The organism is Pseudomonas sp. 50_B (assembly GCF_017491625.1).
Taxonomy (GTDB): domain Bacteria; phylum Pseudomonadota; class Gammaproteobacteria; order Pseudomonadales; family Pseudomonadaceae; genus Aquipseudomonas; species Aquipseudomonas danubii.
Genome location: NZ_JAFGYX010000013.1, coordinates 1 through 54,137 on the forward strand (window position 1 = coordinate 1; position 54,137 = coordinate 54,137).

The following is a 54,137-nucleotide window of genomic DNA, read 5'->3' on the forward strand; positions in this document are numbered from 1 at the left end:
GCGTTGAAATGGTAATGCCAGGTGACAACATCCAGATGACTGTCACTCTGATCAAAACCATCGCGATGGAAGATGGTCTGCGTTTCGCTATCCGTGAAGGCGGTCGTACCGTCGGCGCCGGCGTCGTAGCCAAAGTTATCGAGTAATCGACGACTCATGAAGAAGCCCCCGCTTGCGGGGGCTTTTTTATTGGGTTGACACTCTGTGGGGCCGTCTATAGAATTGCGCCTCCTTTTAACGGGCGTATTGCGCCCGGTGGGAATAGCAGCCTGGAGTCTGAAATCCAATGCAAAATCAGCAAATCCGTATCAGGTTGAAGGCTTTCGACCATCGCCTGATCGACCAATCCACCCAGGAAATCGTGGAAACCGCGAAACGTACTGGTGCTCAAGTGCGTGGTCCAATTCCACTGCCTACCCGTAAAGAGCGGTTCACCGTTCTGGTCTCCCCGCACGTCAACAAAGACGCGCGTGACCAGTACGAGATCCGTACTCATAAGCGCGTACTGGACATCGTCCAGCCAACGGATAAAACCGTTGATGCTCTTATGAAGCTTGATCTTGCGGCAGGTGTGGAAGTGCAGATCAGCCTCGGCTAAGACTCGGTCTTAGTCGTGTAACGCTCTGAAATGGGCGGCCATAGCGGGTGAAAGCCCCGTACACTCATGAGGTTTACAACATGACTATTGGTGTAGTCGGTCGTAAATGCGGTATGACCCGTATTTTCACCGAAGAAGGTGTCTCCATTCCGGTCACGGTCATTGAGATCGAGCCGAATCGCGTCACCCAGTTCAAAACTGAAGAAACCGATGGCTATCGTGCAGTGCAAGTCACTGTAGGTGAGCGTCGTGCTTCGCGCGTGACTGCTGCTCAAGCAGGTCACTTCGCTAAAGCGAACGTTGCTGCCGGTCGTGGCGTTTGGGAATTCCGTCTTGAAGAAGGCGAGTACCAAGCTGGCGATCTGATCAATGCAGAAATCTTCGCAGCTGGCCAACTGGTAGATGTTACCGGTCAGTCGAAAGGTAAAGGCTTCGCCGGTACCATCAAGCGTTGGAATTTCCGCGGTCAAGATAACACCCACGGTAACTCCGTTTCCCACCGCGTCCCGGGCTCTATTGGCCAGTGCCAGACTCCTGGTCGTGTATTCAAGGGCAAAAAAATGTCCGGTCATATGGGCGCTGAGCGCGTGACCGTGCAGTCCCTGGAAGTAGTGCGCGTCGACGCTGAACGCAATCTGTTGTTGGTCAAGGGTGCTGTTCCTGGCGCTACTGGCGGCAACCTGGTTGTACGTCCGGCGGCCAAGGCTCGCGGTTAAGGGGAAGCTGACATGCAATTAAATGTAAATGACGCTCAAGCGATCGAAGTTTCCGAACTGACATTTGGCGGCGAATTCAACGAGACGCTGGTTCACCAAGCAGTCGTGGCCTACATGGCTGGCGGCCGTCAAGGTAGCAAGCAGCAAAAGACCCGTTCCGACGTTTCCGGTGGCGGCAAGCGCCCATGGCGTCAGAAAGGTACTGGCCGTGCTCGTGCCGGTACTATCCGTAGCCCAATCTGGCGTGGCGGCGGTACCACTTTCGCAGCTCGTCCTCAGGATCACTCCCAGAAGCTGAACAAGAAGATGTATCGCGCAGCAATGCGTTCCATCCTTGCTGAGCTGGTGCGTACTGATCGTCTGGTCGTGGTTCAGGATTTCGCTGTTGAAACTCCGAAAACCAAAGATCTGCTGGGCAAACTGAACAACATGAGCCTGACCGACGTTCTGATCGTGTCGGACGCTGTTGATCAGAACCTGTACCTGGCTGCTCGTAACCTGCCACACGTTGATGTTCGTGACGTGCAAGGTTCCGATCCAGTTAGTCTGATCGCATACGACAAAGTGTTGATCACTGTGTCGGCCGTGAAGAAATTCGAGGAGCTGCTGGGATGAACCAGGAACGCGTATTTAAAGTTCTGCTTGGCCCGCACGTTTCCGAGAAGGCTACGGTTCTGGCAGACAAGAAAGGCCAGTTCGTTTTCAAGGTTGCTACTGACGCAACCAAGCTGGAAATCAAGAAGGCCGTCGAAAGCCTGTTCAGCGTGAAAGTGGAGCGCGTTACTACCCTGAACGTTCTGGGTAAGAGCAAGCGTACCGCTCGCGGTCTGGGCAAGCGTAATGACTGGAAGAAGGCAGTTATCTCCCTTCAGCCAGGCCAAGATCTCGATTTCAGCAGCAGTGCTGAGTAAGGAAGGGGTGCATCATGGCAATCGTTAAATGCAAACCGACTTCCCCTGGCCGCCGTTTTGTGGTCAAGGTGGTCAACCAGGAGCTGCATAAAGGCGCTCCTCACGCACCGCTGCTCGAGAAGAAATCGAAGTCTGGTGGTCGTAACAACAATGGCCGCATTACCACTCGTCACGTTGGTGGTGGTCATAAGCAGCATTACCGTCTGGTCGACTTCCGTCGCAACGACAAAGATGGCATCGCTGCCACTGTCGAGCGTATCGAATACGATCCAAACCGTACTGCTCACATCGCTCTGCTGCTGTACGCAGATGGCGAGCGTCGCTACATCATCGCGCCTAAGGGCGTGAGCGCTGGCGACCAGCTGATCGCAGGTGCTCTGGCACCGATCAAGCCGGGCAACGCTCTGCAACTGCGCAACATTCCAGTTGGTAGCACCGTACACGGCATCGAACTGAAGCCAGGTAAAGGCGCGCAAATCGCTCGTTCGGCTGGTGCTTCGGCTCAGCTGGTCGCTCGTGAAGGCGTCTACGTGACCCTGCGTCTGCGTTCTGGTGAGATGCGTAAAGTGCTGGCTGAATGCCGTGCGACCCTGGGCGAAGTCTCGAACTCCGAGCACAGCCTGCGTTCGCTGGGTAAAGCTGGTGCCAAACGCTGGCGTGGCGTTCGCCCAACCGTTCGTGGTGTTGCCATGAACCCGGTTGACCACCCACATGGTGGTGGTGAAGGTCGTACCTCTGGTGGTCGTCATCCGGTATCGCCATGGGGCTTCCCGACTAAGGGCGCGAAGACTCGTGGTAATAAGCGTACCGACAAAATGATCGTCCGTCGTCGCAAGTAAATAGAGGGATACGACAGTGCCACGTTCTCTGAAAAAAGGTCCTTTTATTGATCTTCACCTACTGAAGAAGATCGAAGTGGCGGCGGAAAAGAACGATCGCAAACCAGTTAAGACCTGGTCGCGCCGTTCCATGATCCTGCCACAAATGGTCGGTCTGACCATCGCTGTGCATAACGGTCGTCAACATGTTCCAGTTCTCGTGAACGAAGACATGGTCGGCCACAAACTGGGCGAGTTCGCCGGTACCCGTACATATCGCGGGCACGTGGCTGACAAGAAAGCCAAGCGTTAAGGGGTAAGGAATGATGGAAGTAGCCGCTAAGTTGTCGGGCGCTCGAATCTCCGCCCAGAAAGCCCGCTTGGTCGCCGACCAGATCCGCGGGAAGAAGGTGGGCGAAGCGCTCAACCTGTTGGCTTTCAGCAGTAAGAAAGCCGCCGAGATCATGAAGAAAGTGCTGGAGTCGGCCGTAGCCAACGCCGAGCATAACGAAGGCGCAGACGTTGATGACCTGAAGGTCTCCACCGTTTTCGTCAACGAAGGGCGTTCGCTGAAGCGCATCATGCCACGTGCCAAAGGCCGTGCTGATCGCATCGTCAAGCGGTCTTGCCATATCACTGTCAAGGTTGCTGACAAGTAACGGAGTCGAAGAGATGGGTCAGAAAGTACATCCCATTGGCATTCGCCTGGGAATCGTCAAGGAGCACACCTCCGTCTGGTACGCAGACGGTCGGACTTATGCGGACTATTTGCTCGCAGATCTGAATGTGCGTGAGTATCTCCAAGACAAACTAAAAAGCGCGTCCGTAAGCCGTATCGATATCCATCGTCCGGCTCAAACTGCACGCATCACCATCCACACCGCTCGTCCCGGCATCGTGATCGGCAAGAAAGGTGAAGATGTTGAGAAGCTGCGTCAGGACCTGACCAAGCAAATGGGTGTGCCTGTGCACATCAATATCGAAGAGATCCGCAAGCCGGAGCTCGACGGTATGCTGGTTGCGCAGAGCGTAGCTCAGCAGCTGGAGCGTCGCGTAATGTTCCGTCGTGCTATGAAGCGCGCTGTACAGAACGCCATGCGCATTGGTGCCAAAGGCATCAAAATCCAAGTGAGCGGTCGTCTCGGCGGTGCTGAAATCGCACGTACTGAATGGTATCGCGAAGGTCGTGTGCCACTGCACACCCTGCGTGCCGATATCGACTATGCCACCTACGAAGCTCACACCACTTATGGTGTGATCGGTGTGAAGGTTTGGATCTTCAAAGGCGAAGTAATTGGTGGTCGCCAAGAAGAGCTGAAGCCGCAAGCACCTGCGCCTCGTAAAAAAGCTGCTAAGTAAGGGGTACGCCAAATGTTGCAACCAAAGCGTACGAAGTTCCGCAAGCAAATGACCGGCCACAACCGTGGTCTGGCATTGCGCGGTAGCAAAGTCAGCTTCGGCGAGTTCGCGCTGAAGTCTGTTGCTCGTGGTCGTCTCACCGCTCGTCAGATCGAGTCAGCGCGTCGTGCTCTGACCCGTCACGTAAAACGTGGTGGCAAGATCTGGATCCGTGTATTCCCGGACAAGCCTATTTCCAAGAAGCCACTCGAAGTTCGGATGGGTAAAGGTAAGGGTAACGTCGAATACTGGGTTGCCCAGATTCAGCCAGGCAAAGTCCTGTATGAAATCGAGGGTGTTTCTGAAGAGCTGGCGCGTGAGGCTTTCGCCCTGGCTGCTGCAAAGCTGCCGCTCGCCACCTCCTTTGTTAAGCGGACGGTGATGTGATGAAAGCGAATGAACTTCGTGAAAAATCCGCACAGCAGCTGAACGAGCAACTGCTCGGCCTGCTGCGCGACCAGTTCAATCTGCGTATGCAGAAAGCAACTGGCCAGTTGGGGCAGTCTCATCTGCTCTCGCAAGTTAAGCGTGACATCGCTCGCGTGAAGACTGTGCTCAACCAGCAGGCAGGTAAGTAATCATGGCTGAAGCCGAAAAAACTGTCCGTACGCTGACTGGCCGTGTTGTCAGCGACAAGATGGACAAGACCATCACCGTTCTGATCGAGCGTCGCGTTAAGCACCCTATCTACGGTAAATACGTTAAGCGTTCGACTAAGCTGCACGCGCACGACGAAACCAATCAGTGCCACATCGGCGACAAAGTCACTATTCGTGAAACTCGTCCGATGGCCAAGACCAAGTCTTGGGCTCTGGTTGATGTTCTCGAACGCGCTGTGGAAGTCTAAGGGCTAGGGGTCGGAGAAATTATATGATTCAGACTCAATCCATGCTCGATGTGGCCGATAACAGCGGCGCTCGCCGCGTTATGTGCATCAAGGTGCTGGGTGGCTCCCATCGTCGTTACGCTGGTATCGGTGACATCATCAAAGTTACCGTCAAGGAAGCAATTCCTCGCGGTAAGGTGAAAAAAGGCCAAGTGATGACTGCAGTTGTAGTCCGCACTCGCCATGGTGTTCGTCGTGCTGACGGCTCCATCATCCGCTTTGATGGCAACGCTGCTGTTCTGTTGAACAACAAGCAAGAGCCGATCGGCACCCGTATCTTTGGGCCAGTGACCCGTGAACTTCGTACTGAGAAGTTCATGAAGATCGTCTCGCTCGCCCCAGAAGTGCTGTAAGGAGATCCGACATGCAAAAGATTCGTCGTGACGACGAGATCATCGTGATCGCCGGCAAAGACAAAGGTAAGCGCGGTAAGGTGCTTAAAGTTCTGGCTGATGACCGTCTGGTTGTCGGTGGCCTGAACTTGGTCAAGCGTCATACCAAGCCTAACCCGATGTCGGGCGTACAGGGCGGTATCGTCGAGAAAGAAGCGCCACTGCACGCTTCCAACGTCGCCATTTTCAACGGCGAAACCAACAAGGCTGACCGCGTTGGTTTCAAAGTAGAAGACGGCAAAAAAATTCGTGTCTTCAAGTCGACCCAAAAAGCGGTTGATGCTTGAACACTGCTAGGTAGAAGACCATGGCACGACTAAAAGAGATTTACCGGAAGGAAATCGCTCCGAAACTTAAGGAAGAACTTAAGCTTTCGAACGTGATGGAAGTTCCGCGCGTTACCAAAATCACCCTGAACATGGGTCTGGGCGAAGCAATCGGCGACAAAAAAGTCATCGAGCATGCTGTTGCTGACCTGGAAAAGATCACCGGCCAGAAAGTCGTTGTGACCTACGCTCGTAAATCCATCGCTGGCTTCAAAGTCCGCGAAGGATGGCCGATCGGCGTCAAAGTGACCCTGCGCCGTGAGCGTATGTACGAGTTCCTGGATCGTCTGCTGTCGATCTCCCTGCCTCGGGTTCGCGACTTCCGCGGCCTGAATGCCAAGTCCTTCGATGGTCGTGGTAACTACAGCATGGGCGTGAAAGAGCAGATCATTTTCCCGGAAATCGATTACGACAAGATCGATGCTCTCCGCGGTCTGGACATTACCCTGACCACCACTGCTAAGAACGATGATGAAGGCCGCGCTCTGCTGCGTGCTTTCAAATTCCCGTTCCGCAACTGATTGGAGTAGGAAAATGGCCAAGAAGAGCATGAAAAACCGTGAGCTGAAGCGTCAGCTTACTGTTGCCAAGTACGCCACCAAGCGTGCAGCGCTGAAAGCTATCATCGTGGATCTGAACGCAAGTCCAGAAGCCCGTTGGGAAGCTACCGTAGCGCTGCAGAAGCAGCCACGTGACGCAAGCGCCTCGCGCATGCGTAACCGCTGCCGCCTGACTGGTCGTCCGCACGGCGTTTACCGCAAGTTCGGCCTTGGCCGTAACAAGCTGCGTGAAGCTGCAATGCGTGGTGACGTACCAGGTCTGGTTAAAGCCAGCTGGTAATAGCTATCAAAGTCGCGGTGGTCGGGCTCGTAAGATCCCGATCACCGGTGGCCTTGAATCTGAATCAAGCCCCTTTTGGGGCTTGATTCATTTCTGGGGTGTGTCTAGAATGACCGGCTCGCCTGAGCCCGTGTTTTTTGCCCGGAATTTCTCGGCGACAGTTGTAGCCGCAAGGCTAATTCTTTTTGTATCAGGAGCATCTAGCCCATGAGTATGCAGGACCCGTTAGCGGACATGCTAACTCGAATCCGTAATGCCCAGATGGCTGAAAAGTCCGTCGTAAGCATGCCGTCTTCCACGCTGAAGGTGGCTGTAGCAAAAGTCCTGAAGGACGAAGGTTACATCGCGGGTTATCAGATCAGCAGCGAAATCAAACCTCTGCTGTCCATCGAGCTGAAATACTTCGAAGGCCGTCCGGTCATCGAGGAAGTGAAGCGCGTTAGCCGTCCAGGCCTGCGTCAGTACAAGTCCGTTGAAGAACTGCCGAAAGTACGTGGCGGCCTTGGCGTGTCTATCGTCTCCACCAACAAAGGTGTGATGACTGATCGTGCTGCGCGCGCTGCCGGTGTCGGCGGCGAAGTTCTTTGCACTGTGTTCTAAGGGGGGATAAGCATGTCTCGCGTCGCTAAGAACCCCGTTAAGCTGCCAGCTGGTGTCGAAGTTAAATTCGCCGGCCAACAGCTTTCGGTGAAGGGTGCCAAGGGCACTCTCGAACTGAACGTTCACTCGTCCGTTGAAATTGTTGAGGAAGCTGGTGAGCTGCGTTTCGCTGCTCGCAATGGCGACCAACAAACTCGTGCAATGGCCGGTACCACTCGTGCTCTGGTAAACAACATGGTCCAAGGCGTTAGCCAAGGCTTCGAGCGTAAGCTCCAGCTGGTCGGTGTTGGTTACAAGGCACAAGCAAAAGGCACAGTGCTGAACCTGGCCCTCGGCTTCTCGCATCCAGTGGATTACGAACTGCCGGAAGGCATCACCGCTGAGACTCCTAGCCAGACCGATATCCTGATCAAGGGCATCGATAAGCAGCTGGTAGGTCAAGTGGCCGCTGAGATCCGCGACTTCCGTCCACCAGAGCCTTACAAAGGTAAAGGTGTGCGCTACGCGGACGAAGTCGTCCGTCGTAAAGAAGCCAAGAAGAAGTAGGGCATAGCAAATGACCGACAAAAAAGTTACTCGACTGCGTCGCGCTCGCAAAGCACGCCTGAAAATGCACGAACTCGAAGTCGTGCGTCTCTGCGTGTTCCGCTCTTCGCAGCACATCTACGCCCAGGTCATTTCGGCCGACGGCAACAAAGTCTTGGCGAGTGCCTCGACTTTGGATAAAGAACTGCGTGATGGCGCCACTGGCAACATCGACGCGGCCACTAAGGTTGGCCAGCTGGTCGCTACGCGTGCAAAAGCCGCTGGCGTCTCGCAGGTGGCTTTCGACCGCTCTGGCTTCAAGTACCACGGCCGCGTCAAGGCGCTGGCTGATGCTGCTCGTGAAGCTGGGCTGGAGTTCTAAGTTATGTCAAATAACGACCAAAAGCGCGACGAAGGCTACATCGAGAAGCTGGTTCAAGTTAATCGCGTAGCCAAAACCGTTAAAGGCGGCCGTATCTTCACTTTCACCGCGTTGACCGTGGTTGGTGATGGTAAGGGCCGTGTTGGCTTCGGCCGTGGCAAGTCGCGTGAAGTGCCTGCTGCGATCCAGAAGGCAATGGAAGCTGCTCGCCGCAACATGATCCAAGTTGATCTGAACGGCACCACTCTGCAGTACGCTATGAAGTCCGCTCATGGCGCTTCCAAGGTGTACATGCAGCCTGCTTCTGAAGGTACCGGTATCATCGCTGGCGGCGCTATGCGTGCTGTCCTTGAAGTTGCTGGTGTTCAGAACGTTCTGGCCAAGTGCTACGGCTCGACTAACCCAGTAAACGTGGTTCATGCCACTTTCAAAGGTTTGAAGGCTATGCAGTCCCCTGAATCCATTGCCGCCAAGCGTGGCAAAAGCGTCCAGGAGATCATCTGATCATGGCTACCGTTAAAGTAACGCTGATCAAAAGCATGACCGGCCGTATCCCTAACCACAAACTGTGCGTTAAGGGTCTGGGCCTGCGTCGCATCGGTCACACTGTAGAAGTCCAAGATACTCCCGAGAACCGCGGGATGATCAACAAGGCTTACTACATGCTGCGTGTCGAGGGTTAATCGATGAAACTCAATGATCTGAGTCCAGCGCCGGGTTCCCGTCGCGAAAAGCATCGTCCGGGCCGTGGTATCGGTAGTGGTTTGGGTAAGACTGGTGGCCGTGGTCACAAAGGTCAGACTTCCCGCTCCGGTGGCACCATCGCTCCAGGCTTTGAAGGCGGTCAACAGCCGCTGCATCGTCGCCTGCCGAAGTTCGGTTTCGTTTCCCTGAAAGCCATGGACCGCGCAGAAGTGCGTCTGTCCGAGTTGGCCAAAGTGGAAGGCGACATCGTTACCGTGCAGTCCCTGAAAGATGCCAACGTGATTAACCAGAACGTTCAGCGTGTGAAAATCATGCTGTCCGGCGAAGTTACTCGCGCTGTGACCATCAAGGGTATCGCAGCCACCAAAGGTGCGCGTGCGGCTATCGAAGCAGCTGGCGGCAAGTTCGAGGAATAAATGGCTAAGCAAGGTGCTCTCTCTGCGCTCGGCAAAGGCGGTATGTCTGAACTCTGGGCTCGTCTGCGTTTTCTGTTCCTGGCGATTATCGTCTACCGAATAGGCGCACACATCCCGGTTCCAGGTATCAACCCGGACCGACTCGCAGACCTGTTTCGACAGAATGAGGGGACCATTCTTAGCTTGTTCAACATGTTTTCCGGCGGCGCGCTGGAGCGGATGAGCATTTTTGCACTGGGGATCATGCCGTACATCTCGGCTTCGATCATCATGCAACTTATGACAGCCGTCAGTCCGCAGTTGGAGCAGTTGAAGAAGGAAGGTGAAGCTGGCCGTCGCAAGATCAGCCAGTACACCCGCTACGGCACTGTCGTCCTAGCTCTGGTTCAGGCCATCGGCATGTCCGTTGGTCTGGCAGGGCAGGGCGTTGCGTTCACTGGTGACTTTGGCTTCCATTTCGTCGCGGTATCCACGTTTGTGGCTGGTGCGATGTTCATGATGTGGCTGGGTGAGCAGATTACTGAGCGTGGTGTTGGCAACGGTATCTCGATGTTGATTTTCGCAGGTATCGTCGCCGGTCTTCCGAGAGCGATCGGGCAGTCTTTCGAGTCTGCGCGTCAGGGTGATATCAACATTTTTGCCTTGGTTGCGATCGGTTTGCTGGCAGTAGCGATTATCGGTTTTGTGGTGTTCATTGAGCGTGGCCAGCGTCGTATTGCTGTTCACTACGCCAAGCGTCAGCAGGGCCGCAAGGTTTTTGCTGCGCAGACCAGCCACTTGCCGCTGAAAGTGAATATGGCCGGTGTAATTCCTGCTATCTTCGCGAGCAGCATTTTGCTGTTTCCGGCTTCGTTGGGTGCCTGGTTCGGTCAGTCTGAAGGTATGGGCTGGTTGCAGGACATCTCGCAGTCGATCGCTCCTGGTCAGCCGTTGAATATTCTGCTGTTTAGTGCAGGGATTATTTTCTTCTGCTTCTTCTATACGGCGTTGATGTTCAATCCGAAAGACGTAGCGGAAAACCTGAAGAAGTCCGGTGCCTTTATTCCGGGCATCCGTCCAGGTGAGCAGTCGGCGCGCTACATTGATGGCGTTCTGACCCGCTTGACCATGTTCGGTGCTCTATATATGACGGCCGTGTGTCTGTTGCCCCAGTTCCTGGTGGTTGCTGCAAACGTTCCGTTCTACCTTGGCGGGACCTCGTTGCTGATCGTGGTCGTGGTTGTTATGGACTTTATGTCGCAAGTACAATCGCACCTCGTTTCCCACCAGTACGAATCCCTGATGAAGAAAGCCAACCTGAAGGGTTACGGCAGCGGCATGCTGCGCTAATCCATAAGGTTCGAGGAGTTGGTGATGAAAGTTCGTGCATCGGTGAAAAAGCTGTGCCGTAACTGCAAGATTATTCGCCGCGAAGGTGTTGTTCGAGTAATTTGCAGCGCGGAACCGCGTCACAAACAGCGCCAAGGCTGAGTGTGATTGTGCTTCAAGCCCGGCAGCTAGTGCGCTGCCGGGTTGATTATTTGTTATTACAGCGATATTATCTCGCGCCCTATTTCTTGGCTTCCGGGGCGTAGGTAGCTGTCAATTGGAGTCCCACTGAATGGCCCGTATTGCAGGCGTTAACATTCCAGATAACAAGCATACTGTTATCTCGCTGACCTACATCTATGGTGTTGGTCGCACTACTGCGCAGAAAATCTGTGCAGTGACTGGGGTCAACCCAGCTGCGAAGATCAAGGATCTGAGCGACGAGCAAATTGAACAGCTGCGTGGCGAAGTGGCGAAGTTCACCACTGAAGGTGACCTGCGTCGCGAAATCAACATGAAAATCAAACGCTTGATGGATCTGGGCTGCTACCGCGGTCTGCGCCATCGTCGTGGTCTTCCAGTGCGCGGTCAGCGTACCAAGACCAACGCGCGTACTCGCAAAGGTCCGCGTAAGCCGATCCGCAAGTAATCGCACCAGCGAATCGACAGGAATTTAGTCATGGCAAAACCTGCTGCTCGTCCTCGTAAAAAGATTAAAAAGACAGTGGTTGATGGCATCGCCCACATCCACGCGTCTTTCAACAACACCATCGTGACCATTACCGACCGTCAAGGTAACGCTCTTTCCTGGGCAACCTCCGGTGGTTCGGGTTTCCGCGGTTCTCGCAAGTCCACCCCGTTCGCTGCTCAAGTAGCTGCCGAGCGTGCTGGTCAAGCTGCGCTGGAATATGGCCTGAAGAACCTCGACGTTAACGTCAAGGGCCCAGGTCCAGGTCGTGAATCCGCAGTCCGCGCTTTGAACGGCTGTGGCTACAAGATCGCCAGCATCACCGACGTGACGCCAATCCCGCACAACGGGTGCCGTCCGCCGAAGAAGCGCCGCGTGTAATCCAGGAGATTGTAAAGAATGGCTCGTTACATTGGTCCAAAATGCAAACTGGCTCGTCGCGAAGGCACCGATCTCTTCCTGAAGAGCGGCGTGCGCGCTATCGAATCCAAGTGCAACATCGAAGCAGCTCCTGGCATCCACGGCCAGCGTCGTGGTCGTCAATCCGACTACGGTACTCAGCTGCGTGAAAAGCAAAAAGTTCGTCGTATCTACGGCGTGCTCGAGCGTCAATTCAGCGGCTACTACAAACAAGCAGCTGGCAAGAAGGGCGCAACCGGCGAGAACCTGTTGCAACTGCTCGAATGCCGTCTGGACAACGTTGTATACCGCATGGGCTTCGGTTCTACTCGTGCCGAGTCCCGTCAGCTGGTATCGCACAAGTCGATCAGCGTAAACGGTCAGACCGTTAACGTTCCGTCCTACCAGGTTCGTGCTGGTGACGTGGTTGCTGTTCGCGAGAAAGCAAAAAATCAACTTCGCATTGTCCAAGCTCTCGATCTGTGTGCTCAACGTGGCCGCGTAGAATGGGTAGAAGTAGACACTGAGAAGAAGTCGGGCGTTTTCAAGAACGTTCCAGCTCGCAGTGATCTGTCCGCCGACATCAACGAAAGCCTGATTGTCGAGCTCTACTCCAAGTAAGGGCTAGAAAATAGGTGCATCCATGCAGATTTCGGTAAATGAGTTCCTGACACCCCGCCACATTGATGTGCAGGTTGTCAGTCCAACCCGCGCCAAGATCACCCTCGAGCCTCTCGAGCGTGGTTTTGGCCACACCCTGGGCAACGCGCTGCGCCGCATCCTGTTGTCCTCAATGCCCGGCTGTGCAGTAGTCGAGGCCGAGATTGACGGTGTGCTCCACGAGTACAGCGCCATCGAAGGTGTACAGGAAGACGTAATTGAAATCCTGTTGAACCTTAAAGGTCTGGCTATCAAGCTGCACGGCCGTGACGAAGTTACGCTGACCTTGTCGAAGAAGGGTTCGGGGGTGGTTACCGCTGCCGATATTCAGCTGGATCATGATGTCGAGATCGTTAACCCCGATCACGTAATCGCTAACCTGGCGTCTAACGGCGCCCTGAACATGAAGCTCGTAGTAGCTCGTGGTCGTGGTTATGAACCGGCCGACTCGCGTCAGAGCGATGAAGACGAAAGCCGCAGCATTGGTCGCTTGCAGCTTGACTCTTCGTTCAGCCCGGTTCGCCGTATCGCATACGTGGTGGAAAACGCCCGTGTCGAGCAGCGTACTAACCTGGACAAGCTGGTTATTGATCTGGAAACCAACGGTACTCTGGATCCTGAAGAGGCTATCCGTCGTGCTGCAACCATTCTGCAACAGCAGTTGGCTGCGTTCGTCGACCTCAAAGGTGACAGTGAGCCAGTGGTAGTCGAGCAGGAAGACGAGATCGATCCGATCCTGCTTCGCCCGGTTGACGATCTGGAACTGACTGTACGTTCGGCTAACTGCCTTAAGGCGGAAAACATTTACTACATCGGCGACCTGATTCAGCGTACCGAAGTAGAACTGTTGAAGACTCCGAACCTGGGCAAGAAATCCTTGACCGAAATCAAGGACGTTCTGGCCTCCCGCGGTCTGTCCCTCGGCATGCGCCTCGACAACTGGCCGCCTGCAAGTCTTAAGAAGGACGACAAGGCGACTGCCTGATCGTCGTAATCACCGAACGTTGTGTTTGGTAAGGAATGAACCATGCGTCATCGTAAAAGTGGGCGTCACCTGAGCCGCACCAGCTCGCACCGCAAGGCCATGTTCCAGAACATGGCGGTGTCGCTGTTCGAGCACGAGCTGATCAAAACTACACTGCCGAAAGCTAAAGAACTGCGCCGCGTTGCCGAGCCGCTGATCACTTTGGCCAAGACAGACAGCCTGGCTAACCGCCGTCTGGCTTTCGACCGTACTCGTTCGAAAGCTATCGTTGGTAAGCTCTTCAACGACCTGGGCAAGCGTTATGCTACCCGTGAGGGTGGCTACCTGCGCATCCTCAAGTGCGGTTTCCGCGCTGGCGACAACGCTCCTATGGCGTACGTTGAACTGGTTGATCGTGCTGTCGGCGGTGAAGCTGTATCCGCTGAGTAAGACGTCAGTCTGAAACAAGGAACCGGGCCTAGTGCCCGGTTTTTTGTATCTGTATGTATTAGATATTTCTATCGTTAGCTAATGTGTAATGCATTGGATCTTGTAACACTGCTGGTCAATACTCTTCGTCAGCCGATTAGCCGGCAGTTTCACAGACTGACAGAGGAAGATTGTGCATGAGCCAGACCAAAACTCTTACTACCGCTAGTGGCGCTCCTGTCGCTGATAACCAGAATTCCCGTTCCGCCGGCCCTCGTGGCCCGCTGCTTCTCGACGATTTTCACCTGATCGAAAAGCTCGCCCATTTCAATCGCGAGAATATCCCTGAGCGTCGCGTGCACGCCAAGGGCTCGGGTGCCTACGGCACTTTCACGGTCTCTCGCGACATCACCCAATACACCAGTGCCAAGTTGTTTGAAGCGGTTGGCAAGAAAACTCCGACCTTCCTGCGTTTCTCTACAGTAGGCGGCGAGCGTGGTTCGGCTGACACCGAGCGCGATCCCCGCGGCTTTGCCCTTAAGTTCTACACCGAAGAAGGCAACTGGGACATTGTGGGTAACAACACTCCGGTCTTCTTTATTCGTGACCCGCTGAAGTTTCCCGATTTCATCCACACCCAGAAGCGCCTTCCTCAGAGCAACCTGAAAAGTGCTCAGATGATGTGGGACTTCTGGTCGCATTCGCCTGAGGCGCTGCACCAGGTAACCATTCTGTTTTCCGATCGGGGCATTCCAGACGGTTACCGTCATATGCACGGCTTTGGCAGTCACACCTACAGCCTGATCAACGCCAAGGGCGAGCGGCACTGGGTCAAGTGGCACTACAAGACCAAGCAGGGCATCAAGAATCTGGCGCCGGCAGAGGCTGCACGTCTGGCGGGTACCGATCCGGATTACGCTCAGCGCGACCTGTTCAACGCGATCGAGCGTGGCGACTTTCCGAAGTGGAGCGTGTGCATCCAGATCATGACTGAGGCGCAAGCCGCGGCGCACTATGAGAACCCGTTCGATGTGACCAAGACCTGGTCGCAGAAGGAGTTCCCGTTGATCGAGGTTGGCGAGTTGGAGTTGAACCGCAATCCGCTGAACTACTTCGCTGAGGTCGAACAGGCCGCTTTCGGACCAAGCAACATGGTGCCAGGGGTCGGGCTTTCTCCAGATCGCATGCTGCAGGGCCGGGTGTTTGCTTACGCCGATGCTCACCGTTATCGCGTTGGTACCAATCACCAGCAACTGCCAGTGAATGCGCCGCTGAGCCCGGTGAACAGCTATCAGCGCGACGGCTCCATGGCTTTCGGAAGCAATGGCGGTGCTGCGCCGAACTACGAGCCCAACAGCTACAGCGATGCGCCTAAGCAGGCTCCACGCTACGCAGAACCGCCCCTTGCCCTTAGCGGTGGCGCAGACCGCTACGATCATCGCGAAGACACCGACTATTACAGTCATGCAGGAGCTCTGTTCCGCTTGATGAATGATGAGCAGAAGGCTCTGTTGATCAACAACATTGCCGGTGCCATGACTGGAGTGACTGCTGATGTGGTTGATCGTCAGCTGCAACATTTCTATAAGGCTGACCCGGCTTACGGCGAGGGTATTGCCAAGGCTTTGGGTGTATCGCTCAAGTAAGTCTAAATAAGAAGCAGAACCGCCCTCATTTGGGCGGTTTTTGCGTTATTTATACTGCTTTTCTCAGATAATCTTCACTTTTTCGGTTATTTCTAAGTGACCTGCAAGTCAGCTTGGTTCACACTATCGACTTTCAAGCAGGGAGATGTAGGGCGATGCAAGGTCACCCGGACGTAATCGATTACCTCAACACGTTGCTGACGGGCGAACTGGCAGCACGCGACCAATATTTCATCCACTCGCGGATGTACGAAGACTGGGGCTTTACCAAGCTCTACGAGCGTATCAACCACGAAATGGAAGAAGAGGCGCAACACGCCGATGCCCTGATGCGCCGCATTCTGATGCTCGAAGGCACGCCGCGCATGCGTCCTGACGATCTCGACACCGGGACCACGGTGCCGGACATGCTGGCCAGCGACTTGCGCCTTGAATACAAGGTTCGCGCTGCGCTGTGCAAAGGCATCGAGCTGTGTGAACTGCACAAGGACTACGTCAGCCGCGACATTCTGCGTATCCAGTTGGCAGATACCGAGGAAGATCACACCTACTGGCTGGAGAAGCAGTTGGGCCTGATCAAATCCATCGGGCTGGAGAACTACCTGCAGTCGCAGTTCTGACTGCATAAGGCGTGGATACCGGTTCGTGAGCAAGCTCGCTCCTACGGTAGATGCGTCAAGCCTGAGATGTAAAAAAGCCCCTGTCACCGTGAGATGACAGGGGCTTTTTCATGGGGCTCAGGCTCGATCGCGGCTTAGCAGCGGCTTGAGGTAGTGCCCGGTGTGGGACTGCGGCATTTCCGCTACCTGTTCCGGGGTGCCGACGGCGATGATCTGGCCGCCTTTGGAGCCGCCTTCCGGCCCCAGGTCCACCAGCCAGTCGGCCGTTTTGATCACATCCAGGTTGTGCTCGATCACTACCACTGTGTTGCCGTGATCACGCAGGCGGTGCAGGACGTCGAGCAATTGCTGGATATCCGCGAAGTGCAACCCAGTGGTCGGTTCATCGAGGATATACAGGGTCTTGCCAGTGTCACGCTTGGACAGCTCGCGTGACAGCTTGACCCGTTGAGCCTCGCCGCCAGACAGCGTGGTAGCCGACTGACCGAGCTTGATGTAGGACAGGCCCACATCCATCAGGGTCTGCAGCTTACGCGCCAGGGCCGGGACGGGAGCGAAGAATTCGCGGGCCTCCTCGATGGTCATTTCCAGCACCTCGTGGATGCTCTTGCCCTTGTACTTGATCTCCAGCGTCTCGCGGTTGTAGCGCTTGCTCTTGCACACATCGCAGGGCACGTAGATGTCCGGCAGGAAGTGCATCTCGACCTTGATCAAGCCATCGCCCTGGCAGGCTTCGCAGCGTCCACCCTTGACGTTGAAGGAGAAGCGTCCAGGCCCGTAGCCTCGGGAACGGGACTCAGGAACCCCAGCGAACAACTCACGGATCGGCGTAAACAGCCCGGTGTAAGTGGCTGGGTTGGAGCGCGGAGTACGACCGATCGGGCTCTGATCGATATCCACGACCTTATCCAGGTGCTGCAGACCATTGATGCTGTCGTGAGGCGCTGCTTCCAGGGTCGTGGCACCGTTCAATGCTGTGGCGCTCAATGGAAACAGGGTGTTGTTGATCAGCGTCGACTTGCCCGAGCCGGAAACCCCGGTCACGCAGGTCAGCAGGCCGATGGGAATTTTCAGGTCGACATTGCGCAGGTTGTTGCCGCGAGCGCCCTTGAGTGTCAGGGACAGCTTCTTGTTGCGCGGCGTACGTTTGGCCGGCACCACGATCTTCACCCGGCCCGACAAGTACTTGCCGGTCAACGAGTCCGGGTGCGCCATGACTTCAGCAGCCGTGCCTTCGGCGACGATACGGCCACCGTGCACACCGGCGCCCGGGCCGATATCCACCACATAGTCGGCCAGGCGGATAGCGTCTTCGTCGTGTTCAACCACGATTACGGTGTTGCCAATATCCCGCAGGTGTTTCAGGGTCCCCAGCAGCCGATCATTGTCCCGCTGGTGCAGGCCAATGGATGGTTCGTCGAGGATGTACATGACCCCCACCAGGCCGGCACCGATCTGGCTGGCCAGGCGAATACGCTGAGCTTCGCCGCCGGACAGGGTATCGGCGCTGCGATCCAGGGTGAGGTAGTCGAGCCCGACGTTCACCAAGAACTGCAGGCGCTCGCGGATCTCCTTGAGGATCTTGTCGGCAATCTCACCACGGCGTCCGGTGAGTTTCAGCGTACCGAAGTAGTTCGTGGCATCGCCGATGGGCAGGCTGGTGACCGCCGGCAGGGTCTTCTCGCCGACCCAGACATGGCGAGCCTCGCGACGCAGGCGCGTGCCACGGCAATCCGGACAGGGCTGGGTGCTGAGAAACTTGGCCAGCTCTTCACGGACGGTGGCCGATTCGGTCTCCCGGTAGCGCCGCTCCAGGTTTGGCACTATGCCTTCGAAGGGGTGGGAGCGCTTGACGATGTCGCCCCGGTCGTTGAGGTACTTGAAGTCGACGTTCTGGGTGCCGCTGCCGTGCAGGATGACCTTCTGCTGATCCGCCGGCAGTTGGTTGAACGGCACTTCCAGGCTGAAGCCGTAATGAGAGGCCAGTGAACCGAGCATCTGAAAGTAATAGACGTTGCGTCGGTCCCAGCCGCGAATCGCCCCTTCGGCCAAGGTCAGTTCGCCATTGACCAGGCGCTTGATGTCGAAGAACTGCTTGACCCCCAGACCGTCGCAGGTAGGACAAGCGCCGGCGGGGTTGTTGAAGGAGAACAGCTTGGGTTCCAGTTCGCTGATGGCATGACCGCAAATCGGGCAGGCGAAACGCGCGGAGAAGATCATCTCTTCCCCCGGCTCGTCGTCCATCGGCGCTACCAGGGCAATCCCGTCCGCCAGTTTCAGCGCGGTTTCAAAGGACTCTGCTAGACGCTGCTGCAGATCGCCACGCACCTTGAAGCGGTCGACCACCACATCGATGGAATGCTTCTTCTGTTTATCCAGCTTCGGCAACTCGTCCAGTTCAAACAGCTTGCCGTTGACCCGGGCCCGCACGAAGCCCTGGGCCCGCAGCTCTTCAAAGACCGAGAGGTGTTCGCCCTTGCGCTCACGAATGACCGGGGCCAGCAGCATCAGCTTGCTGCCTTCGGGCTGCGCCAGCACCAGGTCGACCATCTGGCTGACGGTCTGGGCTTCCAGCGGAATGTCGTGGTCCGGACAGCGCGGGGTGCCCACGCGAGCATAGAGCAGGCGCAGGTAATCGTAGATTTCGGTAATGGTGCCGACGGTGGAGCGCGGGTTGTGAGAGGTGGATTTCTGTTCGATGGATATCGCCGGCGACAGCCCTTCGATGGTGTCGACATCGGGCTTTTCCATCATCGACAGGAACTGTCGGGCGTAAGCCGACAGCGATTCGACATAGCGGCGCTGGCCTTCGGCATAAAGCGTGTCGAAAGCCAGGGACGACTTGCCGGACCCAGACAGCCCGGTGATGACGATCAACTTGTCCCGCGGCAGGGTCAGGTCGATGTTCTTCAGGTTGTGGGTGCGGGCCCCACGAATCAGAATCTTGTCCAAAAGTGGCCTCGATCGGCGGGCGTAAAGGCAGGAGTATAAAACCAAACACTGGATGGATGCACACTATCATGCGGTGCTTTTTTGCTCGCTGTTGGGGCTGCGCGGCAAAGCGTCGCCATATACCCCCTCAATCGATCGGACTGGTAGAATCGCCGCCGGTTCACATGAGGTTTATCCATGCACGATCCCCACAGCGAACGCATGAGTGGCAGCGAGACCCGCGCAGCGAGCGGTCTGGCCCTGGTGTTCGCCTTCCGTATGCTTGGCATGTTTATGGTACTGCCGGTCCTGGCGACCTATGGAATGGATCTCGCAGGAGCGACCCCGGCTCTGATCGGCTTGGCGATTGGCGCCTATGGTCTGACCCAGGCGGTTTTCCAGATTCCCTTCGGCATCATTTCCGACCGTATCGGTCGTCGCCCAGTGATTTACCTGGGGTTGATCGTGTTCGCCCTGGGCAGCGTGCTGGCGGCCAATGCCGATTCGATCTGGGGCGTGATCGCCGGACGAATCCTGCAAGGTGCCGGGGCGATTTCCGCCGCAGTGATGGCGCTGCTTTCGGACCTGACCCGCGAGCAGCACCGGACCAAGGCCATGGCCATGATCGGCATGACCATCGGCCTGTCCTTTGCCGTGGCCATGGTAGTCGGTCCGCTACTGACCCGCAGTTTTGGTCTGTCGGGGCTGTTCCTGGCCACGGGGGCCATGGCCCTGGTGGGCATCCTGATCGTTGCTTTCATGGTCCCGCGCTCCACCGGCCCGTTGCAGCACCGCGAGTCCGGCGTGGCGCGCCAAGCGCTGATCCCGACCCTCAAGCATCCCGATCTGCTGCGCCTGGATCTTGGTATCTTCGTGTTGCACGCCATGCTGATGTCGAGCTTCGTCGCCTTGCCCCTGGCACTGGTGGAAAAGGCCGGTTTGCCCAAGGAACAGCACTGGTGGGTCTACCTCACCGCGTTGCTGATTTCCTTCTTCGCCATGATCCCGTTCATCATCTATGGCGAGAAAAAACGCAAGATGAAACGAGTTCTGCTCGGCGCGGTCAGTACGCTGCTGCTCACCGAGCTATTCTTCTGGGAGTTCGGCGACAGTTTGCGGGCGCTGGTGATCGGCACCGTGGTGTTCTTCACCGCATTCAACCTGCTGGAGGCGTCGTTGCCGTCGCTGATCAGCAAGGTCTCGCCGGCAGGCGGCAAGGGCACGGCGATGGGGGTGTATTCCACTAGCCAGTTCCTCGGTTCGGCACTGGGCGGCATCCTCGGCGGCTGGTTGTTCCAGCATGGCGGTTTGTCGGTTGTGTTCCTTGGATGCGCAGGTCTGGCTGCACTCTGGTTGGGCTTTGCTGTTACCATGCGCGAGCCTCCATATGTGACGAGCCTGCGCTTGCCGTTATCGCCTGAAGCGATCCGCGAAGCTGGTCTGGTTGAGCGCCTGAAAGCCGTCGCTGGAGTAACAGATGCCGTGGTGGTGGCCGAAGAGGCTGCCATTTACATCAAATTGGACACCGAATTATTGGATCGCGCGACGCTCGAGCAGTTGGTCAACTCAGCGCCGTCGCCGCGCGAAGCCTAGGAGAACGTTATGGCCCGTGGGGTTAACAAAGTCATATTGGTCGGTACTTGCGGCCAGGATCCCGAAGTTCGCTATCTGCCTAACGGTAACGCCGTGACCAACCTGAGTCTGGCCACCAGCGAACAGTGGACCGACAAGCAGACCGGTCAGAAGGTCGAGCGCACCGAGTGGCACCGTGTTTCGATGTTCGGCAAGGTCGCTGAGATTGCCGGTGAGTACCTGCGCAAGGGTTCCCAGGTCTACATCGAGGGCAAACTGCAGACTCGCGAGTGGGAAAAAGACGGCATCAAGCGCTACACCACCGAGATCATTGTCGACATGCAAGGCACCATGCAGCTGCTGGGTGGCCGTCCACAGGGCGACCAGCAAGGCCAGGGCGGCATGTCCAACTCGGCACCGCGTCCTCAGCAGTCCCGTCCTGCTCCGCAGCCACAGCGTGAGTCGCGTCCGGCGCCACAGCAGGCCGCTCCGCAGCCGGCACCGGATTTCGACAGCTTCGATGACGATATTCCGTTCTGATTGCTCCCTCGAGCATTCAGTATCGATGAGAAAGGGGCCCCGTACAGGGCCCCTTTTTTATGCTGGACTGTTTCCTTTCAGGCGCTGGGATTGGGCTCAAAGTTGCACTCGGCGCAATCGACCGCTCAGGGCAACCACCTGATGATCCGGTGTGGGAATCGGCCGTCCACTGAGGCCCATGCCTTCGCTCACCAGCACCGCCCCCTCGACGCAGCACAGATTGGACGGTGTATCCAGTTCGTTGGCGAGCACTTGCACACTGCGTTGCTGCAGGTCGCAGCGCAGCAGCCGTCCACTGAAGCGGGCAAAGCCGCCGTGCAAGGTCTCGCCGGACCAGTCGGGCTGCAGGGGCTGCAACAGCCGGTCGCACAGTTCCAGCACCAGAATCCGCTCCTGCGGGTCCAGCGCCAGCCCGGTGGGCAATTGCAGCCCGCGAATCAGTACCTCGATCCTGCCACTCTCGGGCCAGACCCGGATTACCTGGCCCGCCTTGTCGGCGAAGTCGATGCCCTTTCGCGCCGGGTCACTGTGCAGCTCGCCAGAGAACAGGCTGATCAGCACCGCGTCGGTCTGTGGCTCATGCACCAGGGTCACGGGTACGGCTTCCTGGCCCTGATCCAGGTCGGGCAGTTGGGCCAGGATCTGCTCCTCACCCTGAGTGAACTCCACCAACTGGTTGGTATCGGGCTTGACCGCCAGCCAGCTCTGGCGCGCGGGGTGATAGCACAATGAGTTGAGGTTGCCGTGGCTGTGGAACAGCGGCTCGGGCGGGCTGTATTGCAGGTCCAGAAGCTTGGAACCGGCGACGTAATCGGTCTGGCTGGCCAGGTAGCGCCCGGCACCGAAGGCAATGTCCGACAGCCCCATGATTTCATCGCGCAGCATCCGCGACTGCATGTTCATCGAGCGAAAGCCCTTGGCCAGAACCTCGGGTGGCAGGTAGGTGCCGGGGGCGTGAGGATCTGGTCGCAGGCGACTGATGCGACCGCTGAACGCTTGATCCGGCAGGCCTGAGCCAGCTTCCACCAGCAGCAGGCTGCCATCGTTTTCCACGCAGATACCGCGAGGGTTGAGCAGCCCCTGGGCGATGATGCTGCTTGAGCGCAGCAACTGTTCCGGCTGGGCGGGAATGTGTAAAGCAACGGGCATGGTCTTCTCCTTGTTCAAGGTTGCCAGGGCGTGCCGTTGAGATAGGCGGTCAGCAGGGAGCGCTGGCTCGGCGACATCGAACGCACCACGGACATGTACAAGGTGGTGTTCTGGTACTCGGGGGATATCCGGGCCAGGATCGCCTGTTTGTAACCCATCACCGCGTCGGGTTGATTGAGCTGGATATAGCGCGACATGGCGGGGAAGGCCAGGTAATGAAAGCGCAGCACGTTTTGAAACGCCTGCTCCCAGGTGACGATGCTGCCGGTTGGAATGCCGAAGTCGCTCCAGGCGTACTTGCGGAAGTTGCTGAAGCTCTGGGTCAGAGGGTTGTTGTCGATGGTGTAGGTCAGTGTGGTGAAACCGGCCTGGGTATTGGAACCGGCGACGGGGACGACGTTGAAGCTCACCGAAGGTTGACCAGCCGGTACCGTTACCGAGTTCGGAAGCTCCAGGAAGTTCCAGTAGCGATTGGCTTGATAGGCGGCGGTCGCCGAGGCGTCGATGCTGATTGGCGTATCTTCCTGTACCGGTGCTCCCAGGTAACGGACTTGCAAGGTGATCTGCACGCCGCTGCTGTCGGGGTCCAGGTAGGTGTTGCGCTGATCGCTGTAGACCCGATACGGGCATTCGGGAGCCGACAGCGCCGGGTTGCGGGTGGTCCCGGGGGCACTGATGCACAAGGGCGTGCTCTGCACCAACTGTGTCTGGGTCGAGTTGAGCGGCACGTCGATGATGCCGCCGTACCGGTAGTAGTCCTGCAGCAGCGGGTCGCTGGGCTCAAAGCTCGCCAGGGGCGTTGTTCCGGCCGCAATGGTGACGGTCCCGTAGTCGGCGTTGGGACCGATGGGGCTGGTGATGTCGTCGCGTACAGCCCTGAACGTCTGCTTGGGGATCAGGTTGACCATGTCGATGCTCAGTTGCCCGTTGGCAACTTCGGCATAGGCAACGCTGTTGATGTTCAGGTCTTTGTCGGCATTGATGATTTGCCGGCCTGGCGGACAGATTTGCGGCTCATCGGTAAACGCCGTGGCCAGGGTGCCGATGACTCGGCCGATGCTCGGGTTCGGGCTGAACTGGTTGGCGGCGTAGTCGGCATTCAATTGCTCGGTAGTCAGGGTCGGACACATTTCGAACATCACGAAACGCAGCACGATCCCAGTCGCGTTAGGCGCTTCGATCAGGGCCCTGAGTCCGGCACTTTCCTTGTTGTAGCTGACGATGCTGCTCAGCGGAAAGGTCAGTTGAAAGGTGCCGCTGGCATGGAAGGAACCTGGTGAGTCCATGGTTGCCGGCTCCAGCACCCGGGTGTTGAGGTCGAAGCTGCTGCACACGGTATCCCAGCGAATCAGTAGCTCAGGCGTGTTGCCGTTGCCGATCTGCAGGCCTCCGACAAAGATCTGGGTCGTGGTGCTGGCTGTGGGGTCCAGGTCGACCATCATCGGGCCGGAGTAGGGCCCTTGTCCGGTGCCGGGTGTAACGGAGCCGAGTAGGTAGACCGGTTGGCCGACCATATCCCCTTCCAGCGCAATGTTGCCCGGGGTGCCTTGGGAACTGATCAACGCTTTGTGCAGTGTCACCACGTGTTCGCCATAGTGGTTCCAGCCGCCGGCCGTGTACCGGCTGTTGGGGCCGATTCTCGGGTCCGGGGCGTTGATCAGTTGGTACAGGTGCTCATCGCTGTAGGTCTTGGCCTGGTCCGCCACGGTCGAGGTGGTCAGGTCGAACAGCTCAAGGGACGTGGTGATGCCGTTGGGCAAGGTCGGCGAGTTGTTCGGCACGCTGACGTCGGTGGAGATACCGCCCCAGAAGTTCAGTCGGGGTCCATTCAATATGCTCATGTTCTATTCCTTATCCTTGGTGACGCTGCTGACCGGGGCTTGGGCGAATCTGAACAGGAAGGAGAAGTCGCTCTTGTACTGGCTGTTGAGCGGTGCCGCCATGGAGTGGCAGTTCATGCAGCTGCTGTTGGTCTGGATGTAGCTTTCCATGGTGACGTTGGCCGAAAGCGACGGCGTTGGCTGCCCCAACGGATTGCCGGGGTTGTCCGGCGACTGTGGGCGTTGGGTGGTGATCAACTGGTAGTACTTGAACACGCTCTGCTGTACCTGCGGATCGCTCTGGTACTGGGTATTGATCTGCTGGGTGACGTCCGTGATCGGGGTGACCCGGTTCAGCGGGTCAGGGGTGCTGAAGCTGCTACCGGGTTTGGGCGTACAGACCATCTTTCCCGCCTGTTGCTGCCACAGGCACGGGGACTGGTTGAGGCTTTCGGCGGGTGCCTTGGCGTTGAAGTAGGAGTAGAAAATCCCCGAGGCCGGTTGGTCCACCCAACGGCCCCCCAGCTGGGTCTTGGGCGGCACGTTGTCGACCTGCTCGAAGGTCGACCAGATCCACTGCGGGAACCCCTCCACCTTGCTGATGATGTGCAGCCCCACCAATCCCAAGTTGGCCTCGGTGGTGCCATTGGGCTGTCCCTGACTGTCGAACTGGGTGACCAGTGCCTTCATCGTCAGATAGCGGCTGCTGTCGTCGGCGCTGGTGAGGATGCGCCAGCTGCTCTTGATCTCGCCGGCGTTGTTGGGAAAGCCGATGTTCTTCGCGGCATCGACGACCACCGCGTTGTAGAAGTCGTTAGCGACGATGTAGTTGTAGGAGACCTCGTTGGCGGCGATGTCGTAGTAGGTCGGGTTGCCGCGCTGATCAATCAGCCAGCCGCCCACCGCCTGGTTGTCCGCTTGCACCACCTGAGTGTTCTTGACCGCGGCAATGTTGATCAGGCTGAGGTTTCTGCGGGGCAGTTGCGAGTTCCAGGGGCCCGGATTCTTGGCCCCGGGGAGGAAGGTCTCGCTGACGCTCTTGTAGGTCTGCCACACGGTATCGCCTGGGCTGCCCAGGGGCTTGCTGCAATCGGCCACTCCGCGCTGCCCCGCCTGGGCCGGCCAGTTCAGGTTGATGAACATCTGCCAGCTGTATTGATCGAAAGCCTGCTGCGAGGCGCCGGCGGCAGGCACCGTTGCTGTGGGTGGGCAGCTGGTTTGCGCCCCCGCTGCACTGGGTTGCAGGGCGCTGGCTTGCTGACTGCCCAGGCCAAGCAACAACAGGGCGGTGAAACGGCTCCAATGGTTCATGAGGCGGCTCCTGTCACTGCGGGGTGGGTGAAAGTTGGTTCCACTGTGGCCGTGCACCGTTCTTCAGCGATGGCGGTGGCGTGAAGAGCTGGCAGTCAGGCGGGTTGACCGGGCACATCTTCGCCACCTGGTCCCAGGTCTTGGCCGGGTCCGGCTTTGAATTGCTCCAGTTGCGGTAGTTCTGGCTGACGATGGGCGCGTTGGCGACGCTGGCATCACCGGAGAAATAGAACGACTGCGGATGTTGATAGGCCGGTTGGCCCGGCCCGTCGCTGGTGGCCTGCTTGTAGAAGGCATAGCCGAAGAGGATGGGTGGGCTGCCTTTGCCGGGTTTGAGCTCCAAGGCGTAGGCCTGCACGCTGCCGTCCAGGTGCTGGCTGCGGGCGGCGCTGTAGGGCAGGTGCTTGATGAAGTCCCGGCGCGGCGGATGGTTCATGGGCGAGAACAGGCAGCAGGCCGGCATGTCCTTGGGCCGGTCCTCGGGGTAGGTGAGGAAGTAGGCCTTGTTACCCAGGGAGACGAAGGAGCAGGTGTAGTTGTTGTCCTTGATCGGGAAGATCGGCAGGCAGTATTTCTCGTAGTGCTCCATCATCGCCCCGGAGCCGTCGCCGTCGGCCGGGACATAGTCGTTGTCGTAGTAGCTGCTGCCCTGGGACACGGTGTAGTCGGCAGGTTGCAGGGTGCTGGGCGGGCTGCTGTAGGGCGGCGGGTTCTTCTCGTAGTTGGCGGTGACCCGGTACATGGTCCAGTCACTGACCCAGGTTGCCGGATAGAGCGGATCGGTCGGCTCGCCGGCCTTGCGCTTGATCACGCAGTTGTTGTTCAGGGCGTCGCAGCCCTTGGTGTTGTGCACGCCCATGTTGAAGTAGACGTTGTCGGGGTATTTCTGGGCCCACAGTGTCTGGCTGGCGCACAGCAGGGTGGCGGCCAACAGCAGGCGCTTGAAGAAACTGGCGTTCATCTGACTCTCCTTTGCAAAGCCGGGCGACCGAGGTCGCCCGGTGTTCCAGTGCATGGCCGTTGCGGCTCAGCCTTGCTGATAGTCGTCGAGGTTCAGCTGGGTCGGCGGGTAGCCGGTGCTCACCAGGTCCTTGGCCCAGATTTCCAGCACCTGGCGACGGCTCTGCGGCAAGTCCCGGGTGATAGGCATGGCCAGGGTGCTGGCCTCCTGATACTCCTTGCTGATCAGTTTGATGAACTGCTCGATCGCGCCCTCGATGCGTTGCAGGGAGTTGAGCGGCATGTACTTGTTCATGATCGGGTAGAGGTAATAGAAGGGCTGGAGGATTTGCGGAAAGATGAAGCCGTTCCAGATCCGCACGTTGGCGTCGTCGAACTTGCACACGCCGTTCCAGTAGTCGATGAAGTCCTTGAGCATCTGCGGTTCTTGCGGCAGCACCCGCAGCGGCGAAAGGAAGTCGGTGAAGGCACCGGTGTAGGAGAAGCTGAACGGAATGCCCGTCGGATCGTCCTGGATGAAAAACCGCACAGTGGGGAAGCCCGGCGCCACGGCATGCACCGTCAACTGGGCAATGCCGTCGGCATTGGTCTGGATGCGGGTCAGGCTGTAGTTCACGGTGGCGCCCATGCCGGCGTCATTATCCAGTTGCCCGCTCATCGCTTGCGGGTTCTCGAACCTCAGGCAGGGCCTCAGATCGACCGCGGCCGGGGTTTTCAGGAACTTCTGATAGGTGATGGCGTTGCTGACCGGCTCATCGCACGCGGAACCCCTGACGATCATGGCACTCAGGCTCCTGCCACTGCCCTCCCTTAACAGGCTCGGATGCTGCGAACCGCCGATGAACTGGGGCATTCCCGGCTTGTTCTTGGCACGCGCTTTGGGATAGTCAGTGATCAGCACGAAATCTGCCGGGTTGCTGAACGCCAGGTAGTAGTTGCTGGTGGTCAGCATGTAGGCGTTGTTGTACTCGGCGACCCACAAGGTGGTGCCGGCCGTTGCGGGCTTGCCGTTGTTTTGCACCATGATGTTCAGCGTCCGGCTGTCACCGACGTCGATGAAGCTGCCGCTCTCGATGACTTCCGCGGTCCACATCTGCTGTTCGGCGGCGATGGTATCCGTGCCCTTCAGGCGCAGTGCCAGGTTGCCGTTTTTCAACAGGGCCTGGGCGCTGGTATCGAGGGGCAGGTCCAGCAGGCCGGAACGCTTGTCAAAGGCGCTCTGCTGATATTGCTCGTAGCTGACGCTGGTCAGGGGCTCGAAGTTGCCGCCCTGCTGGACCCCCAACTCAAAGTCGCCGACGTGGAACTTGGCGGCGACCGGAACAGCGTTGTTGCGGCCATCCAGATCGGGGGCGGCCGGGCCATCATGGACGTCCGGGTAGATCGGAAAGGTATTGCCCAGATCCAGAGATAGCGTGTCGCCGTGGAGCTCGGCGCTGATCACGCCCAGATTGACCAACTGTTCATCCGCATGGATCTGCGTATCGTCCGGGACCTTTTTGTAGAACGGCACCGAAGTCTTAGGCACCAGGCGCTGGCCGGCCGGTGCGGTGGGGAACTCATTGGCGAACCACAGGCCCAGGGTGCCAGCGGTGCGGCTGTAGGCCGGGTTGAAGAAGGTTTCGGTCGGGTTGTCCAGGCCCATTTGATAGAGCATCTGCAGCCTGGACATGTCCCAGGGCGCCTGGGAATGGCTGTTGACGATCTTGAAGTCGTTGAACAGGCCGTTCTTGTCATAGACGGTCAGGTAGGTGGTGAACCTGATCATCAGGCCCTGGGCGTTCTGACTGAGCATTTCATCCTGCAGGTTTTTCAACAGTTTTGAGTCGCCGATGACCCATTCCAGTTGGTCCTTGGGAAAGCAGGTCTGCCAGGTGGCCGTGACGTAGACCAGGCCGCCAAAGGCGCCCCAGTTGAAGTCGAGAAAGCGGTTGAGCATGCGGTACGTGTGTTTCAGGGTCAGGCCACAGGTGGCGTCACCGAGCACCAACTTGTCGAAGTACAGGGCGGTGAAGGTGTTCTGCCAGGGGCTGACGTCGACGAAGCGTGCGGCGGTCGGGGTCGGGTTGCCGAAGGAGTTGCCCAGCAGTTGGTAGGACTTGTTGATCAGCGGATCGCTGTCGATGTAGCTGTCGACCTTGGATTCCCCGCCGATGATCACCGAGCGCAACTGCTGGTAGTCCACGGTGCCGCAGGCGTTGTCGCCGAACAGATCCCACTCGGCGGGAATCATCGGGTAGTTGTTGGGATCGCCGTTGGTGGGCACCTGCAGCACGTAGTCCGGGACGTTCTTGTAGGCCAGCGGCGTGATGCCCCAGGGCATCAGCGTTTGCGGGGCATTCTTGTCGTTGATCCCGTACCGGTTCAGGAAAGGCCAGTTCATCTGCATCTTCACCGCGTCGTATAGCGGCAGCACATCGTTGTTGTTGAAGGTTGGCGGGTTCCAGAACATGAAACCGTTGAGGTAGATCCGTGGAAAGTTCAAGACGCTCATGGGCTGCTCTCCTTAGCGTTTCCACTGGGCGCGTTTGAGCGACCAGACGTAATCCAGTTTTTGATAACCGATGAAGTCTTTGTCCGGCAGTACGCTGGTGGGGTAGAGGATTCCGCCTGTGTGGTCGATGTTGAACGAGAAGAAGGTGTTCTTCTTCGTCGAATAGGCCGCCGTGCTGTGGCAGGCCAGGCATGAAGAACTGCCCTGGAACGCCGACTCCAGCTGGGAGTTGGCCAGCAGCTTGGGTTCGGCAAGGTTCTGGTCGTACTGCACGCCGATCAGTTCGTACTGGGCCAGGTTCGAATACTGCTGCTGGAAGCTGGTGTTCACCGGTTTGGCCGCCTCGGTGGGGCCGGTGATGTTGGTCATCGGCTTGGGTGGGGTGTCATTGGTGACGGTGTACTTGGGATTGTTGCGGTTTTCGAAGGTGGTCCAGACCCAGTCCGGGGTCAGCTTGTTGATCACATGCATGCCGCTCAGGGCGGCGTAGCCCACCTGATACTGGCCCGTGCTGTCGACGTAATAGGCCTGGGAGATGTAGTACCCGTCCTGGGTCAACAGGGCCTTGAAGTCCTGGTCGGCGCCGATCCAGAACCAGGAGGTTTTCAGCTCCCAGGCCGTGTCCGGGAAGTCCAGGTTGCTGGTGAGCTTGGCCAGGCCATCGCGGTTGTAGATCTTGTTGGCGACGATGTAGTTGAAGGTGTCCTCGCCCATCAACAGGTGAAAGCGCACCAACTGTTCGTTTTTCGACGGTGGCACCGGTGGGCCGCTGCGCATTTTCAGAGCCAGGCCATCCACCTGCTGGATGCCGTTCTGCGGGCTGCCTGGCATGTCGTTGCCGAGAAACTGAAACAGCCCTTTGGGGTCCATGCCCTGTTTTTGTGCCAGTTCCGGGACTTCGCTCGGCAGGTTTTCATGGTCGGAGTAGGGCAGGGGCTCGGCCCCCTTCAACAGGTAAACCTGATCGGAAGGCTTGAACGTTTCCCAGACCCGATTGTTGTTATGGCTGGCATCCGGCTGGTTGAGGCAGACAAACCAGTTCCAGGCCATGGTTTCCGGGCTCTGCTTGAACGTCGCCAGAGTGGTCGTGGGGTCGTCTGCGAAGGTCAGGAACTTGTTGCAATCGAAGGTGTTCGGGCTCTGTGCCTGAGCGAGACCGCTCAACACACTGAGTACCGCTATAGGGATGGTTCGCCGCATGGAATCTCCTTGGCTTGAGCCGTGTCGTCATAGGGGCGCCCTAGGAAATGCTCTAGGAGCAGGTGCTTTACCGCAGTGGCCGGCAGATGCTCCGGCAGTGGTAAATCGCAATCGGTGATCAATAGCGGTCCCACCTCATCGTTGCTCGGCAAGCGTCCGTGGCTGCCGCGAATCAGTCGGGTGTCCAGGGGAATCAGGTCCATGTAGTAGCGAAAGCCGAGCTTCTTCTGCAGCAGGCGGCGGGCGACCCGCAGCTTGGGAAAGCGGATCGCCGGATCGATGAACAGCTCCAGCGGGTCATAGCCCGGCTTGCGGTGGATATCCACGGTGCGGGCGAAGTCCGGGGCCAGGCGGTCGTCGAACCAGTAGTAGTAATCGAACCAGAAGCCCGGGGCGGCCACCGCCACCAGCTCGCCGCTGCGCGGGTGATCGAGCTGCCAGGCCCGCTGTTCGGTTTTATCCAGCACCTGCTCGATGCCCGGCTGGCGCTGCAGCAGGGCCTTGACCCGAGCAATGTCCCTGGGCTGGCGCACGTAGACGTGGGCGATCTGATGGTCGGCCACGGCAAAGGCGGCACTGGCGCCGGGGTCGAGCAGCTCCCAACTCAGGGAACGGCGTACTTGCAGCAGGCCCTGTTCCCGCAGCACGCGGTTGATGGAGATTGATTGCTGCACCGCTTCGATGCCGTATTCGGAAACCAGCATCACCGCCGCGCCTTGTTGCTGGGCAAAGTCCAGCAGGCGCCCGACTTCATGGTCGATGGCCCGCACTTCGTCGCTGATGGACGGATGCTCGGGCCCCAGGCGTTGCAGGCTGTAGTCCAGGTGCGGCAGGTAGATCAGTTGCAGGTCGGGGCGACTGATCTGGAACTCGGCGATGGCGCAGTCGACGATCCAGCGACTGGAGGCAATGCCCGCCGCCGGGCCCCAGAAGCCCGGAAAGGGAAACTCGCCAATCTGCCGTTCGATGCGTTCGTGCAGCCCGGGCGGTGACGAGTAGAGGCCGAACATCTTGCGCCCGTCGGCCGGGTAGTGGGGGCGTGGCGTAATGGCGGCATCCACCTCGGCGTACATGTTGAACCACCAGAACAGCTGGCTGCAGCGCAGGCCGGGGATCTCACGTTGCAAGGTCTGCCAGACCTTTTCACCCTGGATCAGCGCATTGGGCTGCAGCCAGAAGCGCACTTCGGCCTGATCGCGCAAATACCAGCCGTTGCCGACAATGCCGTGTTGCGAAGGTGGCAAGCCGGTGAGGATCGAAGCCTGTACCGTCGAGGTCACGGCCGGGAACACCGGGCGCAGCCGGGCCATTTTGGCCCGTTGCAGCAGGGCGTTGATCCGCGGCGTGGCCGGGCCCAGCAAGCTGGGGGTCAGGCCGACCACGTTGATCAGCAGCAGGGGCTGGCGCAGTGCTTCAGAGGGCATGGGCTGGCGCCTCCATGGGGGACGATTGCCCATGCAGCAAGTGCCGCTGGCGCAACTGTTGTTCAACCCACTGCAGCTCTGCGGCAATGCCTTTGAGCAGGGCTTGTTCGGTGTCCGGACGCAGGGTGCCGGGCAGTACGTTCCAGCTGTAGGTCTCGACTTCCAGCACCGGCTGGCACTGCGGATGGGCGGCGAGAAAGTCGAAGGTGTGCATCAGGGCCTGCTGGCTGCCGTTGAGCTCTGGCAACAGGAACTGTTCACTGAACAAGGGCACGTGAAAGTGAATGCGCAACTCGCGGCACTGGCCCTGCACCGCTTCCACCGCCTGTAGTGCCTTGGGCAGGTCGGCCCAGGCCAGCAGTTGGCCTTTGCGGTCACGGGCCTTCACCTGATGCAGGTAGGTGGCTTCGGCGAAGTTACCCAGGGCCTGCAGTACCTGCTCGCGGCGTGCCAGGTCCGTCACCGGCAAGTGACAGATCAGTGCATTGGACAGTTGGATCTTGCCCACCGGAATACGCGCCTGTAGCAGCCGTTGCAGCGATTGGTAACAGTCCTCGAAGACCACCGCCTGGTGGCAGACGTCGAAGCACAGCGCCAGGTATTGATGGTGGGGGTCGGTGGCTTTCCAGCGCTGAAAGAAGGCGATGGCCTGATCGGTGTTTTCCAGTACGCAGTCCGGCTCCATCTCCAGGCACAGCAGGATCTTCTTGCCGCTGCGTCGATGCAGGCTGGCCAGCCCGGCAGTCAACTGCAACAGCTGGGCCTCGGCCTGTTGTTGCTGGGCGTCGTCCCAAAGGGCGGCATAACCCAGGGGCACGCTGGAAATCACGCCCTGTTGGCAGTCCAGGGGCAGCGCGGCGGCGAGCAACTCCGCCAGTTGCAGGCTGTACTCCAGGCGTTGTGGTTCGGCCCAGGTCGGTCGGTAGACCTCGGCCTTCACCGCACCCTGATGGAACTGGCCGTAGGGAAAGCCGTTGAGGGACGTCAGGCGCATCCCGCTGTCGTGCAACAGCCCGAGGAAGGATTCGCGCACTGCGGGCTGCTGCAGCTCGGCGGCCGCCTGGGCGCTGATCCACAGGCCGCTGTCCTGCACCGCCAGGCCACGCTGGCGGCGCACCCCCTGGAAGTGCTGGAGGATCGAACTTTCCAGGCCGGCCACGTCCCGCGCCGGGTGCACGTTGCTGCAGTAACCGATCTGCGCGGCGCTCCAACCGGCCCGGGCGCTCATTTGACCACCGGTTCCTGGCCGCGCAGGGCGGAGTTGTCCTGCCATTGGCGACGCTGATCGATGGGCAGCGGGGTGCTCACCTGTTGCTTGTCGAGTTGTCCGCTCTGGGCGAAGAAATCCACCGGGTTATGGAACAGCACCTGTTCCACCTGAGCCTCGCTGAATCCGGAGGCGAGCATGGCCTGGCCGGTCTTGGGCACCTTGAGCGGATCGCTGATGCCCCAGTCGGCGGCGCTGTTGACCACCATCTTCTCGGTGCCGTACTCCTTGAGCAGGGCCACCATGCGCTGCTCCGACATCTTGGTGTTGGGGTAGATGGAGTGCCCGCGCCAGCAGTCGCTGTCCAGCACCAGGGGCAGGGTCAGTTCGTTGAGGTGATCGATGATCACCAGATGCTCGGCGATGCCCACTTCACGGATCACCGCCAGGGTGCGCTTGGTGCCGCCGATCTTGTCCCGATGTGGGGTGTGCACCAGCACCGGCAGGTTGAACTGCTTGGCCAGCTCCAGTTGCGCGGCGAGAAAGCGGTCTTCCTCGGGAGTGATGTCGTCGTAGCCGATCTCGCCGACCGCTACCACACCGTCCTTGACCAGGTAGCGCGGCAGGATCTCCAGCACCTCGTTGGCCACCGACAGGTCATTGGCTTCCTTGGGATTGAGGCCGATGGTGCAGAAGTGGTGAATGCCGAACATGCTGGCGCGAAAGCGCTCCCAGCCCAGAAGGGTGTCGAAGTAGTCAATGAAGCTGCCGACGCTGGTGCGCGCCTGGCCTTGCCAGAAGGCCGGCTCGATCACCCCGGTGATACCGGCGGCGGCCATGTTCTGATAGTCGTCGGTGGTGCGGCTGACCATATGAATGTGCGGGTCGAAGTACTTCGGCATGGTGAGTCCCTGATGCAGTGGTAGAGAAAATGGAGTGGGTGCGCCGGTGTCGAATCAGGCGTCGGGTGGCAAGTGCTGGAGCCAGTGCGGTGGCAGTCGTCGCTGCTGGCACAGGTGGCGCAAGCGTTGGCGCTGGGCCTGGCTCAACAGCTCGAAGGCGATGGCATGGGGCAGCCCGTCGCTGACACTGCGGAACGCCGCCAACTGTTCTTCCATATGCTCCAGGGCCAGTTGGTTGAGGTCGACGCTGTGGCGCTGGGCCAGGCCTTCGATGCGCCCACTGTCCAGGCCCATGCCCAGGGTCTTGAGCAGCAACTGGTGAAAGGCCCGGTCGTGGTAGTGGCGAGCGGGAAAGGGGTTGTCCAGGGCGAGGGCGGCGAACACTTCACGGTTGTTGGTACGTCCTGCCTGGAGCGCCAGTTCGAGGCTGCGACCCTCTGTGTCGAGGTCGTCGAGGACCCTGAGCAGCACGCTTTTTTCCTGGTCGTCGCCCCACAGAAACAGCTGGCGCAGCAGGGCCAGTTGATCGCCGCCGGCCTGCTGTTCCAGCAGTTGCTCCAGGAGCAAGGCGCGGGCCAGTTGAGTCCGGTTCCAGCCTGGGCTGGCGCTGACCTCGGCGTTGCCAAAGCGACGCTTGCACTGGCTGCTGAGCAGCACCAGGGTGTTGGCCGACGCTTGGCTGGCCAGTTGCTCCAGGGCGGCGAGCCACCAGCGGCGGTTCTCGTCGTCGAGCTGGTCGTCGAGTTGGCGGCGGCGTTCGGCAAAGGCCTCATGGCGCATGACGAGCGGGAGCGAGGCGGGGAAAGTGACGTCCATGGTCATGTCGGCTTGATCCAGCGTTGAAGGTGGGGCAGCAGAAAGAACACCAGCACGCACAGCAGGCTGCCCAGGGGTTGATTGGCCAGGGCCAGCACCAGGGCATCGAACAACGGCAGGGCGGCGAGGCCGGCACCGATAAAGGCACGAATCTGCCGCTGTTGCGGGTTGGCCAAATGACGCCGGTAGTGCCAGCCCAACCAGCCCAGCCACAGCAGCAGGACCAGCCAGAACACCCCGTTGTCTGCGTAAGCGGCGAGGGCCAGGGGGCTGAGCATCAGCAGCAGCGGCAGGCGGCTGAGCAGTTGGTTGCGATGCTCCAGTCGGGCCAGGTAGGTCAGGCCGGCGATGTAGGTGCCCAGCAGCGCGGCACACAGCCACAGCGGCTGCGGTGGCATGGCCAGGCTGGCGGCGGCGGTCAGGTACAGGGCCGAGCGGCAGCCGCCCATGAGCCAGACGCTGTGGGGGTATTTTTTGTGCAGCAGGTTGTAGGCCAGGATGAACAGCAGCAGCAAGCCGGCGCTGGCCAGCAGCCAATGGGGCTGCGCGATCAGGTGGCTCAGGCCCAGTACCGACAGCGCCGCTAGCAGCAACAGGGCAGCGGTGGCTAGGCTGACCTGAGTCCGGCTGACCAGGCCCAGGACAATCGGCCGCGGGTTCTGATGTTGCTGGTCCCAATCGGCATCCAGCAGGTCGTTGAGCAGCATCCCGGCCAGGTACAGCGCCGAGAGCGCCACCAGCAGCAGGGTCCACACCAGTGGCGAGGGCGGTGCCAGGGTGGTGGCGCTGCTGGCCAGCAACGCGGCGGCCAGGGCGTTGGTCCACACCGTCGGCAGGTTGGATACCCGGCCCAGGGTCAGCCAGGTGGTCAGGGAGGAGTGGCTCATTGGGCGCAGCCTTCGGTCCAGGCGAAGTCCGGCCCACCGAAACTGCTCAGACGCAGCAGGGCCTGCTCCATGACCGGCAGTTCGATGTGGTGCACATCGGTGGACTGGCCCAGGCGGTTGAGCATCGGGATCGACAACTGGCCCCCCAGGTGCTGGCGAAACTCCTCCAGCCCCAGCAGCACCAGGGAGCGGCCCTGGGCATCCTGCAACCGCAACTCCGGCGGGCACAGGTTGAAGCCGAGCTTGTCCAGCAGCTGCAACAGGCGCTGGGTTTCAGCATGGCTCAGCAAGCCGGTGGCATTGGCATAGAGCGCGTCCAGGGCCATGCCCACCGCCACCGCCTCACCATGGCGCAAGCGGTGCTGGCTGAGGTTCTCCAGCTTGTGCGCAGCCCAGTGCCCATAATCCAGGGGGCGGCCATTGCCCCGTTCGAAGGGGTCGCCGGCCCCGGTGATATGGCCCAGATGCAATTGCGCACAGCGGAAGATGGCGTAGCGGCTGGCGCTGTGTTCAAAGCTCGCCAGGGCCTCGGCCTGCTGCTCCATCCACTGGAAGAATGCAGCGTCCTTGATCACGGCCACTTTCACCGCTTCGGCCAGCCCGGCGATCTGGTCCCGGGGCGACAGGCTGAGCAGCAGCTGGAAGTCGTTGATCACTGCCGTGGCCGGGTAGAAGGCGCCCAGCAGGTTCTTCTGGGCGAACGCGTTGATGCCGTTCTTGACCCCGATGCCGGCGTCGTTCTGGGCCAGCACCGTGGTCGGGATGCGGATCAGCCGCATCCCCCGATGAAAGGTGGCGCAGGCATAGCCGACGGCGTCCAGTACCGCGCCGCCGCCCAGGGCCAGCACATAGCAATGGCGGTCCAGGCCGTGTTCAAGCATGTGGGCATACAACTGCTGGAGCACGTCCGGGGTCTTGCTCAGTTCGCCCGCCGGCACCGGGATCGGTGCGGCCTGCAGATGCAGGTCGGCGGCGTGGGCGCTGAAATAGGCGGCGATCTGTTGCGCCAGTTGTGGGCAGCACTGCAGCAATTGTTCATCGATGAACACCAGCACTGTGGTGCGTCCCTGTTGCGCCTGGACCAGTTGCCGGTGCAGGCAGGGATTGTCGGCCTGGAAAATGTGATCGGTGAACAGCACCGGGTAGTGGTAGCTCACCTCGAAGCGTCCTTCCAGAGGATGGTTTTGCTCCATCGGCGGCTGCGCAGCGCGAGGCTTGAGCAGGCTGCGGGCGCCCAGGACCAGCCCCGGCAGCACCATGCTGGCGAGAATGGTCGCCAGCAGTGCGTTCTGCTCCACCAGCAAACTGCCGATGGCGGCGTAGGCCAGGGCCAGCCCGGCATTGGCCAGGGTGGTGACCAGCAGGAACTGGCGCAGTGGATAACGCTGCATGCCCGCGGCCAGCACCGAGGTCTCTGCCAGCACTGGAACTCCGCGCAGGCAGATCAGCGACAGGGTGCTGAGGCGATAGGCCAGTTGCCCCGGCTGCCAGCTCCTGAGCCCCAGCCAGTTGGACAGCAGGCGAAAGTAGCCGGCCCCCAGCCAGTAGCCCAGACAGGCTCCCAGGCACAGGCCGCTGAAAATCACCAGATAGCCGCCAACGGCGCCCAGGACCGCAACGGCCAGCAGCGCCACCAGGCTGGAAGGCACCGGCAAGAGCACGTCCAGGGCCAGCAGGGTGACCAGCAGCAGAGCGAGGCTGGTGCGTTGCACGGGATCGGAAGGGAGGAAGTTGCCAAGGTGATTCAGCAACTGTTGGATCTGTTGTTCAAACAGCAGGAAGCTGGCGACCACCAGGATGGAAAACAGCACTAACGAGAGCCAGTAATTTTCGGCCGCACCCTTGAATGAAAAAACTCGAGGCAATGAACTGCGCTTCATCAAGCATCCCTCTTGATTAATATGACTAATTCCGTGTCAGTCTCAGCTGGGGCAGGCGGGGGGCGTCCGGTTATTGAGTTCCTCGACAGTTTTTTATTGGTTTTCTGGCGGCTGAAGAGCACTTCAGTGGCGAGTAGCTATCAACTTAGCCAAGGCCGCTGGATTTGCAAGTAAGGTGATTGAAGTGGCTCGCAAGGCTCTTTTCTGGCGCGCTGGGAAAGTATCGAGTTCTGCTGTTGATACTGTTGCAAACACCCTCCCCAGGGACGTGGTGCAACCTTGTTGCTTGGCTTTAAGGGCAATGAATCCGGGGGGGGAGTCCTGTGATAGGTGAGCTTGTTTTTTGTTATATGTATTATTCGCTTTGGCTATATTGAATTAGAGGTAACCGTAAGAAGTAAGCACTGAGATTTATAAGTGTTGATGTTATTAGGCGCGAAGCGACTCTTGGTAAAGCTCAAGGCAGGATTTGAAATAATCGGGGGTTAAAACATTTCCATTAGTTAGCTATTGAATGTCGACCATTGTTAATGGCGCCATTTATTTGACCGCTTTGAGTTGTGGCGACGAGAGTTTGGTCGCAACTAACAATTAGCCTGAATAACAAGAATCATTCGTAAGTAGTTCGGGAAGTTGTCTTGCTGGCGACAACAGGCGGTGTGGCGTCCTTGCCCGTGGATATCTGTCTGGGGCATGCCTGCCCAGACACAAACGGCGGTGAGGCTGAGCTCACCGCCATCGTCGGCGCAGAATGCAAGCGATCAGGCCGCGAGGAACTCTTCGGTGGACAGGACATCGGCGTAGGCGAATGCCAGGGCCGACATCACCGCGCTTTGTACTTGCGCCGCCGCTACTCGCTGGCCGTTGAACTCCAGGTCGAGGGTGGCACAGGCGTCGTGTATCACCTTGACCGGGTAGCCCAGGTCGGCAGCGGCCCGTGCGGTGCCCTCTACGCACATGTGGCTCATGTTGCCCACGATCACCAGTTCATCGATGCCCTGTTGCTGGAGGATCGCCTGCAGCTCGGTTTCCCGGAACGAGTTGACGAAGTGCTTGAGCACCACGGGTTCGTCGGCGCGGTTCAGCACCTTGGGGTGCAAGTGCGCACCCTCGGAGCCTGGGGTGAAAAAGGGCGCGCTGTCGGAGGTGAATTCGTGGCGGATGTGCACCACCGCCTGCGCCTTCTGGCGAAAGGCCTGGATCAGCCTTGCCGCGTTGTCCGCCGCTGCGTCGACCCCGACCAGGGGCCATTTGCCGTGGGCGAAGTAGTCGTTCTGGATATCGATTACGATGAGCGCCTGTTTGGCCATGGGTGTTGCCTCCAAGTGAGTGGATAACCTGGGGCCCAGTATCGGTGGCCCTTGCTCCCAGGAGGATTGGCCGCATCGACATTAACAGGGGGAAAACTGACAGTGGGCATTCAAGGCTCGGTCGCCGAACTGGGCGTACTGCTTTATCCCGGGGTGCAGATGGCGGCAGTGCATGGTCTGACCGATCTGTTCGAAGTGGCCAATCGGATTGCCGGTGAGCAGCCCCTGGCGCAACTGCCGCGGTTGCGGGTCAGCCATTGGCAAGCCTCTGAGGCACAAGGCCCACGGCGGATCTATGACAGCCAGGAGGGAGAGAGCGGCAAGCTACTGGCCGTGGTGATACCGCCTTCGTTGGCAGGTTTTTCCGCAAACCAGTCGTCCTCTGCCCTGGTGAGCTGGTTGCGCCAGCAGCATGCGGCCGGCGCCACGCTTGGCGGGGTCTGTGTGGGCTCGATCCTGTTGGCCGAGAGTGGCCTGCTCGATGGCCGCAGCGCCACCACCCACTGGACTTCGGCCAAGGCGTTCGCCGCCCGTTATCCACAGGTGCGCCTGGAGGCTGACCAGCCCATAGTCGACGATGGCGACCTGATCACCACGGCCGGGCTGATGGCCTGGGCCGAACTGGGACTGCGCCTGGTGGACCGCCTGCTGGGGCCGAGCATCGCCAGTGCCACGGCGCGTTTTCTGGTGATGGAGCACAGCGACAGCGCCAGCCAGTGCGGTAGCAATTTCGCGCCGATCCTCAACCATGGTGATGGGGCGATCCTCAAGTTGCAGCACTGGCTGCAGGCCAATGGCGCGGTGGATGTGTCGCTGCCGACGATGGCGCAACAGGCGGGTCTTGAAGAGCGAACCCTGCTGCGACGTTTCCGCGCCGCCACCGGCCTCAAGCCGACCCAGTACTGCCAGCACCTGCGGGTGGGCAAGGCGCGGGAGATGCTGGAGTTCACCAACGGCACCATCGATCACATCGCCTGGACCGTGGGTTACCAGGACCCGGCGACCTTTCGCAGCCTGTTCAAGAAAATCACCGGCCTGGCCCCCAGCGAATACCGCAACCGTTTCGGTGTGTCTCCCAGTGCCGCCAATCGAGGGCAATAGACCCGGCAGCGGTAAAGCCCGGCCCTGTAGCTGTTGGGAAGACCGGGCAATGGCCGGGGATTGACGCTGCCGCCTCTGCCAGCATGCCGGCTCCCGCAGGGGAGGGTCAGTGCTGGATGAGTTTGTTGCGCAGGGCCTGGGCGGCCTCGGGTTCCAGTTCCAGCCACCAGTGTTGGGTGCCGCCGATCTCGGCCGCGGCGGGCAGGCCGTCGCGATACACCAGGCGGTTGCCACTGAGTGCCGCCACCTTGGGCCCGGGCAGCAGGGTGCCGGCAAGGTTCAGCGGGTCCACGCCACACACCGCGATCAGGCTGCCGTCATGGGGCCGGCGGCGTACCTCCCGTAGCAGCGGGATGGCTTCCGGCAGGGCGAACTGCTCGCCGGCCAGACCGCTGACAAAGCGCCCGCCACGGATCTCTCCCCGGGCTTCCAGCCGATGGAAGGTGCGCAGCAGTTCGCGCCAGCTGGGCAGCCAGTCCGCCTCGCGTTCCAGCAGTCGCCAGAACACCACGCCGTAACGGCGCAGCAAGGTCATGGCCACCTGTTCCAGGGTGGCTGTCGAGTCTTGAGTCGCTGAACGACGCAGCAAGGCCCAGCGTCCGGCATCGTCCATGCCACCGACAAAGGCCCCGCGACCTCGTCGGCTGCTGCGGTTCTGGCGTTTGCTCGCCGGTGTAATCAGGGCGCGCAGCCCGGCGAAACTGTCGGCGTTCACCAGGCCGGCGCCCACCAGTTCCTGGAGCACGCTTTCCAGTTCGCTGCGCAGCAGGTGGGCTTCGTGCAGCAGCTCATCGAAAAACAGAGCGCCTTGCTGGCTCAGTACGCTGTGGACTTTCTGCGCCCTGGGCGAGAGCTCGTGGCTGTCGGCCGGACAGGTCAATGCGCTCCAGAGAGCGGCCTGGGAGCGTGGCAGCAGCACGATCGGCGTGCTGCGCAGGGCGCTGCTGGCGGTCTTGCCCGTGCTGTTGATCCGGCTCCAGACCACCTTGCCGCTGCGGCACAGCTCATCCAGCCAATTGGCGGAGTAATCCTTGATCCGCGCCGGCAGCAGGTCGCTGTCCCAGGCTGAGGCCGCCGCCGGGTAGCCTGCGAGCTGGCTGACCACTTCGGCGAGCATGGCGCTGCCCTGGCCTTGGGTGCCTGGGGACAGGTGCTGCCAGTCGAACAGGAAGCGCATGAAGTCCTGCAGGGCCACCGGTTCGATCTCCCGGCGCAAGCGCTTGACCGTGTAGCGGTGAATTCGTGCCAGCAGGTGGCGTTCGCACCACTGCTCTTCTTGGCAATCGGGGCTGAAGCGCCCCCGCAGTACATAGCCTTCGGTTTCAAGCTGGACCAGGGCCTGGATGATTTGCCCGGGAGGCAGCCCCAGGGGGGCGGCGATCTGGCTCAGGGTCTGGGGGGCAAAGCCGCTGAGGCGCGCGCGAATCAGTTCCACTCGCGCAGGTTCCGGGTCCCAGGCCTGATCGAAGCCGGGTACGGGTTTCAGGGCCGGCTGCAGAGGCGCTTGGGGATACAGGGCTTGCAGGCAGGTAATGCGTTCCAGGGCCAGCCATACCTGTTCACTGGGGCCCACCGGCAAGCGGCAGGCACGGCCTTGGGCTGTCAGGGTTGCCAGCCATTGCGGCCACTGGGGGTTGGCTTGGGCTTCAGCCTCGCTGATGGCGGCGAGGCTCATCAGGGCTTCGTGCATTTCATCGACCGTGGCCGGGTTTGGCCACGCCTCTTCAGCCACGGCGGTTATGGCGTCGGCATCCAGCGCGCCAAGGTCGTCGGTGGCTTGCGGGTCGCTCCAGCGCCGCGCCAATACCGCCTGAGTGCGGCGCTCTTCAAGGGGCGCGTCATCGAGAAAGGTGTAGGGCTTGGCGCTGAGAATTTCCGCCGCCAGGGGCGAGGGCGCCGGCAACTCGCGGCTCAGCAGGCGCACCTGGCCCTGTTCCATGCGCCGCAACAGCTGCAGCCAGCCTTCGCTGTCCATGGCGTCGTGCAGGCAGTCGTCGAGGGTCTGTTCCACCAGCGGGTGATCGGGGATTTCCCGTTCGCCGGCGAGGTTTTCCAGGCAGGCGATCTGGTCGGGAAACACACTGGCGATCAAGTCTTCGCTTTTCATCCGCTGGATCTGCGGCGCCACTTTGCGCCCGCCGCTGTAGCGCGGCAGTGCCAGGGCGATCCCGGCGTTCCAGCGCCAGCGCACGCCGAACAGTGGGGCGTCCAGCAGCGCCTGGATGAGGAGGTGCTCGGCGCTGTTGCTATGCAGATACCGCCAGACTTCATCCAGGGCGAAGCTGTGGCTGGTAGACAGCGACAGGACGATGGCGTCCTCGCTGGCGGCAGCCTGCAGTTCGAAGTTGAAGGTGCGACAGAAACGCTTGCGCAGGGCCAGTCCCCAGGCGCGGTTGATGCGGCTGCCGAAGGGGCTGTGGATCACCAGTTGGGTGCCGCCGGATTCGTCGAAGAAACGCTCCATGATCAGCGTGTCCTGGGACGGCAGGGCGCCCAGGGCCAGGCGCGCGGGCGCCAGGTAATCCACCAGTTGCTCGGCGCTGGCGCGGTTCAGCCCAAGCGCCTGCTGCAGCCAGTCGATGGCCGGTTGCAACTGGCCCGGCGTCGCGCCGAGCAGGGCGTCGAGTTGCGCCAGCAGGCGGGCCACGGCGCTGGACAGCTCGGTGCTGCGCCCCGGGGCCTCACCGAGCCAGAAGGGGATGTTCGGCGGCTGGCCCTGGGCGTCCTCGACCCGCACCTTGCCGGCTTCCACCCGCAGGATGCGATACGAGGTGTTGCCCAGCTGGAACACGTCGCCGGCAATGCTTTCCACGGCGAAGTCTTCGTTGACGCTGCCGATGTTCAGGCCCTGAGGTTCCAGCAGCACGCTGTAGTCGGCGTTGTCGGGAATGGTGCCGCCGCTGGTGACCGCCGTCAGCTTGGCCCCACGACGGCCGCGCAGGGTGCGGGTCAGGGCATCGCGATGCAGATAGGCGCTGCGCAGGCCTTGGCGACCGTTGAAGCCTTCGGCAAGCATCTGCAGCAGGGCCTGGTAGTGGGCCTGATCCAGCTCGGCGTACGGCGTGGCCCGGCGCAGCAGGTCCAGCAGCGCTCCTTCCGGCCATTCCTGGCAGCTGACTTCGGCGACGATCTGCTGGGCCAGCACATCCAGCGGCGCATGGGGGATCAGCAGACTGTCCAGCTCGCCGCGGTGCACGCAGTCCAGCAGAGCGGCACATTCGATCAGGTCGTCCCGGGTCAGGGCAAACAACCGGCCCTTCGGGGTGCCGCCGACCTGGTGGCCGGAGCGCCCGACGCGCTGTAAAAAGGCCGAGATCGAGCGCGGCGAGCCGATCTGGCACACCAAGTCGACATCACCGATATCGATGCCCAGCTCCAGGGAGGCGGTGGCAATCAACACTTGCAGGTCCCCGGCCTTGAGCCGCTGCTCGGCCTCCAGGCGCTGCTCTTTGGCCAGGCTGCCGTGGTGCGCGGCCACCGCCTGTTTGCCCAGGCGTTCGCTCAGGTGCCGGGCCAGCCGCTCGGCCAGGCGTCGGGTGTTGACGAAAATCAGCGTGGTGCGGTGTTCCCGGCTCAGGGTGGCGAGGCGCTCGTACACCAGCTCCCAGACATCATTGGCCATGACCGCCGACAGCGGCACCGGGGGCACTTCGATATCCAGGTCCCGGGGGCGGGCATGGCCGATGTCGACGATGTCGCAAGGCCGCTCATGCCCCACCAGAAAACGTGACACGGCCTCGATGGGTTTCTGCGTGGCCGACAGACCGATGCGCAACAGGGGCTCGGCGCACAGCGCCTGCAAGCGCTCCAGGCTCAGGGCCAGGTGGCTGCCGCGCTTGCTCCCGGCCAGGGCGTGGATCTCGTCGACGATCACGCTGCGGGTGCTGGCCAGCATCTTGCGTCCGGAGTCCGAACCCAGCAGCACGTAGAGCGATTCCGGGGTGGTGACGAGAATCTGTGGCGCGCTCTTGCGCATGGCGTTGCGTTCTTTCTGCGGGGTGTCGCCCGTGCGCACCGCGGTGCGGATGCACAGCTGCGGCAGGCCCATCAGACGCAGTTGTTCGGTGATGCCGGCCAGCGGCTGCTGCAGGTTGATCTGGATATCGTTGCTCAGGGCCTTGAGCGGCGAGACGTAGACCACCAGGGTGGCGTCCGGCAACTGGCCGCCAGCGGCCAGGCCCTGGCGCACCAGGTCATCGATCACGGCGAGAAAGGCGGTGAGGGTCTTGCCCGAGCCGGTGGGGGCGGCGATCAGGGTCGAGCGGCGCTGGGCGATCAACGGCCAGGCGCGGGCCTGGGCCGTGGTCACGGCGGCAAAGGTGCGCTCGAACCAGGCGCTGACGGCGGGATGAAAACCGTCCAGGACCGGGTTCATGGATTCGGCGAGGGTCATGGATGGGTTTATGCGGCCGCTCGGGGCAACTTGCAAGTAGCGTGCTGCGCAGCTGGCGCCGCAGTCGGCGCTGAGGGCACAAGGTCGCACCGACACTTTCTCAGTGACGCTTGCGCCACAAACCCGCAAAATGCAACGATTCCGGCAATTCTCGACGGTCAAACCCACGGGACTGGCCGATCCAAACCATCGTTCTGAACAGACTGGGCCTGCTGACTCTATGCGAATGCGCCTTATGTTACTGGGCGGCGGAAATGCCCTTGGGCAGGCGCTGATTCGCCTGGGTGCGGAGGAGGACATCGGTTTCCTCGCCCCCCGTCCGCCGCAAGACGGTTGGGATGCCGCGAGCCTCACGCAACTGCTCGACGACACCCGCCCGGATGCCTTGATCAACCTGGCTTACTACTTCGACTGGTTTCAGGCGGAGACGGTGAGCGAGGCACGCCTGAGTGCTCAGGAGCGCGCGGTCGAACGGCTGGCGGAGCTTTGCCAGCATCACAACATCATTCTTGCGCAGCCTTCGAGCTATCGAGTGTTCGACGGTTCCCGGGCCACCGCCTACAGCGAGAAAGACGAGCCGGTGCCCCTGGGGCTGCGCGGTCAGGCACTGTGGCGGATCGAGCAGAGCGTTCGCGCCACCTGTCCGCAGCACGTCTTGCTGCGTTTCGGCTGGTTGCTGGACGACAGCTCCGACGGCATTCTCGGGCGTTTCCTGGCCCGGGCCGAATCCCCGGAAGAACTGTTGATGGCGGACGACCGTCGGGGCAATCCGACCCCGGTGGACGACGCCGCGCGGGTGATCATCTCGGTGCTCAAGCAGCTCGATTGTGCCGCGCCGCTGTGGGGCACCTATCACTATGCCGGCCAGGAAGCGACCACGCCCCTGGCTCTGGGCCAGGCGGTGCTGACGGAAGCACGGCAACTGCACCCGCTGGCCATCGAGGCCCCGACTGCCCAGGCCCATGCCGCCTGTGGCGATGCTGCCGAAGAACCGCAGCACGCGGTGCTGGCCTGCAAGAAGATTCTTCATACCTTCGGGATCAAGCCGCGCGCCTGGCGTGCCGCGCTCCCGGCCTTACTGGATAGGTTTTATCGTCATGGCTGATGGCCCTGTATTGATCACCGGCGGCGCCGGTTTCATTGGTTCACACCTGACCGACGCCCTACTCGCCAAGGGCTACTCGTTGCGGGTGCTGGACGACTTGTCCACTGGCAAACCGAGCAACCTGCCGCTGGACGACCCGCGGGTAGAACTGATCGAGGGCGACGTCGCCGACGCGGGGTTGGTGAGCCGTGCCATGCAAGGCTGTTGCGCTGTGGCGCATCTGGCGGCGGTGGCCTCGGTACAGGCCTCGGTGGACGATCCGGTGCAGACTCACCAGAGCAATTTCATCGGCACCCTGAATGTCTGCGAGGCCATGCGCCAGTGCGGCGTCAAGCGGGTGTTGTTCGCCTCCAGCGCGGCCGTGTACGGCAACAACGGCGAAGGCCAGTCCATTGATGAGGACACGGCCAAGGCGCCGCTGACCCCTTATGCGGCGGACAAGCTGGCCAGCGAGCATTATTTTGATTTCTATCGGCGCCAGCATGGCCTGGAACCGGCGATCTTCCGCTTCTTCAATATCTTCGGTCCGCGTCAGGACCCTTCCTCGCCCTATTCCGGGGTCATCAGCATCTTCAGCGAGCGGGCCCAACAGGGGCTGCCCATTACCGTGTTCGGCGATGGCGAGCAGACGCGGGACTTTGTTTACGTCGGTGATCTGGTGCAGGTGCTGGTGCAGGCCATGGAGGCACCGCAGCTGGAAGTGGGGGCGGTCAACGTCGGCCTGAATCAGGCCACCACCCTCAAGCAGATGCTTGCGGCCCTGGCCGAGGTGGTCGGCGAATTGCCGGCCATCAGCTACGGTCCGGCCCGGGCCGGTGACATCCGTCATTCCCGCGCCAGCAACCAGCGTCTGCTGCAGCGCTTCACGTTTCCCGAGCCGACTCCGATGAGTGTCGGCCTCGCCCGCCTGATGGGGCGCTGAGGGAAAGTGCAGGCATGAAAAAGGCGCCTTTCGAGGCGCCTTTTTTTATTGTCGGCGGGCTTAGAACTTGTAGCCCAGACCCACCATGTAGACCCAAGGATCAACGTCGACATTGACCTTGGCACGGGTGCCGGCGGCCAGGGCGTTGTTATCCACGTACGCACGGGTATCGATATCGATGTAGCGCACCTGGGCGTTGACCATGATCTTGTCGGTCAGCATGTAGTCGGCACCGACCTGCCAGGCCAGGCCCCAGGAGTTCTTGGCGCGGAAATTGTCGAAACCTGCGGCCTGGGCGCGGCTGCCGACGTGCTCGTCGTAGATCCAGGTGTAGTTGATACCGGCACCGACGTAGGGCTGGAACGCCGATTTGCTATCCAGCGGGTAGTACACAACGCTCAGGGTCGGCGGCAGGTGTTTGAGGGTACCGAGCTTGCCGTTGGCGGCGGCCAGGGAGGTGTCCTTGATCTTCACATCGTGTTCGAACGGAGTGGCGGCCAGCAGTTCGATACCGACGTTATTGGTCACCATGTAGGCGAAGTTCAGACCCAGCTGAGTGTCGCTGCTCATGGTCGCCTTGCCGCCCAGGTTGGCGCCGGCCAACGGGCCGCTGTCGACCTTGACGTCGGAGCTGTTGGCTTTTGGATTGACGGTAATGGCACCGGCGCGGATCAGGATATCGCCAGCTTCATGGGCGTTGGCAATCGGGGCGGCGAGTGCGAGCGCGATCAGGGAAGCGCTAAGCAGAGACTTGTGCATGGGAGCTCCAAAGGACGATTCAAATTGGCTATGTCCAATGGTAAGGATCGTCAAGTTGACTGCCTTGACTCAGCTCAATGAAATGGCGAACCCCGGTGGCAGGGCTGAACTATTCTTTTGTTCTGCACTCTTTTGGCCTGGTGCCCGAACCCTGTCCGAGCCGGCACCGCTGCTGCACTCACTCCTGCAACTCATAGACATAGATCTTCTGCGCCGCCATCTGGTAGCCGGCGTCCGCCAGCTCGCTGGTAGAGGGTTTGACCTGCATGGCGCCCTCGATCCAGTAAGGCTGATACAGCTCGTCGAGCTTTACTCCGAGCTCGCTGGTGACGTGGACGATCTGGTTCGACGGCGGGGGTGGCACGTGGATGCAGGCGCCGAAGTAGGGCACCAGGAGAAATTCCGTGGTGCGGCCTTCCTCGTTTACTTCCAGGGGCACTATATAGCCGGGCAGGCGCACCGTCTGGCCGTCCAGGCTCTTCACCACCGGCGCATTGGGCAGGTCCTGCTTGGCGGCGGGGGCCGATTCGGCGGCCAGTGCATCGCTCATCTGCGACAGGTCGTGCAGCGGCTGCATGTTCGGCACTTCCGGCGGCGCGTCCGGCGGGATCATTTCCGACCAGGTCAGATCCTTCGGCGCTCCGGCCGCCCACAACGGCGTGGCGATCAGCAGCGACAGGGCAAGCAGGGGGCGCAGCAGGCGTTGGGCTTTCATAAAGCGGTGCTCATAAACGAATCGACAGGCCATCGGCCAGGGATTGCCGGTAGGCGCGCCAGGCCGGCACGCTGCCCATCAGCAGCGCGGCGATCAGGATACCGCCCAGCAACGTCCACTCATACTGGCTGGGCCAGGACAGCGGCAGGTACAGGCCGTAGTTCGATTGCACGTAGCCCTGGGCCAGGGCGATGCCCAGGTACAGCAGGCCCAGACCGGCCAGGACCCCGAACAGTGCCAGGGCAAAGGCTTCTAGTACCAGCAATGTTGCAATATGCCAGGGACGGGCGCCTACCGAACGCAGGATGGCCATCTCCCGGCGACGCTCGTTGAGGCTGGTGAGGATTGCCGTGAGCATGCCGATCAGGCCGGTAAGAACCACGAACAGCGACACCACGAACAAGGCTTTCTCGGCGGTGCCCATCAGGCTCCAGAGTTCCTGCAGGGCCACGCCGGGCAGGATCGCCAGCATCGGCTCGCCGCGAAATTCGTTGATCTCCCGTTGCAGGGCGAAGGTCGAAATCTTGCTGTTGAGGCCAAGCATGAAGGCGGTGATTGCCTGGGGCGTCAGGTCCAAGTTGCGCGCCTGATCGGCAGTAATACGACCGTCGCCACGGGCCGGCACACCGTTGTGCCAGTCGATGTGGATCGCCTCCATACCGCCCAGGCTGATGTGCAGCGTGCGGTCCACCGGAGTACCGGTGCGCTTGAGGATACCCACCACGGTGAAGGGTTTGTCGTCATGCTTGACCAGGCTGATGGCCGCCACGCCGTGGGCCAGCACCAGCTTGTCGCCAAGTTTGTAGTGCAGGGCATCGGCGACTTCGGCCCCCAGTACCACCTCGAAAGGATCACTGGCGAAAGCCCGGCCCACGGCCAGTTGCAGGCTCTGCTGATGACCGTACTGGTAGTGCTGGAAGTAGGCCTCGGTGGTGCCCATGACCCGGTAGCCACGATGGGAGTCGCCCAGCGAAATCGGGATCGCCCACTTCACCTTAGGGTTGTTGGCGAAGTGCTCGAAGCTGTCCCAGCGGATGTTGTTGGTGGCGTTGCCGATGCGAAACACCGAGTACAACAGCAGGTTCACCGAGCCGGAGCGGGCGCCGACGATCAGGTCGGTGCCGCTGATGGTGCTGGCGAAACTGGCCCGGGCTTCGGTGCGGACCCGTTCCACCGCCAGCAGCAGGCAGACCGAGAGAGCAATGGCGAAGGCGGTGAGGATCGCGGTGAAGCGGCGGTTAGCCAGGCTGGCCATGGCTAGACGGAACAGATACATCTCAGACCTCTGCGGGCGTGGCGGCGCGATTGAGTTCGGCCAGCGACAGGTTGCGATCAAACAGCGGCGCCAGGCTCTGGTCATGGCTGACGAACAGCAGGCTGGCTCCAGCCTCACGGCACTCGGCGAAGAGCAGTTGGATGAAAGCTTCCCGGGCGTCGTAGTCCAGCGCCGAGGTGGGTTCGTCGGCGATCACCAGCTCTGGCTGGCCGATCAGGGCCCTGGCGGCGGCGACCCGTTGCTGTTGGCCGATGGACAGCGAGTCGGCACGACGGCCGAGCAGGTCGGGGTCCTTCAGACCCAGATGGGCCAGCAAAGTGGCAGCCGCCTGATCGACGCTGCCGTGGCGCTGAATGGCGCGGCTGGCCCGCAGCCTGGAGAAGTGGCAGGGCAGTTCGACGTTCTCGCGTACCGAGAGAAACGGCAGCAGGTTGAACTGCTGGAAGATGTAGCCGGTGTGATCGACGCGAAAGCGGTCACGTGCTCCGGCGGCCAGCTCGGTCAGCTCCTGGCCCAGCAGGCGGATGCTGCCCTGATTGGGTTTCTGTACCCCGCCCAGCAAGCCCAGCAGCGTGGTCTTGCCGCTGCCGCTGGGGCCCTTGAGGAACAGTGTTTCGCCGGCTTCCAGGCGGAAACTCGGGATGTCCAGCAACTGAGGGTGGCCGGGCCAGCTGAAGCCCAGGTCGGACAGTTCGATGAGTGCTTGGGTCATGTTGGGCCGATCATGCAGTGAGTGGTGTAGCCGCCGCTGGAAGCCGCGGCTACAGGCGCAGCGCTTAGAACTTCAGGGTGGCAGCCTTGGCGGTGGCTTCGACACCTTGCTGGCCGTTTGGCGAAATCAGTTGTACCTGAATTTTCTGGGTGGCGGGGAAGGTCTTGAAGACTTGTCCCAGGTCGAGGTGCTTCAGGGCGTCCGGCTTGGCGCAGGTGAACTGGTAGTGAGCGTGGATCTCGCTGTGTTCGTGGTGATGTTCATGACCTGCCGCGTCCTTGTCATCGTCATCGTGGTCATCGGCTTCGGGCTTGTCGCCGAACAGCGGGCTCTCCAGTTCCTGTTTGGCCACTGTGCAGGCGGCGGCCTTGGGCAGGCTGAACAGCACCAGGGGCTGTTCCAGTTGAGTGCGGGCGGCAGCGACCTTGGCCTTGTCGGCGTCGGTGCTGGGGGCGTGTTCGAACCCCACCAGGTTCATCGCCGGGCTTTCCAGTTCCAGCTCCAGGGCCTGGCCGTCGAGCACCGCGTTCAAACGGGCCACGCCGTGTTCATGGGCGCCGAGGCTGCCGTGTTCATGCTCGTGATCATGGGCTTGCGCGGCCTGGGCAACGGCCAGCGGCAACAGGGCGAAGGGCAGGGCGAGTAGCAGACGGCGCATAGCAAGTCTCCAGGGCGAAGATGAAATAAATGTTATGTGATCTTATAACAATAGGCCGCAGAGTTTGACCGCCTGCTTGGCGTTGCGCAAGACGCGTGGGAGCATGCTCGTCAGAAAAATGTGGGAGCACAGCGATGTTGCGGATTCGTGGAAGCATCGGCGATTGGCCGGTGGATTTGACCCTGGAACTGGACGAAGGCGATTGGGCGCAACTGGGCGCGCAGTTGCAGGCGGCCAAGCCTGAAAGTGTCGCGGCAGCTACCCGGCCGGCCAGTCAGGACGATGCGTTGTGGCAGACCGCCAAGGATCTGTTGCGCAAGGCGGGCCAGATCAGCGGGCCCGAGTTGCTGGAGCAGTTGCAGGGGCTGACCGGCAGCGCGGCGGCGGGCAAGCGTTTGCTGGTGCGCTTGCGCCACTGCGCCGAGGTCAAGGTGATCAGCGGCGCCGATACGCCGCTCTACAGCTGGGTGCAATGATCCTGTAGGAGCCAGCTTGCTGGCCAATGGGTTCTGTCTGTCAGAACCCTTTCGCTGGCAAGCCAGCTCCTATATCAGCCGGCAGATCAGTCTCAGTACAGCGCGGCGAACAGTTTGCGGCGATACGCGGTCACCAATGGGTGATCGTTGCCCAACAGGTCGAAAACTTGCAGCAGGGTCTTGTGGGCAATGCCTTCGTTGTAGCTGCGGTTGCGCATGAAGAGTTTGAGCAAGGCTTCCAGCGCCGCTTCGTATTGCTGGCGGGCCAGTTGCTGGATCGACAGCTGGTAGGTTGCCTCGTCATCCAGCGGGTCCTTGGCCAGGCGCGCCTTGAGGTCGGCGGCATCCGGCAGGTCCGCGGCCTGCTTGAGGAAGGTGATCTGCGCCTTGGCACCGGCCAGGGCGGCCTTGTGTTCATCGCTCTTGACCGCGTCGAGCACGGTCTGGGCTTCGCCCAGTTCGCCGCGCTCGGCCAGGCAGCGGGCGTAGAGAATCAGGGCCTTGGCGTTGCTGTTGTCTTCCCCCAGCAGCACTTTGAGGAGGGCCTCGGCGTCGCCGATCCGGCCGTCGCTGAACAAGGCTTCGGCCTGCTCCAGCGGGTCGGCGGCAGGGGGTGGCGGCATCTGCACATGGGGTTCGAGCATCGCCCGTACTGCGGATTCCGGTTGTGCGCCGGCAAAGCCGTCCACCGGTTGACCGTCCTTGAACAGCACCACGGTGGGCAGGCTGCGGATGCCGAAGCGGGCGACGATGTCCTGCTCGATATCGCAGTTGACCTTGGCCAGCAGCAACTCGCCCTGATAGCTCTCGGCGATCTGTTGCAGCATCGGCATCAGCGCCTTGCAGGGCGCGCACCATTCTGCCCAGAAGTCCACCAGGACCGGTTTGTGGAAGGAATTCTCGATCACCGACTGGTCGAAATCAGCGGTGCGGGCGTCGAAGATATACGGCGTGTCCTGACTCATGGGGTATCTCGAATAAGCGGGAATGGAACCACTATAAAGTTGCGCGAAGTAGATCGCTATTGCCCGTGGCAGCCGGGTCGCCGGTGAATGGCCGCTGCGCGTGATACAGGCTCACATTGCGAAACTCCCAAGGCTCGGCCAGGTCAGGCAGCGTCAGGGCGTTGAGCATTTCCAGGCGCTGATACAGCGGGTGCTGGAAGTCCCTGACCCGGGAATCCGCCACCAGGGCTTCGCGGCCGCGGCTGAGGAATTCATCCAGCAGCGGCAGGTTGGCTCGGTCATAGAGCACGTCCGCCACCAGGATCAGGTCGAAGCGATCAGCCTCGGCGAAAAAGTCCGTTGAATAGCTCAGATCGACGTCGTTGAGTGCGGCGTTGGCACGGCAGGCGGCGATGGCCAGTGGGTCGAGGTCGCAAGCCACCACTTCCAGGGCACCAGCCTTGGCCGCGGCAATCGCCGCCACCCCGGAGCCGGCACCGAAGTCCAGCACCCGCTTGCCTTGCACCCAGTGCGGGTGTTCGGCCAGGTAACGGGCCAGGGCCAGGCCGCTGGCCCAGCAGAAACTCCAGTAAGGCGGTTCATGGAGAATGCGTCGGGTTTCTTCCGGGGTGAAGGCGCGGTCCATGTTCTGGGCGTCGATCAGCCAGAGTTTCAGGCGCGTGTCGGGCAGCTCGCAGGCCACCAGTTGCGCATCACCCAGCAGCTCGCTGAGGGCGTCTTGCAGGTCGAGCGGTACCTTCATGGGGCTTTGACGAATTGCAGTGGTCCCAGGGCCTGGGTGGTGGGTTGGTCGATGCGTACTGCCGGCAGGTGCAGGATCAACTGGCCGGATTGGCTGGCGCGGCCGCGCAGTTCGACCCGGGCGCCGGCGGGGAAGGCGTCGGGAGCGAAACGCAGGCGAAAGGGCAGAGCCTGGTTGGTACCGGTCAAGTTGTTGCTGGCCAGCAAGCGTTGCGGACGGCCGCGCTCATCGATTACCAACAGCGCCAGTTCGACGTTGGCGCCGGCCGGCACCCCGTCGAGGGTACCGCTCAGTTCGCGCTGGTAGGCCGGCAAGGGCCCAAGATCGGCAGGTTCCTGATTTTTTTGCGTGGTCTGTTGCTGTGAAGAAGAGGGGGCCGCAGGTTTTGGGGCATCGCTGCTGCAAGCGACCAGCAGGCTGACGAGACTGAGCAAAACGAGCGGTCTGAGCGGCATCTGAAGCTCCAACAAGGCGAATGTCCATGTGCGAAACATAATAGTCGGTCTGTATACCGTAAAGGCTATGGCTTGTCTTGCCAGTGGGATGCGCTACCATGGCCCTCCCTTTTTTTGTTGCCTGCCACCATGCACTGTCCCTTCTGCGGTGCCAACGACACCAAGGTCATCGACTCGCGTCTGGTCGCCGAGGGCGAACAGGTGCGCCGCCGGCGTGAATGCCTGGCCTGTGGTGAACGTTTCACCACCTTCGAAACTGCCGAACTGGTGATGCCGCGCCTGATCAAGACTGACGGCAGCCGTCAGCCCTTCGACGAAGAAAAACTGCGCGCCGGCATGCAGCGCGCCCTGGAAAAACGCCCGGTCAGTGTCGAGCGTCTGGAGGCGGCGCTGGTGCACATCAAGCATAAGCTGCGGGCCACTGGTGAGCGCGAAGTCAAATCCCTGGTCGTGGGTGAACTGGTGATGACCGAGCTGCAGAAGCTCGATGAAGTCGCCTATATCCGTTTCGCTTCGGTCTATCGACGTTTCCAGGACCTCAACGAATTCCGCGAAGAGATCGACCGTCTCGCCCGCGAGCCGGCCAAGCAATGAGCCTGTCCCCGGAGCAAGCGGTACTCGACGCGCACTACATGGCCCGTGCCTTGGAACTGGCGCGCAAGGGCCGGTACTCCACCCATCCCAACCCCCGCGTCGGCTGTGTCATCGTTCGCGACGGCCAGGTGGTAGGCGAAGGCTGGCATGTGCGGGCTGGTGAACCCCACGCTGAAGTCCATGCCCTGCGTGCCGCCGGGGAACTGGCCCGTGGCGCCACGGCCTATGTGACTCTCGAGCCTTGCAGCCATCACGGCCGCACACCGCCTTGCGCCGATGCCCTGGTCAATGCCGGGGTGGCGCGGGTGGTTGCGGCGATGCAGGACCCGAACCCGGAAGTGGCCGGGCGCGGCTTGCAGCGTCTGGCCCAGGCCGGCATCGACACCCACAGCGGAGTGCTGGAAGCCGAGGCCCGGGGGATCAACAAGGGTTTCCTGAAACGCATGGAGCACGGCCTGCCTTATGTGCGGGTCAAGCTGGCGATGAGTCTCGACGGTCGCACTGCCATGGCCAGTGGCGAGAGCCAATGGATTACCGGGCCAGCTGCCCGCTCCGCGGTGCAACGTCTGCGGGCCGAATCTTCGGTGGTGCTGACTGGTGCCGACACAGTGCTGGCGGATGACGCCCGGCTGAC

The 54,137-nt window shown here is 60.6% G+C and carries 61 protein-coding genes and 1 pseudogene (1 of these 62 running past the window's edge); 39 read left to right on the forward strand and 23 right to left on the reverse strand.

Annotated features, from left to right (window positions below; genetic code table 11):
* From J5M73_RS18905 to bfr, 31 genes and pseudogenes are all read left to right on the forward strand, one after another.
* Nucleotides 1–146 (forward strand): annotated as a pseudogene (locus tag J5M73_RS18905) (elongation factor Tu); the annotation flags it as partial.
* A 140-nt stretch (nucleotides 147–286) separates the two neighbouring features.
* Nucleotides 287–598, forward strand: coding sequence for a 30S ribosomal protein S10 (gene rpsJ, locus J5M73_RS18910; RefSeq protein ID WP_003186070.1), 312 nt, complete (start codon nucleotides 287–289; stop codon nucleotides 596–598).
* 80 nt (nucleotides 599–678) lie between these two features.
* Nucleotides 679–1,314, forward strand: a complete 636-nt coding sequence (gene rplC / locus J5M73_RS18915) for a 50S ribosomal protein L3 (protein ID WP_007924205.1) — start codon at nucleotides 679–681, stop codon at nucleotides 1,312–1,314.
* Between the two features lie 12 nt (nucleotides 1,315–1,326).
* Entirely contained in the window at nucleotides 1,327–1,929 is a 603-nt protein-coding gene (gene rplD / locus J5M73_RS18920) for a 50S ribosomal protein L4 (protein WP_007924200.1), read from the forward strand.
* On the forward strand, nucleotides 1,926–2,225 hold the full coding sequence (gene rplW / locus J5M73_RS18925; RefSeq protein ID WP_002555488.1) for a 50S ribosomal protein L23: 300 nt from the start codon (nucleotides 1,926–1,928) through the stop codon (nucleotides 2,223–2,225). The genes rplD and rplW overlap by 4 nt, the downstream gene beginning before the upstream one ends.
* A gap of 14 nt (nucleotides 2,226–2,239) precedes the next feature.
* Nucleotides 2,240–3,064, forward strand: coding sequence for a 50S ribosomal protein L2 (gene rplB / locus J5M73_RS18930; protein WP_011063775.1), 825 nt, complete (start codon nucleotides 2,240–2,242; stop codon nucleotides 3,062–3,064).
* Nucleotides 3,065–3,080: 16 nt separating this feature from the next.
* Complete coding sequence (rpsS, locus tag J5M73_RS18935) at nucleotides 3,081–3,356, forward strand: 30S ribosomal protein S19 (RefSeq protein WP_002555486.1); 276 nt, start codon at nucleotides 3,081–3,083, stop codon at nucleotides 3,354–3,356.
* A 13-nt stretch (nucleotides 3,357–3,369) separates the two neighbouring features.
* On the forward strand, nucleotides 3,370–3,702 hold the full coding sequence (rplV, locus tag J5M73_RS18940; protein WP_003103908.1) for a 50S ribosomal protein L22: 333 nt from the start codon (nucleotides 3,370–3,372) through the stop codon (nucleotides 3,700–3,702).
* Between the two features lie 13 nt (nucleotides 3,703–3,715).
* The gene (rpsC, locus tag J5M73_RS18945) at nucleotides 3,716–4,402 is read left to right on the forward strand and encodes a 30S ribosomal protein S3 (protein ID WP_007924192.1); all 687 of its coding nucleotides are present in this window, start codon (nucleotides 3,716–3,718) and stop codon (nucleotides 4,400–4,402) included.
* A 12-nt stretch (nucleotides 4,403–4,414) separates the two neighbouring features.
* A complete protein-coding gene (gene rplP / locus J5M73_RS18950) occupies nucleotides 4,415–4,828 on the forward strand; it encodes a 50S ribosomal protein L16 (protein ID WP_003228729.1) in 414 nt (137 codons plus the stop codon).
* Nucleotides 4,828–5,019 (forward strand): 50S ribosomal protein L29, encoded by a 192-nt coding sequence (gene rpmC / locus J5M73_RS18955; RefSeq protein ID WP_002555481.1) that lies wholly within the window; start codon nucleotides 4,828–4,830, stop codon nucleotides 5,017–5,019. The genes rplP and rpmC overlap by 1 nt, the downstream gene beginning before the upstream one ends.
* Nucleotides 5,020–5,021: 2 nt before the next feature.
* Nucleotides 5,022–5,288 carry a 30S ribosomal protein S17 gene (gene rpsQ / locus J5M73_RS18960; protein WP_003194644.1) on the forward strand — a complete coding sequence of 89 codons (267 nt, stop codon included), beginning with the start codon at nucleotides 5,022–5,024 and terminating at the stop codon, nucleotides 5,286–5,288.
* A gap of 23 nt (nucleotides 5,289–5,311) precedes the next feature.
* The gene (gene rplN, locus J5M73_RS18965) at nucleotides 5,312–5,680 is read left to right on the forward strand and encodes a 50S ribosomal protein L14 (protein WP_002555479.1); all 369 of its coding nucleotides are present in this window, start codon (nucleotides 5,312–5,314) and stop codon (nucleotides 5,678–5,680) included.
* An 11-nt stretch (nucleotides 5,681–5,691) separates the two neighbouring features.
* On the forward strand, nucleotides 5,692–6,006 hold the full coding sequence (gene rplX, locus J5M73_RS18970; RefSeq protein ID WP_007896770.1) for a 50S ribosomal protein L24: 315 nt from the start codon (nucleotides 5,692–5,694) through the stop codon (nucleotides 6,004–6,006).
* 20 nt (nucleotides 6,007–6,026) lie between these two features.
* A complete protein-coding gene (rplE, locus tag J5M73_RS18975) occupies nucleotides 6,027–6,566 on the forward strand; it encodes a 50S ribosomal protein L5 (RefSeq protein WP_003210069.1) in 540 nt (179 codons plus the stop codon).
* A gap of 13 nt (nucleotides 6,567–6,579) precedes the next feature.
* Nucleotides 6,580–6,885 carry a 30S ribosomal protein S14 gene (rpsN, locus tag J5M73_RS18980; RefSeq protein ID WP_003228726.1) on the forward strand — a complete coding sequence of 102 codons (306 nt, stop codon included), beginning with the start codon at nucleotides 6,580–6,582 and terminating at the stop codon, nucleotides 6,883–6,885.
* A gap of 207 nt (nucleotides 6,886–7,092) precedes the next feature.
* Nucleotides 7,093–7,485, forward strand: a complete 393-nt coding sequence (rpsH, locus tag J5M73_RS18985; protein WP_011063773.1) for a 30S ribosomal protein S8 — start codon at nucleotides 7,093–7,095, stop codon at nucleotides 7,483–7,485.
* Between the two features lie 12 nt (nucleotides 7,486–7,497).
* Nucleotides 7,498–8,031 carry a 50S ribosomal protein L6 gene (gene rplF / locus J5M73_RS18990; RefSeq protein ID WP_025129400.1) on the forward strand — a complete coding sequence of 178 codons (534 nt, stop codon included), beginning with the start codon at nucleotides 7,498–7,500 and terminating at the stop codon, nucleotides 8,029–8,031.
* Between the two features lie 10 nt (nucleotides 8,032–8,041).
* Nucleotides 8,042–8,392 (forward strand): 50S ribosomal protein L18, encoded by a 351-nt coding sequence (gene rplR, locus J5M73_RS18995; protein WP_003186037.1) that lies wholly within the window; start codon nucleotides 8,042–8,044, stop codon nucleotides 8,390–8,392.
* A gap of 3 nt (nucleotides 8,393–8,395) precedes the next feature.
* A complete protein-coding gene (rpsE, locus tag J5M73_RS19000; protein ID WP_007924184.1) occupies nucleotides 8,396–8,896 on the forward strand; it encodes a 30S ribosomal protein S5 in 501 nt (166 codons plus the stop codon).
* 2 nt (nucleotides 8,897–8,898) lie between these two features.
* Entirely contained in the window at nucleotides 8,899–9,075 is a 177-nt protein-coding gene (gene rpmD / locus J5M73_RS19005) for a 50S ribosomal protein L30 (RefSeq protein WP_003176408.1), read from the forward strand.
* A gap of 3 nt (nucleotides 9,076–9,078) precedes the next feature.
* Entirely contained in the window at nucleotides 9,079–9,513 is a 435-nt protein-coding gene (gene rplO / locus J5M73_RS19010) for a 50S ribosomal protein L15 (RefSeq protein WP_007924183.1), read from the forward strand.
* Entirely contained in the window at nucleotides 9,514–10,842 is a 1,329-nt protein-coding gene (gene secY, locus J5M73_RS19015) for a preprotein translocase subunit SecY (RefSeq protein ID WP_007924182.1), read from the forward strand.
* Between the two features lie 24 nt (nucleotides 10,843–10,866).
* A complete protein-coding gene (gene rpmJ / locus J5M73_RS19020) occupies nucleotides 10,867–10,983 on the forward strand; it encodes a 50S ribosomal protein L36 (protein WP_002555468.1) in 117 nt (38 codons plus the stop codon).
* 130 nt (nucleotides 10,984–11,113) lie between these two features.
* Complete coding sequence (rpsM, locus tag J5M73_RS19025) at nucleotides 11,114–11,470, forward strand: 30S ribosomal protein S13 (protein ID WP_003186020.1); 357 nt, start codon at nucleotides 11,114–11,116, stop codon at nucleotides 11,468–11,470.
* A gap of 30 nt (nucleotides 11,471–11,500) precedes the next feature.
* Nucleotides 11,501–11,890 carry a 30S ribosomal protein S11 gene (gene rpsK / locus J5M73_RS19030; RefSeq protein ID WP_007924177.1) on the forward strand — a complete coding sequence of 130 codons (390 nt, stop codon included), beginning with the start codon at nucleotides 11,501–11,503 and terminating at the stop codon, nucleotides 11,888–11,890.
* An 18-nt stretch (nucleotides 11,891–11,908) separates the two neighbouring features.
* Nucleotides 11,909–12,529, forward strand: coding sequence for a 30S ribosomal protein S4 (gene rpsD, locus J5M73_RS19035; protein ID WP_011063772.1), 621 nt, complete (start codon nucleotides 11,909–11,911; stop codon nucleotides 12,527–12,529).
* 22 nt (nucleotides 12,530–12,551) lie between these two features.
* Nucleotides 12,552–13,553 carry a DNA-directed RNA polymerase subunit alpha gene (rpoA, locus tag J5M73_RS19040; RefSeq protein ID WP_007970428.1) on the forward strand — a complete coding sequence of 334 codons (1,002 nt, stop codon included), beginning with the start codon at nucleotides 12,552–12,554 and terminating at the stop codon, nucleotides 13,551–13,553.
* A gap of 42 nt (nucleotides 13,554–13,595) precedes the next feature.
* The gene (rplQ, locus tag J5M73_RS19045) at nucleotides 13,596–13,982 is read left to right on the forward strand and encodes a 50S ribosomal protein L17 (RefSeq protein ID WP_007924175.1); all 387 of its coding nucleotides are present in this window, start codon (nucleotides 13,596–13,598) and stop codon (nucleotides 13,980–13,982) included.
* A 176-nt stretch (nucleotides 13,983–14,158) separates the two neighbouring features.
* Complete coding sequence (locus J5M73_RS19050) at nucleotides 14,159–15,607, forward strand: catalase (RefSeq protein ID WP_102865261.1); 1,449 nt, start codon at nucleotides 14,159–14,161, stop codon at nucleotides 15,605–15,607.
* Nucleotides 15,608–15,762: 155 nt separating this feature from the next.
* The gene (bfr, locus tag J5M73_RS19055) at nucleotides 15,763–16,227 is read left to right on the forward strand and encodes a bacterioferritin (protein ID WP_025129396.1); all 465 of its coding nucleotides are present in this window, start codon (nucleotides 15,763–15,765) and stop codon (nucleotides 16,225–16,227) included.
* Nucleotides 16,228–16,344: 117 nt separating this feature from the next.
* Here the strand turns inward: bfr and uvrA are convergent, their stop codons facing one another.
* Nucleotides 16,345–19,179: an excinuclease ABC subunit UvrA gene (uvrA, locus tag J5M73_RS19060; protein ID WP_207815982.1), complete on the reverse strand. Its 2,835-nt coding sequence runs from the start codon at nucleotides 19,177–19,179 to the stop codon at nucleotides 16,345–16,347.
* Between the two features lie 177 nt (nucleotides 19,180–19,356).
* Between uvrA and J5M73_RS19065 the strand changes: the two genes are divergently transcribed.
* Nucleotides 19,357–20,751 carry an MFS transporter gene (locus J5M73_RS19065; RefSeq protein WP_102865263.1) on the forward strand — a complete coding sequence of 465 codons (1,395 nt, stop codon included), beginning with the start codon at nucleotides 19,357–19,359 and terminating at the stop codon, nucleotides 20,749–20,751.
* Nucleotides 20,752–20,760: 9 nt separating this feature from the next.
* A complete protein-coding gene (locus J5M73_RS19070; RefSeq protein ID WP_011063767.1) occupies nucleotides 20,761–21,270 on the forward strand; it encodes a single-stranded DNA-binding protein in 510 nt (169 codons plus the stop codon).
* Between the two features lie 96 nt (nucleotides 21,271–21,366).
* Here J5M73_RS19070 and J5M73_RS19075 read toward each other — a convergent pair whose 3' ends face one another.
* The 13 genes from J5M73_RS19075 to J5M73_RS19135 form a co-directional block, all read right to left on the reverse strand.
* Nucleotides 21,367–22,419: a hypothetical protein gene (locus tag J5M73_RS19075; RefSeq protein WP_102865264.1), complete on the reverse strand. Its 1,053-nt coding sequence runs from the start codon at nucleotides 22,417–22,419 to the stop codon at nucleotides 21,367–21,369.
* Between the two features lie 14 nt (nucleotides 22,420–22,433).
* Nucleotides 22,434–24,260: a hypothetical protein gene (locus J5M73_RS19080; RefSeq protein WP_102865265.1), complete on the reverse strand. Its 1,827-nt coding sequence runs from the start codon at nucleotides 24,258–24,260 to the stop codon at nucleotides 22,434–22,436.
* A gap of 3 nt (nucleotides 24,261–24,263) precedes the next feature.
* Complete coding sequence (locus J5M73_RS19085) at nucleotides 24,264–25,550, reverse strand: hypothetical protein (protein ID WP_102865266.1); 1,287 nt, start codon at nucleotides 25,548–25,550, stop codon at nucleotides 24,264–24,266.
* Between the two features lie 13 nt (nucleotides 25,551–25,563).
* Nucleotides 25,564–26,511 carry a hypothetical protein gene (locus tag J5M73_RS19090; RefSeq protein ID WP_102865267.1) on the reverse strand — a complete coding sequence of 316 codons (948 nt, stop codon included), beginning with the start codon at nucleotides 26,509–26,511 and terminating at the stop codon, nucleotides 25,564–25,566.
* A gap of 66 nt (nucleotides 26,512–26,577) precedes the next feature.
* Nucleotides 26,578–29,004: a hypothetical protein gene (locus J5M73_RS19095; protein WP_102865268.1), complete on the reverse strand. Its 2,427-nt coding sequence runs from the start codon at nucleotides 29,002–29,004 to the stop codon at nucleotides 26,578–26,580.
* Between the two features lie 12 nt (nucleotides 29,005–29,016).
* Nucleotides 29,017–30,204, reverse strand: a complete 1,188-nt coding sequence (locus tag J5M73_RS19100) for a hypothetical protein (RefSeq protein ID WP_102865269.1) — start codon at nucleotides 30,202–30,204, stop codon at nucleotides 29,017–29,019.
* Nucleotides 30,183–31,628 (reverse strand): nucleotide pyrophosphatase/phosphodiesterase family protein, encoded by a 1,446-nt coding sequence (locus J5M73_RS19105; protein ID WP_102865270.1) that lies wholly within the window; start codon nucleotides 31,626–31,628, stop codon nucleotides 30,183–30,185. Before J5M73_RS19105 ends, J5M73_RS19100 begins: the two co-directional genes overlap by 22 nt.
* Nucleotides 31,618–32,856 (reverse strand): metabolite traffic protein EboE, encoded by a 1,239-nt coding sequence (gene eboE / locus J5M73_RS19110; RefSeq protein WP_102865271.1) that lies wholly within the window; start codon nucleotides 32,854–32,856, stop codon nucleotides 31,618–31,620. The genes J5M73_RS19105 and eboE overlap by 11 nt, the downstream gene beginning before the upstream one ends.
* On the reverse strand, nucleotides 32,853–33,737 hold the full coding sequence (locus J5M73_RS19115; protein WP_102865272.1) for a TatD family hydrolase: 885 nt from the start codon (nucleotides 33,735–33,737) through the stop codon (nucleotides 32,853–32,855). The genes eboE and J5M73_RS19115 overlap by 4 nt, the downstream gene beginning before the upstream one ends.
* A gap of 54 nt (nucleotides 33,738–33,791) precedes the next feature.
* A complete protein-coding gene (locus J5M73_RS19120; RefSeq protein WP_102865273.1) occupies nucleotides 33,792–34,559 on the reverse strand; it encodes an EboA domain-containing protein in 768 nt (255 codons plus the stop codon).
* Nucleotides 34,556–35,440, reverse strand: a complete 885-nt coding sequence (locus J5M73_RS19125) for a UbiA family prenyltransferase (RefSeq protein WP_102865274.1) — start codon at nucleotides 35,438–35,440, stop codon at nucleotides 34,556–34,558. The genes J5M73_RS19120 and J5M73_RS19125 overlap by 4 nt, the downstream gene beginning before the upstream one ends.
* Nucleotides 35,437–37,320 carry a 3-dehydroquinate synthase gene (locus J5M73_RS19130; RefSeq protein ID WP_102865275.1) on the reverse strand — a complete coding sequence of 628 codons (1,884 nt, stop codon included), beginning with the start codon at nucleotides 37,318–37,320 and terminating at the stop codon, nucleotides 35,437–35,439. The genes J5M73_RS19125 and J5M73_RS19130 overlap by 4 nt, the downstream gene beginning before the upstream one ends.
* Before the next feature lie 761 nt (nucleotides 37,321–38,081).
* On the reverse strand, nucleotides 38,082–38,630 hold the full coding sequence (locus tag J5M73_RS19135; protein ID WP_102865276.1) for a cysteine hydrolase family protein: 549 nt from the start codon (nucleotides 38,628–38,630) through the stop codon (nucleotides 38,082–38,084).
* 102 nt (nucleotides 38,631–38,732) lie between these two features.
* Between J5M73_RS19135 and J5M73_RS19140 the strand changes: the two genes are divergently transcribed.
* Complete coding sequence (locus J5M73_RS19140) at nucleotides 38,733–39,731, forward strand: GlxA family transcriptional regulator (RefSeq protein ID WP_102865277.1); 999 nt, start codon at nucleotides 38,733–38,735, stop codon at nucleotides 39,729–39,731.
* Between the two features lie 106 nt (nucleotides 39,732–39,837).
* On the opposite strand, the gene J5M73_RS19145 is transcribed toward J5M73_RS19140, so the two are convergent.
* A complete protein-coding gene (locus J5M73_RS19145; RefSeq protein WP_102865278.1) occupies nucleotides 39,838–44,124 on the reverse strand; it encodes a DEAD/DEAH box helicase in 4,287 nt (1,428 codons plus the stop codon).
* A 220-nt stretch (nucleotides 44,125–44,344) separates the two neighbouring features.
* Between J5M73_RS19145 and J5M73_RS19150 the strand changes: the two genes are divergently transcribed.
* Both J5M73_RS19150 and J5M73_RS19155 read left to right on the forward strand, forming a co-directional pair.
* Nucleotides 44,345–45,229, forward strand: coding sequence for a sugar nucleotide-binding protein (locus J5M73_RS19150; protein ID WP_102865279.1), 885 nt, complete (start codon nucleotides 44,345–44,347; stop codon nucleotides 45,227–45,229).
* Nucleotides 45,222–46,151, forward strand: coding sequence for an NAD-dependent epimerase/dehydratase family protein (locus J5M73_RS19155; RefSeq protein ID WP_102865280.1), 930 nt, complete (start codon nucleotides 45,222–45,224; stop codon nucleotides 46,149–46,151). Before J5M73_RS19150 ends, J5M73_RS19155 begins: the two co-directional genes overlap by 8 nt.
* Nucleotides 46,152–46,211: 60 nt before the next feature.
* Here J5M73_RS19155 and J5M73_RS19160 read toward each other — a convergent pair whose 3' ends face one another.
* From J5M73_RS19160 to J5M73_RS19180, 5 genes are all read right to left on the reverse strand, one after another.
* Complete coding sequence (locus J5M73_RS19160; RefSeq protein ID WP_041120027.1) at nucleotides 46,212–46,910, reverse strand: OmpW family outer membrane protein; 699 nt, start codon at nucleotides 46,908–46,910, stop codon at nucleotides 46,212–46,214.
* Nucleotides 46,911–47,088: 178 nt separating this feature from the next.
* On the reverse strand, nucleotides 47,089–47,610 hold the full coding sequence (locus J5M73_RS19165) for a DUF3299 domain-containing protein (RefSeq protein ID WP_102865508.1): 522 nt from the start codon (nucleotides 47,608–47,610) through the stop codon (nucleotides 47,089–47,091).
* 25 nt (nucleotides 47,611–47,635) lie between these two features.
* Nucleotides 47,636–48,901, reverse strand: coding sequence for an ABC transporter permease (locus J5M73_RS19170; protein ID WP_102865281.1), 1,266 nt, complete (start codon nucleotides 48,899–48,901; stop codon nucleotides 47,636–47,638).
* Nucleotide 48,902: 1 nt separating this feature from the next.
* Nucleotides 48,903–49,613 carry an ABC transporter ATP-binding protein gene (locus tag J5M73_RS19175; protein ID WP_102865282.1) on the reverse strand — a complete coding sequence of 237 codons (711 nt, stop codon included), beginning with the start codon at nucleotides 49,611–49,613 and terminating at the stop codon, nucleotides 48,903–48,905.
* Nucleotides 49,614–49,677: 64 nt separating this feature from the next.
* Complete coding sequence (locus J5M73_RS19180) at nucleotides 49,678–50,271, reverse strand: DUF2796 domain-containing protein (RefSeq protein WP_102865283.1); 594 nt, start codon at nucleotides 50,269–50,271, stop codon at nucleotides 49,678–49,680.
* A gap of 134 nt (nucleotides 50,272–50,405) precedes the next feature.
* Between J5M73_RS19180 and J5M73_RS19185 the strand changes: the two genes are divergently transcribed.
* Nucleotides 50,406–50,747, forward strand: a complete 342-nt coding sequence (locus tag J5M73_RS19185) for a hypothetical protein (protein ID WP_102865284.1) — start codon at nucleotides 50,406–50,408, stop codon at nucleotides 50,745–50,747.
* 92 nt (nucleotides 50,748–50,839) lie between these two features.
* Here J5M73_RS19185 and trxA read toward each other — a convergent pair whose 3' ends face one another.
* From trxA to J5M73_RS19200, 3 genes are read right to left on the reverse strand one after another with little or no spacing between them, the layout of a single operon-like run.
* A complete protein-coding gene (trxA, locus tag J5M73_RS19190; RefSeq protein ID WP_102865285.1) occupies nucleotides 50,840–51,712 on the reverse strand; it encodes a thioredoxin in 873 nt (290 codons plus the stop codon).
* A gap of 31 nt (nucleotides 51,713–51,743) precedes the next feature.
* The gene (locus J5M73_RS19195; RefSeq protein WP_102865286.1) at nucleotides 51,744–52,454 is read right to left on the reverse strand and encodes a 50S ribosomal protein L11 methyltransferase; all 711 of its coding nucleotides are present in this window, start codon (nucleotides 52,452–52,454) and stop codon (nucleotides 51,744–51,746) included.
* Nucleotides 52,451–52,909, reverse strand: a complete 459-nt coding sequence (locus J5M73_RS19200; protein WP_102865287.1) for a hypothetical protein — start codon at nucleotides 52,907–52,909, stop codon at nucleotides 52,451–52,453. Before J5M73_RS19200 ends, J5M73_RS19195 begins: the two co-directional genes overlap by 4 nt.
* A 129-nt stretch (nucleotides 52,910–53,038) precedes the next feature.
* Here J5M73_RS19200 and nrdR point away from each other — a divergent pair, with 129 nt between their 5' ends.
* Nucleotides 53,039–53,503, forward strand: coding sequence for a transcriptional regulator NrdR (nrdR, locus tag J5M73_RS19205; protein WP_019095943.1), 465 nt, complete (start codon nucleotides 53,039–53,041; stop codon nucleotides 53,501–53,503).
* Nucleotides 53,500–54,137 carry the 5' portion of a bifunctional diaminohydroxyphosphoribosylaminopyrimidine deaminase/5-amino-6-(5-phosphoribosylamino)uracil reductase RibD gene (gene ribD, locus J5M73_RS19210; protein WP_102865288.1) on the forward strand. Its footprint extends 496 nt past the window's final position, so 638 of the gene's 1,134 nt are visible here — the first part of the coding sequence; the start codon lies at nucleotides 53,500–53,502; its stop codon lies off the right edge, out of view. The genes nrdR and ribD overlap by 4 nt, the downstream gene beginning before the upstream one ends.

Coding starts and splice junctions, on each gene's coding strand:
- J5M73_RS19185 (WP_102865284.1), top strand. CDS start 50,406: ATGTTGCGGATTCGTGGAAGCATCGGCGATTGGCCGGTGGATTTGACC.
- rpoA (WP_007970428.1), top strand. CDS start 12,552: ATGCAGATTTCGGTAAATGAGTTCCTGACACCCCGCCACATTGATGTG.
- J5M73_RS19090 (WP_102865267.1), bottom strand. CDS start 26,511: ATGAACGCCAGTTTCTTCAAGCGCCTGCTGTTGGCCGCCACCCTGCTG.
- rplP (WP_003228729.1), top strand. CDS start 4,415: ATGTTGCAACCAAAGCGTACGAAGTTCCGCAAGCAAATGACCGGCCAC.
- rplB (WP_011063775.1), top strand. CDS start 2,240: ATGGCAATCGTTAAATGCAAACCGACTTCCCCTGGCCGCCGTTTTGTG.
- J5M73_RS19135 (WP_102865276.1), bottom strand. CDS start 38,630: ATGGCCAAACAGGCGCTCATCGTAATCGATATCCAGAACGACTACTTC.
- J5M73_RS19115 (WP_102865272.1), bottom strand. CDS start 33,737: ATGCCGAAGTACTTCGACCCGCACATTCATATGGTCAGCCGCACCACC.
- rpsC (WP_007924192.1), top strand. CDS start 3,716: ATGGGTCAGAAAGTACATCCCATTGGCATTCGCCTGGGAATCGTCAAG.
- J5M73_RS19130 (WP_102865275.1), bottom strand. CDS start 37,320: ATGAAGCGCAGTTCATTGCCTCGAGTTTTTTCATTCAAGGGTGCGGCC.
- J5M73_RS19145 (WP_102865278.1), bottom strand. CDS start 44,124: ATGACCCTCGCCGAATCCATGAACCCGGTCCTGGACGGTTTTCATCCC.
- J5M73_RS19065 (WP_102865263.1), top strand. CDS start 19,357: ATGCACGATCCCCACAGCGAACGCATGAGTGGCAGCGAGACCCGCGCA.
- bfr (WP_025129396.1), top strand. CDS start 15,763: ATGCAAGGTCACCCGGACGTAATCGATTACCTCAACACGTTGCTGACG.
- rplX (WP_007896770.1), top strand. CDS start 5,692: ATGCAAAAGATTCGTCGTGACGACGAGATCATCGTGATCGCCGGCAAA.
- rpsE (WP_007924184.1), top strand. CDS start 8,396: ATGTCAAATAACGACCAAAAGCGCGACGAAGGCTACATCGAGAAGCTG.
- J5M73_RS19175 (WP_102865282.1), bottom strand. CDS start 49,613: ATGACCCAAGCACTCATCGAACTGTCCGACCTGGGCTTCAGCTGGCCC.
- J5M73_RS19195 (WP_102865286.1), bottom strand. CDS start 52,454: ATGAAGGTACCGCTCGACCTGCAAGACGCCCTCAGCGAGCTGCTGGGT.
- J5M73_RS19050 (WP_102865261.1), top strand. CDS start 14,159: ATGAGCCAGACCAAAACTCTTACTACCGCTAGTGGCGCTCCTGTCGCT.
- rpsH (WP_011063773.1), top strand. CDS start 7,093: ATGAGTATGCAGGACCCGTTAGCGGACATGCTAACTCGAATCCGTAAT.
- rplN (WP_002555479.1), top strand. CDS start 5,312: ATGATTCAGACTCAATCCATGCTCGATGTGGCCGATAACAGCGGCGCT.
- rpmJ (WP_002555468.1), top strand. CDS start 10,867: ATGAAAGTTCGTGCATCGGTGAAAAAGCTGTGCCGTAACTGCAAGATT.
- rplE (WP_003210069.1), top strand. CDS start 6,027: ATGGCACGACTAAAAGAGATTTACCGGAAGGAAATCGCTCCGAAACTT.
- J5M73_RS19080 (WP_102865265.1), bottom strand. CDS start 24,260: ATGAGCATATTGAATGGACCCCGACTGAACTTCTGGGGCGGTATCTCC.
- rplV (WP_003103908.1), top strand. CDS start 3,370: ATGGAAGTAGCCGCTAAGTTGTCGGGCGCTCGAATCTCCGCCCAGAAA.
- J5M73_RS19155 (WP_102865280.1), top strand. CDS start 45,222: ATGGCTGATGGCCCTGTATTGATCACCGGCGGCGCCGGTTTCATTGGT.
- rplC (WP_007924205.1), top strand. CDS start 679: ATGACTATTGGTGTAGTCGGTCGTAAATGCGGTATGACCCGTATTTTC.
- rpsQ (WP_003194644.1), top strand. CDS start 5,022: ATGGCTGAAGCCGAAAAAACTGTCCGTACGCTGACTGGCCGTGTTGTC.
- rplO (WP_007924183.1), top strand. CDS start 9,079: ATGAAACTCAATGATCTGAGTCCAGCGCCGGGTTCCCGTCGCGAAAAG.
- rpsJ (WP_003186070.1), top strand. CDS start 287: ATGCAAAATCAGCAAATCCGTATCAGGTTGAAGGCTTTCGACCATCGC.
- rplF (WP_025129400.1), top strand. CDS start 7,498: ATGTCTCGCGTCGCTAAGAACCCCGTTAAGCTGCCAGCTGGTGTCGAA.
- J5M73_RS19170 (WP_102865281.1), bottom strand. CDS start 48,901: ATGTATCTGTTCCGTCTAGCCATGGCCAGCCTGGCTAACCGCCGCTTC.
- secY (WP_007924182.1), top strand. CDS start 9,514: ATGGCTAAGCAAGGTGCTCTCTCTGCGCTCGGCAAAGGCGGTATGTCT.
- rplQ (WP_007924175.1), top strand. CDS start 13,596: ATGCGTCATCGTAAAAGTGGGCGTCACCTGAGCCGCACCAGCTCGCAC.
- rpmC (WP_002555481.1), top strand. CDS start 4,828: ATGAAAGCGAATGAACTTCGTGAAAAATCCGCACAGCAGCTGAACGAG.
- J5M73_RS19125 (WP_102865274.1), bottom strand. CDS start 35,440: ATGAGCCACTCCTCCCTGACCACCTGGCTGACCCTGGGCCGGGTATCC.
- rplW (WP_002555488.1), top strand. CDS start 1,926: ATGAACCAGGAACGCGTATTTAAAGTTCTGCTTGGCCCGCACGTTTCC.
- rplR (WP_003186037.1), top strand. CDS start 8,042: ATGACCGACAAAAAAGTTACTCGACTGCGTCGCGCTCGCAAAGCACGC.
- trxA (WP_102865285.1), bottom strand. CDS start 51,712: ATGAGTCAGGACACGCCGTATATCTTCGACGCCCGCACCGCTGATTTC.
- J5M73_RS19105 (WP_102865270.1), bottom strand. CDS start 31,628: ATGCCCTCTGAAGCACTGCGCCAGCCCCTGCTGCTGATCAACGTGGTC.
- J5M73_RS19075 (WP_102865264.1), bottom strand. CDS start 22,419: ATGCCCGTTGCTTTACACATTCCCGCCCAGCCGGAACAGTTGCTGCGC.
- rpsM (WP_003186020.1), top strand. CDS start 11,114: ATGGCCCGTATTGCAGGCGTTAACATTCCAGATAACAAGCATACTGTT.
- J5M73_RS19100 (WP_102865269.1), bottom strand. CDS start 30,204: ATGCGGCGAACCATCCCTATAGCGGTACTCAGTGTGTTGAGCGGTCTC.
- J5M73_RS19200 (WP_102865287.1), bottom strand. CDS start 52,909: ATGCCGCTCAGACCGCTCGTTTTGCTCAGTCTCGTCAGCCTGCTGGTC.
- J5M73_RS19070 (WP_011063767.1), top strand. CDS start 20,761: ATGGCCCGTGGGGTTAACAAAGTCATATTGGTCGGTACTTGCGGCCAG.
- rplD (WP_007924200.1), top strand. CDS start 1,327: ATGCAATTAAATGTAAATGACGCTCAAGCGATCGAAGTTTCCGAACTG.
- rpsD (WP_011063772.1), top strand. CDS start 11,909: ATGGCTCGTTACATTGGTCCAAAATGCAAACTGGCTCGTCGCGAAGGC.
- nrdR (WP_019095943.1), top strand. CDS start 53,039: ATGCACTGTCCCTTCTGCGGTGCCAACGACACCAAGGTCATCGACTCG.
- rpmD (WP_003176408.1), top strand. CDS start 8,899: ATGGCTACCGTTAAAGTAACGCTGATCAAAAGCATGACCGGCCGTATC.
- J5M73_RS19180 (WP_102865283.1), bottom strand. CDS start 50,271: ATGCGCCGTCTGCTACTCGCCCTGCCCTTCGCCCTGTTGCCGCTGGCC.
- rpsN (WP_003228726.1), top strand. CDS start 6,580: ATGGCCAAGAAGAGCATGAAAAACCGTGAGCTGAAGCGTCAGCTTACT.
- J5M73_RS19160 (WP_041120027.1), bottom strand. CDS start 46,910: ATGCACAAGTCTCTGCTTAGCGCTTCCCTGATCGCGCTCGCACTCGCC.
- J5M73_RS19150 (WP_102865279.1), top strand. CDS start 44,345: ATGCGAATGCGCCTTATGTTACTGGGCGGCGGAAATGCCCTTGGGCAG.
- rpsK (WP_007924177.1), top strand. CDS start 11,501: ATGGCAAAACCTGCTGCTCGTCCTCGTAAAAAGATTAAAAAGACAGTG.
- J5M73_RS19120 (WP_102865273.1), bottom strand. CDS start 34,559: ATGACCATGGACGTCACTTTCCCCGCCTCGCTCCCGCTCGTCATGCGC.
- J5M73_RS19085 (WP_102865266.1), bottom strand. CDS start 25,550: ATGAACCATTGGAGCCGTTTCACCGCCCTGTTGTTGCTTGGCCTGGGC.
- eboE (WP_102865271.1), bottom strand. CDS start 32,856: ATGAGCGCCCGGGCCGGTTGGAGCGCCGCGCAGATCGGTTACTGCAGC.
- J5M73_RS19095 (WP_102865268.1), bottom strand. CDS start 29,004: ATGAGCGTCTTGAACTTTCCACGGATCTACCTCAACGGTTTCATGTTC.